The sequence below is a fragment of the Mycoplasma tracheobuteonis genome (genome assembly GCF_054456995.1).
This window is the reverse complement of sequence record NZ_JBTKTG010000002.1, coordinates 1-57671: the sequence shown is the minus strand read 5'-3', so window position 1 is coordinate 57671 and position 57671 is coordinate 1. Positions and strand designations below refer to the sequence as shown.

The following is a 57671-nucleotide window of genomic DNA, read 5'->3' as shown; positions in this document are numbered from 1 at the left end:
TATTGATAAAATATACGAAGTTGCCCCGTATCTGGTTGCTATGTCTGTTTCTGATATAAATAATATTGAACTAGATTATGAAAATAAAATTAGAATTAATGAGAATAAAATTGTTCAACTACCAAATCCTAAAAATGAGCCTATTATTGGAGTTATAGATACACTTTTTAATACAAATGCATATTTTTCGAATTGAGTAGAATATAAAGAGTTATTACCAGTAGAAATAAAAAGAAATAGCGAGGATTATGTTCACGGAACAGAAGTATCATCAATAATTGTAGATGGCCCTAGACTAAATCCTGAGTTAGAAGATGGCTGTGGAAGATTTAAGGTAAGACATTTTGGTGTGACTGGTATATCACAATTTTCATCTTTCAACTTGATAAAACAAATAGAAAAAATAGTTAAAGAAAATAAAGATATAAAAGTTTGAAATATTTCGTTAGGAAGCAAATCTGAAATAAGAGATAATTTCATATCGTTTGAAGCTTCTGTGCTAGATCGAATACAATATGAAAACGACTGCATTTTTATTATTTCAGGAACGAATAAATGTAAAGCAGATGGCGTAAAGGATAAGAAAATTGGATCACCGGCTGATTCTATAAATGGTTTGGTTGTAAATTCTGTTACTTTCAATAACAAGCCAGCAGAGTATACAAGAAAAGGTCCGGTTTTATCTTTTTATGCTAAACCTGATATCTCTTATTATGGAGGTAGTAGCCAAAAATATATGAAAGTTTTTGATGGATTAGGAGAAAGATTAGTAGCAGGAACATCTTTTGCAGCTCCTTGAATTGCAAGAAAAATGGCTTATTTAATTCACGTTATTAATCTTAACAAAGAACTAGCAAAAGCCTTGATAATCGATTCTGCTAAAGGATGAAATAAAAACTTGCCAACATCACAAACCACATCACTTGGCTATGGTATTGTACCAATTCATATAAATGAGATTCTAAAAACACCAAATGATGAAATTAAATTTTTAATAACAGATGTTAGCAAGAAATATAATACATATAACTATCATTTTCCTATTCCTCTTGATAAAAATGGATGTTATCCTTTTAATGTTAAAGCTGTAATGTGTTATACAACAAAATGCGATAGGTCACAAGGAGTTGATTATTCAAACACTGAATTAAATCTTCAGTTTGGTCGTATAAAAGATAATCAAAAAATCAGTTCTATAAATGGCGATAAACAAAATAAGGAAAATAATGATGAAGAATCATTGAATTATTTGCAAGAAAAATATGTAAGAGAATTTTATAGAAAATGAGACAATGTTAAGATTATTTCTAATACTGATTCGCCTAGATCAAGGGCTAAAATGAGTTATACAAACAAAAACTGAGGGATGGAAATCAAAACAAATAATCGTTTAGATCCAAAAGATGGTGAAAATATCAGATTTGGTATTGTTGTTACATTAAAAGAAATTAATGGTGAAAATAGAATCGAAGAATTTATACAAATGTTTGATACAGAACATTGATTAGTTACCGAAATAGAAAATAATGTTCAAGTAGAATTCTATGAAAAAATAAAAGAAGAAATTGAATTACAATAAATTATTTATGTAGCAGAAATTAGTCATCTTATCGCATTAAGATAAGGTGACTTTTGGATTAACTATTTTTAGTAATTTATGTTATTAAATAAATAATTTAATAAAATTAAATTATAAATTTAATAAGTGAGGTTAAAAGTATGAATAATGATAAAAAACAGATCATTTTAGATTGACTAAAAGAACAAGAAGATACTGAAACATTAACTCAGAAACAACGTGACGTATATGCTTTAATCAGAGAATCGCTCCACAGTAAAAAATATGGATTAGTGTTTGAAGAAAAAGAAGAAGATATCGTTAATAAGACAAATGATTCAATATTAACTCTTGAGAAAAAAGATTCAATTATTGTTGATACAAATAAAAAACTAAATTATTTAATTGAAGGTGATAATTATCAATCATTAAAACTTTTATTAAAAACACATAGAAATAGAATTGATGTAATCTATATCGACCCACCTTATAACACTGGCAATAAAGACTTTGTATATAACGATCAGTATGTTGATTCTGAAGACGCTTTTAGACACTCTAAATGACTTTCTTTTATGAAAAGAAGACTTGAAATAGCTAAAGAATTATTATCTGAAAAAGGTGTTATTTTTATCAGCATTGATGATAATGAACAAGCTCAACTAAAACTATTGTGTGATGAGGTATTTGGCGAAAATAATTTTGTTGCAGATTTTATTAGAAAAACTAAATCATCAACAAACGATATTAATACTGGCGCTAATATTCAACACGAAAATTGTCTATGCTATGCAAAAAATAAAATAAAAATTAATTTATTAGGAGGTTCTAAGGATTTATCTAGGTATTCTAATCCTGATAACGATCCAAATGGACCTTGAACTTCTAGTGACCCAAGTGCAAAATCAGGAACAGAAAAAAATAATTATTTTGCTGTAGTTAATCCATACACGGGCAAAGAGGATTTTCCACCTGTAGGAATGTATTGAAGATTCTCGAAGAATACTATAGATCAGCATATCAAAGAGGGAACTATTACATTTAAAAAAGACCATAAACCAAATGAACGTGGTTTTATTTATAAAAGATATCTAAATAATTTAAAAAGTACTAAGAAAACAATTGACTCATTAGTATTCGCATCAAATGAGTTTATGAATCAAGTAGCTACCAAAGAAGCAAAATCCCTTTCTTTTGTCGAAGATTTTAAATACCCAAAGCCTGTTGATTTTATTTCAAAATTAATGTTACATTCAACAGACGATGTTTCTATTATTCTAGACTTCTTTGCAGGATCCGGGACAACTGGTCATGCTGTTGCAAAGCTAAATGCTGAAGATGGTGGAGATAGAACATACATCTTATGTACTAATAATGAAAATAATATTTGTGAAGATGTTACATTTAAACGTTTAAGTAATATACAAGAAGAATTACCTCACAACTTAATTTATCAAAAAGTAAATTCAATAAACAAGTCAGATTTTATTTATTCATACTATGGTAAAGAATATTTAGATCAATTAGATGTTTCTAGTTTACAGCTAGCTCAATTGCAGCTAGGAAAACTAATTGATAATAAAGAACTTTTATATTTTGAAAATCAAGAAGAATTTAATAACTACAGTGTTGATGATTTATTAAATGCAAAATTTATTTTTATAAATGAAAATAAAATAGATCTTAATGAATGCGAAGTATATGATCAAATCAAAAATAAAGTGATTAGTATTCCTAATGCTTATTATGAAAAAGAACTAAAAGAGGTAGGGTACATATGATAGACATAAATTGAAAAAGATTTCAAGAAAGAACAATAGAACAAACTACAGACTTTGTACTTTCAGATTCCAAAAGTAATTCATTAGTTATTAAATCTCCTACAGGATCAGGAAAAACATTAATGATGTTACAAATGATCGCTAATGTAATTGATAGAGATATTAATAACGAATTTGTTTTTCTATGATTAGCACCAGGTGCTGGTTCTTTAGAAGAACAATCAAAAAGAAAAATGATTAAATTCTATTCAGAATATAACTGTGGTGATGTTCAAGATATATTGACTAATGGATTTAATCCTGGAACTACATATTTTATTAATTGAGAAAAGATTATTAAAAAAGGTAATAAAGCAATAGCTGAAGCAGAATACTTTAACATCCACGATCAAGCTGTGTTTGCTAGAAATAAAGGATATAAGTTTATTGTTATTATTGATGAAGAACATATCAATCAAACTAAAAAAGCTTTTGATTTCTTGCACAATCACATTAAACCATATAAAGAAATTAGAATATCAGCTACAGCTAAAAGTGCTAAAGGTCAAAAATTTATTGAGATAACAGATAAAGAAGTTATTGATTCAGAATTAATTACCAGATCAATTTATATAAATCCAGAAGTTTCTACTAAAGAAGCTTTAGAAGATTTCGAAAATGAAGCTTTCATTCTTATAAAAGCTGCTGAAGCTAAAAGAAAAGAAATTGTAGAAGCTTACAAAAATATTGATCCCCAATATCGTATTAATCCATTAGTAATCATTCAATTGCCTAATAAGAGCGATGTATTACTTGAGTATATGCAAGATCATTTATTTAACGATATGGGAGTTTCGACTCAAAATGGTAAATTAGCTATTTGACTTGATAAAGTTAAAGAAAATATCGATGGAATTGAAAAACCAAATTCACCTGTTGAATATTTAGTATTTAAACAAGCAACAGCGACTGGATGAGATTGCCCTAGAGCTAAAATCCTTGTTAAATTAAGAGACAATATGGAAGAAAACTTCGAGATTCAAACAATTGGAAGAATCAGAAGAATGCCATCTCAAAAACATTTTGAAGATGACAAAATTGATAATTGTTTCTTATACACCTTCGATGCAAAATTTAAAGATAATGTTTTAATGCAAACAAATGGGGTAGAGGTCGTTAGATTAAATCTGAAGCCTGGATTTAATAATTTTACTTTACCAAAAGAAGAAAGAAATCTTCGTAAGTCAACCCATGATAAGGAACAATGAAAAAACACAGCTAAGCTTGTGTATAAGTTCCTAAAGAACAAATACAACTTAACCAATGATTTAGAGCTAAATGCTAAGAAATTAGCTGATAATGGTTATATTATAGATGCTAAGTATATCCATGATGATATGCGTCAAGGACAAGTGCAAGAGTTATCGCAAATGATTGATGAAACTTTAGTTCGTAAAGATGTTAGATATCACTACAATCCAGCTGCAAACCATAATGATGAAACTCATGCAATTGATAAGCTCAGAAACATTCTTGGGTTCGATGGACTTCAGCTTAAAAACTTTATTAATACACTAATTAGTTCAGCTAGAGCAAACGAATATCTTAAGAGATATCAAATTATTGAAATAGGTTTATCAGCGCCTCAAATCTTCTTAATTAATAATGTTGATAAGTTAGCAAGTGATTTAGAAGATTTCAATGCAAATAGTGATATTGTGCTTAACTATAGCATTTTTGATCAAGATGATATAGTAAGAAACAATTGATATATTCCTATAAAAGATGATATTATCTATGATTCTTCACTTAAGGATAAAAAAATAATAGATAAAAATGTTTATGAAGAATACGATACAAGTATGATGACTGTAAGAAATAAAATTAGGTCTGTATCAGAACATTTATTTGAATTATTCTGCATAAAAGAGGAATTTGTTAAATGATATTATAAAAATGGTGATAAAGGAAAACCTTACTTCTCACTAATTATGAAAAAAGATGGAACAGAAAAACTTCAAGCCTTCTATCCAGATTATATCCTTGAAGATAATCAAGGAAATATTTGAATCATAGAAGCAAAAGGTGGAGAAGACTTTTCGGGCAATAATAAAAATATAGATGCGTTTACTAAACAAAAATATATTACTCTTAAACGCTATGAAAAATGATATAACACTGAATATGAAAATAAAAAATATAATCTAAAAACAGCTATTGTTAGAGATAAAAATAATGAACTGTTTATTAGAGAAGTAACTGAATACGAAGAAAATTTAAACGATACAGGCTGAATAGATATTAAACAATACTTTAATACTAATAATAAAAAATAATATAATTTACATATTTTAGAAAGGAAAGTAAGTAAATGGATAATTTATTAAACACAGATCTGAAGTCTGGTTTAACACAAGAAGAAGCTCAAACACGTATTGCTTCTCTTGGTGAAAATACAATTAAAGCTAAAGAAAGAAAAAGTATATTTTTAATCTTCTTAGCTCAATTTAAAGACTTTATGATCATCTTATTATTAATTGCTGCTGCATTTTCTTTCGGTGTTGCAATTTACGAACATGCTTCAGGTAAATTGACTACCGGAGGAGAAATAGCAATAGCATATATAGAACCATTTATTATCTTGATAGTGGTAGCACTTAACTCGATGTTAGGTACTTATCAAGAGATTAAAAGTGATCAGGCAGTCAAGGCTCTAGCTAAAAGCAATGAATTGTATGCTAAAGTGATCCGTGATGGAAAAATGATTTCAATACCATCATCACAAGTTACTGTAGGTGATCTAATAGTAATAGAAGCTGGTGATATGGTGCCTGCTGATGCTAAAGTTGTAGAAGCATTTAGCTTTAGTGTGGTTGAATCAGCGATTACAGGTGAAGCACTTGCTGTAGAAAAAAGAGTAGGAGATATTCCTAATATTGATCAATTACCTCTAGGGGATAGATATAACACTATTTTTTCAGGAACATACTGTGTAACAGGTCGTGCAATTGCTCTTGTTGAAAAAATAGGAAAAGATACTGAAGTTGGAAAAATAAATTCAAGTATTCAAGAACAAGAAATTCCTAAAACTCCATTGCAAATTAAATTAGACAAGTTATCTAGAATATTCGGAATATCAGGTATTGTCTTATTATTTGTATCAACAATAATTCAAATTATTTTAACTGGAGCATTTAATAACCAGTGAAATAATCCTGAATTATATTCAAATGCATTAATTATTGGTATTTCACTTGCTGTAGCTGCAATTCCTGAAGGTTTAATTACCTTTACAACTGTACTACTAGCAATTGGTGTTGCAAGAATGACTAAGGAAAATGCTATTATTAAAGCATTCCCTGCTGTTGAAACCCTTGGATCAACAAGTATTATTTGTTCTGATAAAACTGGAACATTAACTGAAAATAAAATGAGTGTGGTTAAGTTTTATGATGCTCAAGGTGAAGAAGACTTAACAAAATCACAAACTCTTGGCAGCTTTGTTGCATGTTGTGATGCACAAGTTACTTTAGATGAAAGTGGAAAATATGTTGAAGTAGGTGATCCTACTGAAACAGCTATTTTAAGATTCGGAATTGAAAAAGGAAATTCTAAAGAAGAATTTTATTCTAAATTTGAAAAGATTTCTTCTCTTCCTTTTGATAGTGACCGTAAAATGATGTCTGTGCTAATTAAAGCACCTAACGGACAAAAAATTTTAATTACTAAAGGTGCTCCTGATGTAATTTTTAATAAATGTCACAAATTAGATCCTAAACTTCGTGAAATGAATGAAGATTGATCTAATAATGCAATTAGAGTTATTGCTGTAGCATATAAAATGATGCCTGCAGAAACTGATTCAATTTCATTAGAAGATGAAAAAGATTTAGTATTCTCAGGATTAGTTGGATTAATTGATCCACCTAGAGCTAATGTTAAAGCAAGTATAGAAGAAGCTAAAAACGCAGGGATTAAGACTGTAATGATTACAGGAGATCACTTAACTACTGCTGTAGCAATTGCTCGCAGTTTGAGTATATACCAAGATGGTGATAAGGCAATTGATGGTGTTACATTAGCGAATATGAGTGATGAAGAATTAACGAAAGAAGTTACTCATATATCAGTGTATGCTAGAGTAAATCCTTCAGATAAGTTGAGAATTGTAAAAGCTTGACAAGCACACAATCAAGTTGTTGCTATGACTGGGGATGGTGTAAATGATGCTCCAGCCCTTAAGGCAAGCGATGTTGGCTGTGCGATGGGAATTACAGGAACTGATGTTTCTAAACAAGCTGCTGATGTAATTTTAACTGATGATAACTTTAATACAATTGTTCGTGCAATTAAATCAGGTAGAGAAACATTTATTAGAATTAAGACTGTTATCTTAAATTTACTTGTTTCTTCACTAACAGAAATCATTGTGATGCTAGTTGGTTTATTTGTGTTTAGATTTATATTTACTAGTGCGATCGCTGATGAAGAATTTATAGTTCTTACAGCAGCTCAATTATTATGAATTAATTTATTAACTCACGGATTACCTGCAATCGCTTTAGGAATGGTACCAAGTGATGTTGATGTAATGAACCAAAAGCCAATTAATAAGAATCAAAGCATTTTTGCTGATGGATTAGGTAAAAGACTTATTATTCATAGTGTGATTCTTTCACTGGCTTCATTGCTTTCTTACTTAATTGTAGGGCTTGTGGCTCAATACAATGGTGTAACAGGTAAAAACTTTGTTATGTTAACATCTTCAGCTGCATTTATTACTTTGGGTGTAGGTTCAAGTATTAACTCACTTAACTTAATGTCTAAGAATAGTATCTTCAAATGTTCATTCGCTAAATATAAATTAGTTTACTTAGCTAGTGCATTTTCAATGATTTGTATGATAGGATCTGCATTTATTCCAGGCATTAACCAATTATTTGGTAACGTAGATATTGTAAGATTTACTAATTACTCAGTTGTTTACTGATTAATCCCTATCTTATTAGCATTTGTACTAACAATCACAATTGAAGGATACAAGTTATTTAATACTATTAAATCAAAGAAAACAACTACTGTTAAGTAGCTTTATAAACAAATAAAAAATGCTCATATGAGCATTTTTTTCTATTTCCTAATTAAATATATTTAAGTTTTCTACAAATGTAGGGTGTGTATAAATAAATGATTGTAGATCAGCAAATTTAATTTTGTTAACGATTGCTAATGAAATGAAGTTAATCATTTCGTCTGCTTGATAATTGAATAATGTAGCACCAATAATGTATCCATCTTCATCCACTAAGATCTTGTTAAATCCAGCTGTTTCGTTTATTGTTTTAGCTTTAGGGAAACTTGAAGTACTTAGAGTTTTAACTGTGTATTTAATGCCTAAAGCATCAGCTTCTTTGCAGTTATATCCAACACGAGCATACGCTGGATCAATAAACATAGTTCATGGAATTACTTGGCGATTCTTTAATGTACGTGTATTTTCTTTATCAAGTAATTGTGGCAGCACAATACGTGAGTCATCTAAAGAAATATATGTGAAAAATGGTCCACCTTTACAATCACCTACAGCCCAAATGTTATCAGCTGTAGTTTTTAAGTTTTCATCAACTTTAATTGCTCCACCTTCTGTGTCGATTCCGGCTTTATGTAAGTCGAGATTTTTTATGTTAGCTTCACGACCAACTGCGATTAGTACAGCATCAAACATATCTTCGATTACTTCACCATTAATTGTCGCAATAACTTTTGTTCCACGGCTATAGTCTTTAATAGATGAAATTTCTACATTATCTTCAAAAACAATTCCTTGATTACGAAGAGCTTCTTTTACATTAAAGGCATCTTGTGGATCCTCTGATGGTAAGAAGTTATTTCCATTATTATAAACCGTAACTCTTGTTCCGAAATTTGCATACATACTTGCAAATTCTAAACCAATAAATCCAGAGCCAACTACTAATAAACGTTTAGGTAATTGGTATAAATCAAGTAATAGATCTGAGTAGTATACATTTTTAGATTTAATATCAACAAAATCAAGTTTTTTAGGTTTTGAACCAGTATTAATAACGATTTTTTTACCAGAAACTTTAATTAGTTTGTTAGTTGTTTCGACTAAAACTGTGTTGTGATCTAAGAAACTTGCGATTCCAAAATATATATCAACATTTTGACTAGCGATAATATTATCGTAGCTATCGTTATGCATTTTCTTAACGAATGCTCTCTTATATCTTTGAGCAGCTCTATAATATGATTCTTTTTCTTTTCAAGTCATATTAAGATTGTGTCTTTCGGCTTGCTCTCTTACTTTAGCACTATGAATTAGGCATTTTGTTGGTAAACAAGCAACATTAATACATGCTCCACCAGCCATATTAGGGTCTTTTTCAATAAGCGCTACTCTTTGCTTATTTTGTGATAATTTAGCAGCTAATATTTTTCCTGCTTTTCCTCAACCAATTATCACTACATCATATTCTAAATCTATCATCTAAGCCTCCTTAGATAGAATTTGTTCTTTAATTTCTTCCAGTGTTATGTTTTGTAATTTTTTGTAGATTAGATCATTTAATGAGAAAATTAAATCCTGTTCTACTGCCTCGATATTACGTGAGATCACACAACATGAGTTTACTTGTCCACTTGTTCAAGTTTTGTTGATTAAACCTAAATCTAAGATATCAAGCAAGTCGCTGCATTTAATATCCTTTAGTGGCTTATTCAAGGTGTAGCCCCCTTTTCTTCCTCGAATTTTTGTTATCCATTCAGCCTCGTCTAAGGCCTTTAATACAATTCTTATTTTGACTGAATTTACCCCAAGATTTTCAGCTATTTCAGCACTACTCATTAATTCACCTTTGTGGCCTAATATAATAAATATGTGAAGTAGGCTGATAAAATCTGTAAATCCGTATTTTGTTACAGTCTTCTTATTTGTTACATCTACCATAACAATTAAATTTTAATACAAAAAAATATATATTCAAGTGCTTTTTTTAGACTTATATCCCTATTTTACCGAGCTAAAATTTTTAATATTTTTTTAATTTATAATTATTTTTTTCTAAATCGTTAAAACTCTTAAATATGAGTAAAGATTAGCATATAAAAACAAGCATTTTTCATAACTTATGATAAAATAAACATATGAAAAATAATAAAGTATCGCTAGCTTGCGAATTGTGCCGTAAAAAGAATTATGTCACAGTCAAAAGTGCAGGTAATCCAGAGAGAATTGAAATTAAAAAATTCTGTCCACGTTGCAAAGTTCACTCACTACACAAAGAGGAAGTATAATGAGTCTAGAAAACGAAGCACAAGTAGTATCTAATGAAAATGAAGATACTAGTGTAGAAGTTGAAGAAAAGAAGCCATCTTTAAAAGAAAGATGAAAGAATCGTAAAAAAAGATATTTCTTCCGTAAGGTTGTTAAGGATATCAAACGTGTTAGATGACCTTCACCTAAGGAAAATTGAAAAAATCTAGCTAAAATAATAATCTTTGCAGCAATATTTGCTTTATTTGTTTATGGTGTAACTTATGGGTTTACAGCATTATGAACTGCAATACATGCAGCCTAGTTAAAAGGAGATAAGATGAATACAAATTTTAAATGATACATGATTTCCACAATTCGTGGGAAAGAAGAACAAGTCCTTGAAGCTTTAAAAAACAGAATCGTGGCTGAAAATGTTGCAGATTCATTTAATCAAGAAGCAACAGAATTTGGTGCTTTCAAGATGTACTCAAAACCAACATTAACACCTAAGGAAATGGAAAAGAAACGTATTGGTGAACCTTACAAAATTAAATACATCAATATTTATCCAGGTTATATCTTTGCTAATATGGATATGACAGATGAAGCTTGATATGTTATACGTAACACTCAATACGTTACAGGGATTATCGGGTCATCAGGTAAAGGAGCTAAACCTACACCAGTTTCTGCAAGTGAAATTAGAAAAATGGCTAAAGCCGAAGCTGAATACTTAAAATTATTTAACGAAGGTAAAAACTTACTTGGACTAAAATTGGGAGACCTTGTTGAAGTTATTGATGGTCCTTATAAAGGTGAAATAGGACCTATCGCCTTACTTGATATCGATAAAGATATCGCTGTTGTAGAACTTGAATCATTTGGTAAAAAAGTTGTTGTTGAATTCCCTCTTGAATTATTAAAACCTAGTGAAACATACCTATAATAATAAAAATGATGTGCATATGCACATTTTTTTGTACAAAAAAACACCATAATAGCTATGATGTTTATAATTCATTACGTTCCTTTTTAAAAACCTTGATTTTATCATTAGTAGCTTCAATTTTAAATTCAGCTCACATAATTGCTTCTTCAATTGAAGCAATATTATCCGGTAGCTCTTTGATGAATTTTAGAAGTCAGTTACATTCAACTATTTTCTTAGTAGCATATTCTTCTAAATCAGCGATAACTTGTTTATCATTTGTGCCGACTACAGATTTCTTATTATATTTTTCAGCATACTTTTCAAAATTTTTAAGTAAGCGTTTTTGTTGTGATAAATTATTAGCAGAACGATTAATATTAGCATCTATAGAAGTAAGTTTTTTAGAGCGTTTTAAAATAATGTCTTGATTTCGATAACAATAATCAAGCTTTATTACATCATCCTTATTATAATTCATTATATCGGTATCAATTAGTGCGATATCATCAAGGGTTAAGTTAATCTTATATTTTTTCTTATTAAGCTTGCTAAAAGCTATAAAACGCATATAGCCTAGGTAAGAAGCAGCATATCCAGGATCGTTAAAAATATTTTGCTCAACTTCGGGTTGTTTAGCAGCAAAAATCTTTTTAGTCTCTTGAAAATAGTTATCCTTATGCATATGAGGGACAACTATTTTTAGTGATAGCATTTGCTTTCCGTTATGTTTAGAAGCATTAAAACATTCAATTCCGAAAAGATTATTTAAAATTAAATTTTCCATTTGTGGATTTCATCCATAAAATTCAACTTTATCATGTAAATTTTCTTCAGTAATTTTTTCTTTAGCTAAAATTGAAATATCATTAAGTAAATTAACTTTTAATTTTTTTCTATATGTTCTTAATTCAAAATTTTTAAAAGACATTAAAGAAGTTTTAGTAATAAAACCATTTTTAACATCATTATTACGGTAAACACCTATAGTGTAGCAATAAGGTAAGAAACGAATATTTAAATTAATTGGTAAACGTTTTAAAAAATTATTGGTTATAGCTTCAAAATCAATAAATACTTTTAGTTTATTAGAATTTTCCATTTAAGGCTACTTCCTTTAGAATTGCAAAAAATTGTTCTACATTTAGAGAGGCTTTACCGATTAAAAATCCATCGATATCATCTTTATTAATTAATTTAGTTACATTTGCTTCAGTAACGCTTCCCCCATATAAAATTCGACAATTAGAATCCACTAATGAACGAATGTATTCAGATATATCTTGAGCTTGGCAAGAAGAAGCACATTTCCCTGTGCCAGTTGCTCAAACGGGTTCGTAGGCGATTACAAACTTATCATGTGGTAGATCAGCTGTAGATTCAAGAACTTGTTTTTTAATAGCTTGTTTAGTTAAATTAGCTTCAAATTCTTCTAAGTTTTCGCCAACACAAATAATAGGTGTAATTCCATTACTAATTAATTGTTTTGCTTTAGCATTAATTAATTGATTGCTTTCATTATGAAATGCTCTACGTTCATTATGACCAATGATTGCATAAGAAACATTAAGATCCTTAAGCATTTTAGCACTAACATCTCCGGTGTATGAACCTTGCTCATAGGAAGAAACGTCTTGAGCAACTAAAATAAAGTTATCAAGTTTAAGATCTTTGAATGCAGCTAAACAAGTGTGTGGAGCAGCAATACCGAACTTAATTTTATTATTTAATGTTAAAACGTTTTCTTGATAATATGACTTAATTTTATCGATATACATTTCAGCTTCAGTATATGTTAAGTTCATTTTTCAGTTACCAATAATTAATATTTTATTCATATTTACCTTCTTACTATATTGTATTAAATTTACCTTTAAAACCTAAATTTTATTACACATATTTAAAGAATATTTAAAGTTTTTTCTTCTATATAATAATGCTAAAAGTTAACAAAAGTATGGTTTTGTCAACTTTTGGTTCTTTTTTAATAATTTTTAATTTATATTATGTATGAGCAATAAAAATAGAGGAATGTTTTTAGAAACAATTATTAATCAAACATTAACATATTATTGAAAGGAGCAAATAGCTTTTATCGAAAAGAAAGCAACACCTATAGAAATAAAACAACTTGCACAAAGGTCTAGAACTAAATATTCAGGTGTAATTTCTCTTAGAAAGTCAACTGTTGATTATGTAGGTATGTACCAAGGGAAATTTATTTGTTTTGAAGCCAAAAGCACGAATGAGCCAAGACTAGATGCAAGTAATTTTCAAGAGCATCAACTTAACTACTTGCATTTAATATCACAAAATGGTGGTATAGCTTTTGTTATAGTTTATTTTTCACTTTTTAATGAATTTTATTTAGTTGAAAGTGAATATTTGATTTCTGAATTTCAATATGCTAAATCAATACCTATAAATGAAATAAAGAAAAACTCAAGAAAATTGGATCTTGAGTTCCCTGGATATCTAAATATCTTATATTAAGCTTTGAAGTCTACTAAATCACGTAAGTATTTTGAAGGTGTATACTTAACAACACGTCTTTGTGGTACTTCAATAAAGTCTGGTTCATCTGCTGATTTTTTGAATTTGTTTGACATTGTTCTAGCTGGTTTGATTGAAGTTGAGAAGATACCTAAGTGTGATAATCTTACTTTTTCTTCCATAATTAATTGTTCTTTAAGAACGAATACCATAGCATCAAACATTTTTTCAACATCTTTAGGTGTAAATTCTGAACGTTCTGATACTTCATTGATGAATTCTTTTTTAGTCATGTTTTTATTCCTCTCTTGAGTTATTTTTTGTTGTTTATAACTATATTATAGAACAAAAAAGATTTTTTATACATATAAAAATATTGAAATGTGGAAAATATTGATTTTTTTTCATATTTGTATGATTTTTTACTTACAAACCTAGCCAATTTATAAAAAAAACTAGTTGCCTAGTCTATTTTTTATAAATGGCGGGACAGAGAGGATTTGAACCTCCGCGGGAGTTGCCTCCCCTATAGTCTTAGCAGGACCACCTCTTCAGCCTCTTGAGTACTGCCCCATATGCTTTTATATTATATAAGAAATTTAGTAAATAATAAACACTTTTTAGAGAAAATTTCCTAATTTTAAGGGCAATACCAACAAAATTTTTGCAATAAAACCTCCTGATAGGAGGCAATATATTATTTCTCAATAAACATATATCCATCACCTTTTTTTAGATCAAGAATGGAGATAAATAGGTCTTTATTTATTTTTTTAGCAACTAAGAATAAGTCAGCTGCGTCTAAATATTGAGTATTAGTAGTAATCATATATTTTTTAGTTCTGGTATACCCACCTATAACTTCAACGATCGAAAATGTATATGTACGGTTTGAGAGTTTATTTATTTGTTCAATTAATTCAAATGGACGATCACAGAATATTTGAGTTTGAACTAATTTATTTTTTGGATACGTAATGTTAACAATAAACGCATTTATAAGAAGCATAAAGAATCCTGAAACATAATTTAAGTTAAAAAAGATATCTAATGCTCAAGGATTGTTTCCTGTGAGGTTAGCTCCTTTTAGAGACATTGATGCAGGTACATATGAACCCATTATGTTAGCAAGAGTTAAAGAAATGAAATTAAGGAATAAAAATACTGTTCCGACATCTTTTAATTTTGCTTTAGCAATATACATACCATAGATATCAAATCCACCTGTTGAAGATCCAATTATAATGCAAGCAACGGCAGCAATTCCTTGTAACATACCTCAACATAATGAATATAAGAAGATAGCCATATGTTTAATTGAATCAGCATCATAGTTTCAAAGAACAACTTGCACTTCATTTCTTACAAAAATATCTGGGGAATTTGCTTTAAGATTTGTAAATAAATAAACATCGTTAATTCCAGGTATAAACCCAAATACAACCCCCGCTAATGTAAAGATGAATAAATAGTATCCTGTATAAATGGTAAAACTATGCGAAATCTTTTTTCAAGATAAAACTAGCAACGGAATATTTAGGATAAAGTAAATTAATCAGAAACAAAGGTTAAATACAATATATCCTAGATGTGAATCAGGGTTCTTTGATTGTATGTAGTAAAGGAAGAAACTACCGATCCCTTGACCAAATGCCTCTAGCCCCAAGGCGTAAAGCCCTGTATTTTGGAGCAGAAGTACCCCAAATAAGCCCATTATAGTTCCGATAATTGTCATTACTAAAATTTTTTGTCAAGGTTTCTTGATTTTATATAAAAAGCCGAAAGCAAGTAATGAACTTTTAATTTTTTGACGTGTATATTCTTTTTTCTGTCCCATAAAACCACCTTAATTTATATGAAAATTAAGCATAAAAATGAGACAAATAAATGATTAAAATACAGCATTTTTTATCATTTCTTGCTTAATATTTTAAATTATATCACTGTGATATTAATCCATTTTAAGCTTTTTGAAAAATCTAAAACCCCATCGATATTAGAAAAAAGTGGAAAATATGAAAATTTTCCACAAATTGGCTTATTTTGAGATATTTATATTGTAAAAAAATATAATTATGTATATAGAAAGCATAAGTTTAAAACATCATTTAGATAGTAGATATAAAGAGGGTATTCACTTAAATTAGTAGTGCGCATAATAAAGCTAAATAATTGAAGTTGATTAAGTTATTTACCTTTGGACTAAATGGCGTTAATATTAAAATGATGCTCAAAAATCAATGGATTTTTGAAATTCTTAAGAAATGCTTATGTTAGATATGCTACAAATAATATGAAAATAACATATATAAGAGAGGTTGAATAGTATGAAAACAAAAAGAAAAATACTTATTATAAGCACATTAACATTCAGTACTAGTATTTTATCTTGTGTTTCATCACCTTCTTGTGAAACTAAAAATATCGCAAAAAATTCTAATATCAAATATAAGGAATTAGAAGAACGTCTTATATTAAATGGATCTGAATTATTTGATAATGATAAGCTAGCACAAAAATACAATGAAATAAAAAAGTCGAATGTAGAAATCATAAAGGAAATTAATAGAAAATTATCAGCAACATTTAAAATGCTCTATCTAAAAGAAATGTATATTTCTATAAATTCAACTATTTTCATTGATTGAAATAAATTAGATGAAATATTAAATTATTACGAAAAATTTAAATATCAAGCCTGATATAAGGAAATATTAATTTATATTATTAGAGGATTGCGTAGTAATAACCTTTCAGATACAAAATTAGATTGAAAGCAAATTGATTTGCGAAATAAAAGTGATCAAGAAAAATTAGAATATTTTATATTAGATAACTTTTTTTATCTAGAAAGTCAGAGTCAAAAATTTGTGTTTAAAGTTCTTTTTAATAATTACATAAACTACGTTTTAGAACTTATAAAATCGATCGACACAAATGAAGTAAGAGACAGTTACATATATAAACAAAGCTTTAGTGATGTACTGAAATCAATTATTTTGCCTAGTGCATATCTTATAAATCCAGAATTAATTGATGATTCTTCTTACTTTTCTAGATTAAAAAACACTAATATGTGAGATCTTTTAAAAAATAAAACTAAATATTCTAATTCGATAATTGATTTATTTGACTTTGATGACAATAATTATCCACGAATAGAAGAAGTAATTGAACTACCAAAAATTCAGGATAACTGTGAAGCTAAAAAAACAAAAGAAATAAAAAACGATAATAAGTCAGAACAACTTAATCATATTATATGAGATTGGAATTGAGCTTTTTTCGATAGCACGCCTAAAGCAACAATCGAAGAGTGAAAATTAGCTAAAGAAGAGTTGAATAAAAAATATAATGAAGATTTAATTGGTCCAATAGGTTTGAAAGAATTTAATAATAATAATTTAATTAGCATTGAATTAGGCTTAAATAGTGATCAATTGGCTAATTTTTCATATTCTTATTTCAGTAATGATGATAAAAATGAAACAGAAGTGATTATAAATAGAGATAAATTAGTGATAATTGATTTTGCTCAATATAAAGAAAAATATGAAAATTTGATAAAAATTGCTATATGTTATTTATTTAATATAAATGCCTTAAATAATTTAGAAAAAGAATACAACGAGCAAGATAATCATGAAACATCGTTAACTTGGGAACTGATGAAAAAAAATAAATATAGTGCTCTTTTGTGAAATGAATTAAGCGAACTAATTCCTAAAAAGGTTAAAAAAGAAATTTTAATACCTATAACACTAAATGAAAATTTATATACCAACAAAAAAATTAATAATCGTTCTCTAAGAGTTAAGGTATTTGATTGATTGTGTTGAACAACACTACCATTAAAATATATTGAAGAAAACACCACACCTAAATTAAGAATTAAAAAACTCTTATATTCAGATGAATCAAAAGCACTGGATGCCAAAAAGCAAGATCAAGCAAATTAACCACATATCATCACACTAGTTGATGTGGTTTTTTGTTTAACTTATATGATTAATTTAATAAAATATAGCTATGTATGATAATATAGCAGCAATTAGCTCAGGTTCACATGTTAATCAACCTATTTCTATAGTTAGACTAGCTGGCCCTGATGTAAAACAAATTATTTCAAAAATATATAAAGGAAGAATGGGAAGTGACCATAATATAACTTATGGTCATATTTATGATGGAGACACTTTAGTAGATGAAGTCCTTGTAATGTGATTTCTTGGAAAAACACAACAAGATGGATCAACGATTTATAATAATTATGTAGGAGAACCATTAATCGAAATTAACTGCCACGGCGGAATTATAGTAACAAATAAAGTTTTAGAATTGTTACTTCAAAATGGGGCTAGATTAGCAGAACGTGGAGAATTTACACGTAGAGCATTTCTAAATGGAAAAATGGACTTAGTTAAAGCTGAAGCCATTCATGACCTAATTATGGCTCAAACAGCCTCACAAGCAAGTGCTTCTGTTAATAAATTCAAAGGTAAGACTTCAACAATGATTGATGATTTCCTTACTGAGATAGCTTTATTGATCGGAACTTGTGAAGTTAATATTGATTATCCAGAGTATGAAGATATCGAAAATATTGATAACTCAGTAATGCAAGATAAACTTCAAACATTAATTAGCAAGCTTAGTCAAATTGTTAAAATTTCAGAAGACTCACGTTACGTTTTTGAAGGTGTTAAAGTAGCTTTTTTAGGTAAACCTAACGTTGGAAAAAGTAGTATTTTAAACAGTCTTCTTTCTGAAGACAAAGCAATTGTTACAGATATTGCAGGAACTACACGTGATTTAGTTGAAGCAACTTATAAAATAAATGATATGTTATTTAAGCTAGTTGATACAGCTGGTTTAAGAAAAACTGATGAAAAAATAGAGCAAATTGGAATTAAAAAATCGCTTGAACAAATTGAAAAATCAGACCTTGTCGTACACGTAATCGACACTGTGCAAGGTGTAGATGAATTTGATGCTCAGGTTGAAGCACGTGCAAAAGAACTTGAAAAGTTTTATATCAAGGTTTTAAATAAAATTGATTTAGATAGTGAAAATAATGATCCAAATGTAGTTAAAATTTCAGCGCTTAATAATAATATATCAGCCCTAGAACAAGCTTTAGTTGCTAATTTTGCAAACATAGATATTTTTGATGAAAGAATTTTTTCAAATACAAGACAACTATCATTGATTAAGCAAGCTTTAGAATGCTTAAAAAATGCTTCTAACTCACTTAAGATGTATTATACATTTGATGTAGTTATTGTGGATCTTTATGCTGCTTGAGATGCACTTCAAAATATAAAAGGAAATGTAAACAGAGAAGATTTATTAGATGTAATGTTTTCTAATTTCTGTTTAGGTAAATAATATGGGAAAAAAACGCAATAAATTTGTAGATGCGCATAGTCACATTAGTTTAACTTATTATAAGTCACCCGATATCATTGATATGATTGTTGAACAAGCGCATCACAATAGAATAGATTTTTTAATTGTAAATGGTGGTCATCCAGAAGAAAATAAAGAAGTATTAGAACTTGCTAAAAAGTATGATGTTATAAAGCCTGTTATAGGTATACATCCTGAATCAGGAGTTGATGGAAACGACTATAAGCAAGTAGAAGAACTTTTAACACCTGAAGTTGTTGGAATTGGTGAAGTGGGGCTTGATTACTTTTACGAAGATGCTCCTACTAGACAAAATCAAATTGATTCATTAACGAATCAAATTATTTTAGCTAATAAACATAATTTACCTGTAGTTATTCATATTCGGGACAAAGAAGGATGTGATCAAGCTTATCAAGATGCATTTGATATTTTAAGCAAATATCCAAGCACTAGATGTATGTTACATACATATAGTGGAAGTTTACAGTGAGCTAAAAAATTTGAGCAATTTCCTAATTTATACTTTTCATTCAGTGGTTCTATAACGTATGGAACCAATAATCAAGCAAGAGAAGTTATTTCATATCTACCTCTAGAACGTATGTTGACTGAAACTGATGCGCCTTATTTAAGAGTTCATCCTTATACTGGCGAACTAAATGAGCCTAATACAGTGCTTTTTGTAGCATACTACATGGCTGGGATAAAGCAAGTGGGGATGGAAAAATTTGTTGATAGAATTAATCGCAATTTAAGAAATTTATTTGGACTTAAAGATGAAAAATAATCAACCACGTTTCGCCAAGAAAGAATTTGGTCAAAATTTCTTGCAAGATAATAATATTATCAACAAAATTGTCAATGTTTTTCCTATCACAGATCAAGATGTTTTAGAAATCGGACCAGGTCGTGGTGCTTTAACAAAAGCACTACTACCTAGTGCTAAAAGTGTTACTTCATATGAAATAGATCAAGATATGGTTGATGTTCTAACAAGTGAAATTAAAGATGCAAAATTTCATCTTATCCATCAAGACTTCCTTGAGGCAGATTTATCTAGCATAAATGATGTTTATTTAATAGCTAACATACCATATTACATTACAACTGATATTTTATTTAAAGTATTTGAACATAAAGAAAAATTTAAGGGTGTACTTTTAATGGTACAAAAAGAAGTTGCACAAAGAATTTGTGCCAAAATTAATACAAGTGATTATTCAAAGCTTTCCGTGTCAGCTCAATTTTTAGCAGAGTGTAAAATTGAATTTATAGTACCGAGAGGGTGTTTTATTCCTGCACCAAAGGTAGATTCAGCAATTATTTCGCTTGTATTCAGACCTGAAGTAACCTCTCAAGATTGAAATGAAATTAAAGATTTCTTTAAATTATGTTTTGCAAATAGAAGAAAAAAACTTTCATATGCTTTAAGTAGTAAATATCCTAAAGATAAAATTTTAAAAGCTTACGAAAGTATGGGTTATAATGATAATATTCGCATTCAACAATTACAAATTGAGGAAATTGTTAGACTATTTAAATTGTTAAATAATTAGAAGCGCAAGCTTCTTTTTATTAATTTGAAATATAAATTCCTTGTTGATAAAGAAAGTGCAAATAAGTGCTTAAAATGTATTTATTAATTGAATCTGTGGTTTGAAAAATATAAGAATTAAGACTATGAAATGAAGATCAGATACATTGAAGTAATTTTATATCCATATCTGGCTCCTCGTTATCATGTTTAAAACATATAAATCCACCATATGCGATATTAAATGATATAAAGTTTCTAGTGCTTCCACATATTCTGCATTTATTAAAATAATTACAAAAACCTTGATGCACGAGTAGTTGAGCAATAAAGTATACTAATATCCTATTATTGTCATATTTGCCTATGTCATAGAAGTATCTATCGTATTCTAAGAAAATATGATTTTGCGATTTAATATAAGAAAAAATTTTAGCTAACTTAGTAAAAAACATTGCATTAGTTATATTACTAATATCAAAAAGTTTAATAATAGTAGCTTTTTTAAGTTTGCCCACTTTAGTATCGAATCTAGCTTTAAAGTATTCAATTTCTACAACTGAACCAATAATTAAGTTGCTTCGGTTTTTTGATTGTGGTTTATGCAAACCTTGAGCATAAAGTGTAAAATAACCCCTAGAACTAAAGAATGAAACTAGGAATTTATTATCTTCATATTCTTGAATTTGCGTAACCACTGCTTTCTCGATACTAACCATATTTTAATTATATTCTTTTGTGATAAATCTCTCTAATTTTTAAGACTTTTAGTGCGATTTTAAAGCTAAATATATACTATAGTATATATTGAAAAATAAGGTAAAATATAAGAACTAATTAAAAATGGAGAAAATATATGGAAATTTCAGAAATCAGACAAATATGTATTGAATCATTATCTGCAGTTCCTGGGATAGTTAAATTACATAAACCAACTTTAGATTTAGATAAATCATGCGAAGATGCTGATGAATGCACAACTCTTTTACCAGAGATGATTAACATCACAACTTCTTCAACTGGATTAAGTTTGCAACTAGCATTTTCAATCCTTGATGGTGTATCAGCTAAATTTATTGTTACACAATTATTTAAGCAGATTGATTTTGCTTTAAAGAAGAAGAAATTGAAGTTATTAAATTTAACCGTAATAATTAAAGGAGTAAATAATGCAGGATAATATGATTTTAAATGGTGAAGTTTTATCTAAAGCGTTAATTTCTGGAGCTAATGCTTTAGTAAATGCTAAAAACAAGATTGATGCATTAAATGTCTTCCCTGTCCCTGATGGTGATACTGGAACAAATATGGCTTCTACAATTGCAACAACAGTTGCTAATTTAGAAGCAAACGCTAATGAATCTGTTTCAAAAATTTTAAGTAATATGGCTCACGATATGATTTATGAAGCCAGAGGTAATTCAGGAGTTATTCTTTCACAAATTTTTAAAGGGTTTGCATTAGGTACAGCTGATAAAGATGTTTTAAATACTGCTGATTTAATTCAAGCCTTTGAAGGAGCTACAGCTAGAGCTTACAAATCAGTCTTTAAACCTGTTGAAGGAACAATTCTTACAGTTATAAGAGAAACTACAGAATATCTAAAAGCTGAATTTAGTGGAAAAGAAGTATCTTATGTTACTTTCTTTGAAAAGGCACTTGAATTTGCTCGTAAAAGTTGTGATGAAACTCCAAATAAACTTAAGACACTTAGAGAAGTAGGAGTTACAGATAGTGGTGGTGAAGGACTTTATACAATTCTTTGAGGAATTAATGAAGCCTTACACGATCGTTTTGTAGCTATTTCTGAAGAAGATAATAACATCAATAACTTTATAAGTGAAACTGAAGTTTATGAAGGTGAATTTGGATACTGTACAGAAGTTCTTATCGATTTAGATAATCCTGAAAAGTTTGATAAAGAAAGTTTTACAAAACGTCTTGAAAAAATTGCTAATTCTTTAGTTGTTGTTAATGATGATAACTTGGTTAAGGTTCATGGACATGCTATTAAACCAGGAAAATTATTAAACCTAGCTCAAGAATATGGCGAATTTATCAAGATTAAATCTGAAAACATGACTTTACAAGCTAACTACTCAAAAGCTAATGCTGAAAAAATGAAACAAGAAGCTCAAAATAATGAAACAAGAAAAACATGTGGTGTTGTTTCATGTAACTTAGGTAGTGGAATCGTAAAGCGTATGAAAGAACTTGGCTGTGACTTTATTGTAGAAAGTGGTCAAACACAAAACCCTTCTGCCCAAGATCTAATTAATGCAATTAATAACGTTAATGCTGAAACAGTTTTTGTGCTTACAAATAACTCAAACATTATTTTAGTAGCTCAACAAGTAGCACAAGTTATAGATAACAAGAATGTTGTAGTTATTCCTACTAAATCACAAATGCAAGGAATTACAGCAATGCTGAACTTCAATCACGATTTTACAGCTGAAGAAAACATTGAAATGATTGAAGAATCTATTGCTACAGTAGTTACTGGAGAAGTTACTAAAGCAATTAGAAATACTACATTAAATGGTGTAAAAATTAAGAATGGTTCATATTTAGCAATTGTTGATGGAAAAATCATTTCAGCACACACAAGTGTTATGGCTGCTGTTAAAGCAATACTTAAAACAACAGTAAAACCTTCAAGTGAACTTGTATCTATTTACTATGGAGATGAAAGTAACTTAGGAGAAGCTGAAGAAGTATCAAACTACATCAATGCAACATATGACTGTGAAGTTGATATTGTTGAAGGAAACCAACCAACATATCAATTCTTAATAGGGATTGAATAATGGAATATAAATATACAATTGCGTTTGATGCTAACGGAAACGATAAAGGTGTTTTAGAATGTTTTTTAGGAGCACAAAGATTTGCAAGTGAAAATCCAGATGTGCTAGTTAAACTTGTTGGTGATATCGAAAAAGTAAAAGAATTAAATGATTCAAGCAATTTAGAATTAATTCATAATCCAAATAAACCTTCTGATCCTAGAAATATTAGAAAGTCTATGATGGAAGATACATCAATGAATCAAGCTTTAGGTTTAGTATTAAATAAAGAAGCTGATGCTATTTTATCAAGTGGTGATAGTGGAACTTATATTTCTTCACTTACACTAAAGGCTAAAAGGCTTCCAGGTGTCTCACGTCCAGCATTCATGCCGATAGCTACAGCAAGCAATAATCGTAAATTTGTTATTTTAGATGTTGGAGCTAATTTAGAAACAAAAACTGAGTACTTAGTTGAATGAGCTCAATTAGCTACAGCATATTGTAAATCAATGTTTGTTCTTGCTCGTCCTCAAGTTGCTTTAATTAATATCGGAACTGAAGATTATAAAGGTAATGCTACTACTCAAGAAGCACACGAAAAGCTAAAACAAGCAAGTGAATTTGAATATTTAGGATTTATGGAACCAAAATCTTTATTTAAAGGTAATAGTGATATTGTACTTACTGATGGATATGCAGGTAATATCATGATTAAAAGTTATGAAGGCGCGATTTCAACTTTTAAATATATGTTGAAGGAAGAAATAAAAACAAGTTTTTGAAGAAAAATAGGTGCTCTATTACTTAAGCCAGCTTTTAAAGGTGTTGCTTCTAAATTAGATTATAGATCAGTGGCAAGTGCTTGAGTTATTGGAGTAAATGCTTTAGCACTTAAAGCACATGGAAGTAGTGATGCACTTGCTTACTACAATGCGTTAAATAATATGAAGCAAGCTTTAGATGCTAATTTATTAGAAAAGTTAAAAGATTCAGTTAAGGTGGAAGAAAATAATGATTAAAAAAATAAAATCTTTACAAGAATTTTTTGATGAACACGATATAGTTCCAAACTCAATGGAACCTTTTATCTTAGCAACAACTCACCCAAGTTTTAATCGCCAAGAAAATAATAATTATGAAAGATTAGAATTTCTAGGTGATGCTATTTTACAGTTTTTAACTTCTAGTTTTATGTATAAGGCTTATCCAAATTTACCACAAGGTAATCTAACTAGATTAAGATCTCAATCTGTTGGTACGGGATACTTATCATATGTCTCTAGAGAAATGGGACTTATAGATATATTAAGAACAGGGCCTGGTAAAATGCGTGAAGCAGTTATTGCTAGTCCTAAGGTACAAGCAGACTCATTTGAATCAATGGTAGGAGCAATCTACATTGATCAAGGAATGAAAAAAGCTGCTGAATTTGTTTATCGTTATTTAAAAGAAAGAATGATAAAACTACATGATGAGGATAATAAAGACCCTAAAGGAGTTTTACAAGAATACTTCCAAAGTATGTCTAAAGAAAATATTGTATATAATACCATCCAACTTTCTCAAGATAACAATCACATAACTTTCCAAGCTCAAGCAATCCATGATAATCAAATCTATGGTGTTGGAGTTGGAAATAGCAAAAAAGAAGCTGAAACAAATGCAGCTAAAGATGCATTGAAAAAGTTAAAGGATTATATTATATAAGGAGTCTAAAATGAAATTAATTAAAATAGAAGCACATGGTTTTAAATCATTTGCTGAGCCAATTGTATTACGTTTTGATGGTGGTGTAGCTGGTATTATTGGACCTAATGGTTCTGGTAAAAGTAACATCAACGATGCTATTAAATGAGTTCTAGGTGAACAAAGTTCTAAAGAAATGCGTGGTGATTCAATGCAAGATTTAATTTTTGCTGGATCTAAAACAGCAAAACCTATGGATTTTGCCCGTGTTACTCTAACATTTGATAACAAAGATTCTGATAATTCAATTGATGATGACACAGTTGTTATTACTCGTGAATTATTCCGTGGAAAAGGAATTAATAATTACTACTTAAATGGAAAACCTTGTCGTTTTAAAGACATTAAGTCAATTGCGATGGAAACAGGAATCGGAAAGAGTTCTCTTGCAATTATTTCTCAAGGTACAGTTTCAGATATTGCTGAATCTTCAGATGAAGAACGTAGAGCTATCTTTGAAGAAGCAGCAGGTGTTTCAAAATTTAAATTCAAGAAAACTGAATCATTAAGATTATTACAAAGCGCTGATGCTTCAATTAGCAAGATTGAACCTACTATTACTGAATTAGAAAAACAACTAGTTCCATTAAGAAAACAAGCAGAAAAAGCTCTTATATATAGAGATAAAAGTCGTGAACTAAAAAAAGTTGAAGTTGCTTACTTAGCTCACGAAATTAGAGCTAATGAAAAAACTTATGAAGCTTTATCTAAAGAACTTACAGGAGTTGAAGAAACTAAAGACTCATACTTAGTTCAAATTAATAAATACCAACGTCAAATTGGTGAAAAAAGAATTGAAAAAAATGAGTTAACTAAAGAAATCGCTTCTTTAAATGGTAAACAATCAGCTATTAAATCACGTTTAGAAAACTTAGAAGTTGTAATCACAAAGCAAAATGCTCGTATGGAACTTATTGCTAGTGGTGAAATGCAAGCTGGAAATGAAGAAACAGCTCGTGCATATGCTACTAAAGTTATTGAATTAGAACAAAACATCCAATACCATAAAGAAACTTCAAAAAACTTAAACAATAAGGTGCAAGATGAAGAAAATAAAGTTAGAGATCTTTCATCTAAAGTAAACTCACTTCAAATCGACCTTAAAAATGCTCAAACAAAATATACAGAAGTAAATACAAACCTTCAAATTCTTAATGAAACAAAGAATAAGAAAACTAACTTATTTAAAGGAACTAGAACAATTGTTGATAATGCTTCAAACTTTAGAGGTTATAAAGGTCTAGTTAGAGACTTAATTAAAGTACAACCTGACTACACTCTAGCAATAGAAGCAATTTTAGCAAATGCTTCACAACACATTGTTGTAGATATTCCTAATACAGCTGTAAAAGCAGTTGAATTCCTTAAGAAAAATAATGGTGGTAGAGCTACTTTCATTCCTTTAACATCAATTAAAGAAAAATTTGTGCGTGATGACTATTTATTAGTTGCTTCAAATCACGTTGGATTTATCGGAGTTGCTTCTGATTTAGTTGAATACGATCCACAATACGATGTTCTTGCTAAATTCTTACTTGGAAATGTAGTTGTGGTACAAGATATTGAAACAGCTAACCAAATTTCAAATATCTTAGAACGTAAATACATGGTTGTAACTTTAGAAGGAGACATTATCCGTGTAGGGGGAGTTATTGTTGGGGGAACAGCTCAAGAAAGCGATAACATCATTGGTCTAGATGAAAAAATCGCACAATTACAACAATTATTACCTTCACTTACAAATATTATTCAAAACAACGAAGCTTTAATCGAAAAACACAACACTGAAATTTCGCGTGTTAACACAGCTTTAAATGAATACAAATTTGAATTACGTCAAGAATACTTAACAATTAGCCAACTTGAAAAAGAACTCGATGAGTTTAAATCTAAAGCAGATTTATCAAACATCAATCGTGATGAGGTATCTCCATCAGTACTTACAAGTGAAAGAAATGAATTATTAAAAGATTACACAATCGTTAAAAACGATTTAACAATCAAGACACAATTCTTAGAAACGCTTGATGCTGAATTAGTTCACTTAAGTGATGTATTAAACCAAACACAAACAACATTAAATGAGTTAAACAATACATTTACTAATAAAATAGCTTTATACAAAAATTCAGAAATCAATTTAAGAAACTACCGTGAAAGATTAGCGAGCCAATATTCATACACAATTGAATATGCTGAAGCTAACTACAAACTAGAAATTCCTGTAGAAAAAGCTAGAGAATTAGTATCTGAATTACGTTCTCAAATTTCTGAATTAGGTGCAGTTAACTTAGAAGCTATCGAACAACTTGAATCAGTAGAAGAACGTTACGATAGATATGTAGCTGATAGAGATGAATTAATTTCAACAAGAAATATCCTAATGGAAGCTATAGCTGAACTTGATAAGATCATCGTAACAAGATTAACAAATGTAGTTAACGATGTTAATAAAGAATTTAATACTGTGTTTAAATCAATGTTTGGTGGTGGTTCAGCTGAAGTTAGATTTATTGATCCTAACAATGTACTTGAATCAGGAATTTCAATCTTCGCTCAACCTCCTGGAAAAAGTGTTAAAAACCTTAGATTATTCTCAGGTGGTGAAAAAGCACTTATTGCTATTTCATTACTATTTGCTATCTTAAGAGCACGTCCATTACCATTATGTATCCTTGACGAAGTTGAGGCTGCATTAGACGAAGCTAATGTTATTAGATATGCAGAATACTTACAAGAACTTAAGAGTCAAACTCAATTCATTGTTATAACACACAGAACAGGAACAATGTCAAGAGTTGATTCATTATTTGCTGCAACAATGCAAACACGTGGAGTTACAAACTTCTTTAGTGTACAACTTAAAGATGCTGCAAAATATATCGATCAAGAAGAAAGCAAATAACTTATATTTTTATCCCTATATCATAGGGATATTTTTATTATTTTGTTAGAGAAAAGATATAAAAAAATGCCCCAAAAGGCAAATTTCCCGAGTTTCGGAGTTTTAAAACATTAAAAAACGAATAGCCCTGTTTTTTAGAGATATTCGTGTTTTTATATTCTAAATTACTTGTACAAATTTCTTAAATATAGTTTCTATAGTTTCATAATCTGTAAGATATTCAGAATTTTGTGTATTTTTGATGTAAATTTCTTCTTTTACATCACCATCTACAACTTTGACTACTTTTTCTGCTGATTTAATAGCATTTATTACTCTATCATTAGAAAACTTATCGATCACACCTGTTTGTAGTAATGTTGAATTTACCTTATGAATAAGGAATTTTATTATTACTAGTGATATAAAGCATAGCACTAAGTGTGCATTTATATGATTATCAGTTCAAACATACATAGGTCTAACTTGAAGAGATGATTTCATTGTTCTAAAGTTCTCTTCAATTTGTCATTGTTTTGCATAAGTGCTGACAATATCCTCGGTTTTTAGATCGTGTCTTGATGTTTCATAGATGTAAAATCCATCTAATTTGCTATCTTGATTTAATTTTTCATTATCTAATTCGTAAAATGAATTTCCTATCTTCTTGAAAAATCTATATTTCTTACCACTTGTAAGTTTTGAGGCTTCAACAAGCCCATTTTTATTTTTAATTTTATTGAAATTGTCTATCAAAATTTGTCTGTCAGCTTTATCTTTTAAAGCTCTTTTCTTGCTATAAGTAACTATTCTACGTCTAACAATACCATTAGGACGTTTTTTATTATATAGAGAAACCACTTCCTGTTCTTTAAATTTGAAATCTTCGTTTCCTTGATAATTAGTTTCGTCTAAGACATATTCTTTAAAAGCTTTTGTCCCAGCTTTTAATCTATAAGAAATAATATAATCAATTCCTTTTTGCTCTAAAAATCTTAGATTTCTAGATGTAGATATACCTTTATCTGCGATAATTGTTACATTTTTAATTTCATAAGTTCTGAGCATTTCTAAAACAAATGGAATAAATGTGTTTGCATCAGCTGTGTTACCTTTGAAAGTCTTAAAATGAATTGGAATACCATTTTCATCAGTCGCCATTCCAACAACAACTTGATCTTCTTTGAATTTTCCATCTTTAGAGTATCCACTATGTCTAAGACCTGAACGTGAAAAACTTTCAAAATACATTGTTGTTGAATCATAGAAAACTAATTCGACTTTTCTTGATGTATTTTTCATAACTTTTTCATTGATTTGATTAAGGATAGGCTTTTTGTTTTCGTTAATTAAATCCAATAAGGCATAATAACTATCTTTACTTGTGTTTGGAGCATCTTCATATTTATACTTATTTTTATGCATAGAAATATAACTTTTTGCATCTATTATTCTGCTTGCAATTGTGTATTTCAATAATTTTTCTAAGTCTTTATGTCTTGTTTTAGGCAATGCATTAAAGATTTCGAATTTATCGATAACATCATATAAAATGTTAATTCCATAGTTTACATTGTAAACTTCTGTTTTAGAAGAATTTAAGGCAAACATTATTGTTTGTTTAATTTTTTCTTTGGAATCATCAACACTTAATGTGTCGCAAACACTCTTGATTACATTAATCGGATCAGAACTTAATTCTTCTAATTTTTCTAGTCTACCAATTCCTACTTGATTTCCATATCCTTTTCCGTATCCATTTGAGGTTGCTACAGAAATATAAGTGTGGTCTTTTCTCTTGTGTTTAATTACTATAAATTTATTAGCCATGCCCTTATTATATCATTTTATACAAGTAATACAAGTAAAAAAATAAAAATTTTTCAAGTAATTAAAAAGACCCATATATCTATGATATATGAATCTAAATTTTTAACAAAATTTGAATATTTTTTAGTCCGAAACTCCGAAACTCAGGAAAAAAATGCCCCAAAAGGCAAATTTAGAATTATTGCAAGTTAGCAAGAAATATGTTATTTAATTTATTTACAAGTGACTGCTTAGTAAATGTGCTTCCATGTGAACCAGGAATCATGTATTTAGGAATATCATCGCCCATTTGATTTATATCTAAAGTTATGATATTTTTTATAAATTCCATGAATTCAGTTAATTCATATGGAATGTCATTCTCGTTAGAGAATTTTTTAACCACAGCTTGTTGCATAGCTGGAAAGTTTTCTTTTAGAGTAGTCATAATAGTTTTAATAGGTGTATTCATACTTGCAATACTTTTTATTGTAGTAATCACACTTGTTTTTGTTTCTTCAGTTTGTTTATTAGTTGTTGGACTATCGATTTTTTCTTGATTATTGTTGTTATCTGGTTTTTCTTTTGAACATTGTACAGCAACAAATGGTGCACATATAGTACTTGCTAATAGAGGTAAAAGTATTTTATTTATTTTCATATTTATTCCTTCTGTTTTTTAATTAAAGTTTTTACTTGTTTTTTGTATAAATTATTAATTTCTAATAATCCATTTTTGTTTATATTTAAATTATACATTTTGTACAAAAAAGCACCAGATAAACTGATGCTTAGAAACTATTTTTCTGATTTAAATATTTCAGCACCTGCTGCTACTACACTAGCAACATCAGCTAAGTTAGGTGGTAAAATGATTTTTGTAGCTTTGCCATTGGCGATTTCGCTTCATTCTTGAATTGATTTTAGTCTTAAGAATGCTTCATTTATCCCAGCTGAATTAATTAATTCAATAGCTTCTTTTTCCCCTTGGGCTTCAAGAATACGTTTTTGTTTTTCGGCTTCAGCAGCTAAAATTGCTTGTTGTTTTTCAGCTTCAGCATTAAGAATTGTGCTTTCTTTTTCACCTTGTGCTTTAAGGATAAGGCTTTGTCTAATACCTTCTGCTTCTAAGATGTTAGCACGTTTGTCTCTTTCTGCTTGCATTTGTCTAATCATAGCTTCTTGAACTTCGCGTGGTGGAATAATGTTTTGAATTTCAATACGATTTACTTTAATTCCTCAAGGATCACTTGCATCATCTAAAATTTTAGTTAGTTTAGCATTAATAATTTCTCTTGAAGTAAGTGATTCATCAAGTTCGATTTCACCAATTAGGTTACGTAATGTTGTAGCTGTTAGGTTTTCGATAGCTAATCAAGGTCTTTCTGCTCCATAAGCAAATAATTCAGCATCAACTATTTTAAGGTAAATTACTGTATCAACCTTAATAGTAGCATTATCCTTAGTGATTACACTTTGAGCAGGGAAATCCATAACTTTTTCTTTAAAGTTTTCAACTAAAGCTTTGCGATCTAAGAAAGGAATAATAAAATGTAATCCTTTTCTTAGTGTTTTATGATATTTTCCAAGTCTTTGAATAATAACAAAGTTTGTTTCTTGCACTATTACAATTGATTTGACTATAGCTGCAATTAATATAATTAAAAATATTAATCCAAATATAGAACCAAATACAATTCCTACAATTTGTCCAGCATCCATATGTGCCTCCTTTATTTAATACAATTTAATTCTATCAAATTTAACAAAAAAGTTAGCTGTGCGCTAACTTCGTTGATATGGCGGAGGTTAAAGGAATCGAACCCTTATCATTAGTTTTGGAGACTACTATACTACCATTGTACTAAACCTCCATAAAAAGGAATTAGCTGTTGCCAACTAATTCCTAGTATAAAATGATTTATGAATGAAATCTCTTTACTCTTAAATGATATCAAAAATAAATGATTTTACAATAGGTTTTATTTAGTGATTAAATTATTTTTCAAGCTTTAAAAATTCACTCATTGAGATGAATTCATCAAGTTTAGGAAAATTACCTGAATGAATAAAGAAGAAGTAAGCATCTTCCATAGCTTTTAAATTATCTAGATAATTATTTTTATAGTTATCCCTTGTTATTAAGTGAAAATGTTCAGGTATTGGGAAGTTCTTAGGATCTACAAATAATAAAGTATCTTTAAGTGAAATATTAAAGAACTCTTGAAGCATAGAAATAGTTGTTAAAAGTGTTGTTGTAGTAGTTTGTAACCCAAAAAGTTTTGTTTTTATTTTGCCATCTTTAAAGTCATCCTTATCAAATAAGATGGAACTACCTTCTTGAATTGAAGCTAAATCCATAGCAACCATATTTTCTCAAGAAACTGATGAATCTAGAATGATTGCATTATCAATTTTGTTTGAAGTTAAATCTCTAACATATTGAATACTGTGTTCGTTCTTGAATGCTGGGTGTAACTTATAAAAGTAGTTGTATTCCTCAGCAGGATAGAGCTCAAAGATTTTTTGAATATATCCTTTTGCTTCTAAAGTTCCAGGATTTGTTTCAGAGATACGAGGATTACCGTTACTATAAGGTCTAAATAATGATGAACCAATAAATACTAAATTTTTCTTGTTGGGATCGTAATTTTCTTTTCCGTAAGTAACTAAGTCTAAAAGTGACTTATTATTAATTTTAGTTAATTTAGAAAAATCATTACTAAATTCTAGAGGTTGAATATATTGACTCATACTTTGGGATAGTTTTGTAAAGTTTAAAGGATATGAATTAATTTCTAATTTAGCTCACGATTTATCATTAGCTTCTAAAAATTTATTAATAATTAATGAGTAATCACCAACTGAGTTATAAATTTTAAATTTATCTTTAAGTGTATAAAAATAGTGGTAATCTATATCGCTATGTTGGTTTTTGATACCATTGTTTCAATGTTCAAGAAGCTCTTCTTGAGTATAAGAAGTGTTTTGTCCTAGGACTCAAGGTAAATAATTTTCACGAATAAATCAATAAGGTTGTGCATTACCATCACTTAAAATAACAATTTTATTAGCATGTGTAATGATTCAATCTCTAGTTGTGTCATCAAGTGCTGTAAAACTAATGTCAGGTATATAGAAATCAAATAATTGTGTTTTATCTAGATATGAATTTAAATATGTTTTTAGTTCATTTAAATTTCTGACGAAAACTTCATATTTATTATCGGTGTTATTAATGTATTTTGTATTATCTAAAACAGTTAACTTACCGTTAGAATTTTTAAGCTTATCACCATATTTATCTAGTAAATATTTAAAATTGAATCTTTGATCTTTATTTTGAAGAGTCTTATTATATTGATTAACAGTTGAATCAATCAAGTAAATTACATCATTAAAATCGTTTTGACTTTTATCTTTATTCATTTCTAGATGAGCCAGCATAGCAAATTGACTAGCGATAAAATATTGTGATGCATTTCTGCTAATAAATACTGAAGGATAAGGGTTTTGCGCAGAATCTATAATATCATTTTCAAATGCTTGATATTTTTGCTCTTGTGGAATTACTTCTTCGTTTTTAAGACTTAAATCTAAATCTTTAAATTCAGAAAAATGAATTTCTTTTTTACAAGAAACTATACTAAAAGTGCTTAATACAGGGAGCAAAAGACCTAATGATCATTTAAAAAACTTTTTCATTTTGAATTTGGTTATTTGCCAAATTTAAAGTGACAGATATCACCATCCTTCATTATGTAGTTTTTACCTTCAGAACGTAATTTTCCTGCATTTTTGGCCCCAGCTTCACCACCATAAGCAATATAATCCTCATATGAAATAACATCTGCCTTAATGAATTTCTTTTCAAAATCTGAGTGAATAACTCCTGCACACTGTGGTGCAAGTCATCCTTTATGGTAAACTCAAGCTCTAGCTTCAACTTTTCCTGCTGTAAAGTATGTTTCAAGATTTAATAAATCAAATGCTTCACGTGTTAAAACATCTAAGCCACTTACTTCAATTCCATACATACCTAAAAGTTCCATTTTTTCTGCTTCATCTTCTACAGCAATTAGCTCTGATTCAAGTTGTACACAGATTGGAAGTAACTTTTCGCCTTCTTTTAATGAAGCTTCTAATGCAGAATAATTTTTATCATTTTTATAATCAGCAAATTGATCATTGCTTAAGTTTGCAACATAAATAATTGGTTTGAAAGTTAATAAATGGTAACCTTTGATAAATTTAGCTTCTTTTTCATCTAGCGTTACTTCACGTGCTGGAATATTATTTTCTAAAGCTTGTTTAATTTTACTTGCTGCTTCAAATTCAATAATTCCATCTTTATCGCCTGATTTTGCTTTTTTAGTTACACGATTAATTACATTATTAATTGTTTCTAAGTCAGCAAATAAAAGTTCCATATTGATAACATCTTTATCTCTAACTGGATCGACTGAATTAGCTACGTGCATGATGTTTTTATCTTCAAAACATCTAACTACGTGGATGATTGCATCTACTTCTCTAATGTTAGCTAAAAACTTGTTTCCAAGTCCTTCGCCTTTTGAGGCGCCTTGTACTAATCCTGCAATATCAACAAAGTCAAAAGTTGCTCAAACTATTTTGTCTGGATTAATGATTTTAGCAATCTCAACTAATCTTGGATCAATAAGTGGTACTGATGATATATTAGGTTCGATAGTTGTGAAAGCATAGTTAGATGACTCTACTTGTTTTTTAGTTATAGCACTAAATAATGTACTTTTACCTACATTAGGTAAACCTACAATTCCTGCTTTTAAAGACATATTATCTCCTTGAAAAAATATTAGTTAAAATATCTTATATTTTACATTAATTAACTCAATAGCATTTTTTTAATTTGATAAAATTAAACTAAAAGTAAAGGAACAAAATGGCACAAAAAAATGAACACAAATTAACTACTTGATACAACTTATATCGCAATAATAACATCATTGATTTGAGCTTTGAAGGCTTTGTTCGTGAAATAGATAATTTATTTCCTAATAATAGTTTTTACACACGCCCCAAAGCAACAATTTATGGAATTGAATTTAGTGATTTAGGACAATATGGATTTGGGAACTTAAACATCTATACTCTAGTTAATTTAATTGATATTTTTGATAATACATATGTATCAACAGGAATCTTTAGAAAAAAAGCTAGAGTCTTATTTGCTACAGATAACGATGCTAATTATCCTGAAATATTAAGAAACTATTTTATAAGTTATCTAAGAGACAAAAAACACTTAGTATATGGTTTTAATGTTCCTCAAGTTAATAAATTTGTGTTTCAATCAGCTATTGATTCTTTAGATATTGATTATGCAATTTATTTAAAATATAATTCTGCAAGCAATAAGTATTATTTACAAATACATTCAGGTAAAAACATCCTTTCGATTGAAGAACAAGAAAAGCTTATTAATGAGCTTTATACTTGAAAAAAACACTTTATTTTTTCAAATAAAAATGATGTCATAACATTAAATATCAATAAAGTTATCGATAGCAACATTAAAAATGTGCTATCTCGCTATGTTAATCGTGAAAATAAGTTAGATTATTACTCAACTTTATCAGTATATCTAATGGTTGAAGATGAAGGCGCTGCCTATATTTTGGAACGTTTCTTCAATCAAGTAAATATTAAGTATTCTAAGCTTAACCCAATGATGAATAAAGATCTACTTTCGCAATCTCCTATTGTATTTTGAAGATGATTACGTACTGCTAACTATAAAGCAGATTTAATCATTATTTTAGATAAGCAAGGTGATTTAAAATTAATTACTAAGACAAAAGAGGGTTATGTAACATTAAATGATGATGAAATAGCGTTCTTGTATATTAATAGCCAATATCTTTACTGAAAACAAAAAGATTACTTACAAAATGAGCAAATATTCATCCCAATGAATGCAGCTGACTTTATTATTTCTAATTTAGAAAACTACAAAATATCATATAAGTTTGAAAATGAAATTTCAGATGCAAACAATGTTTTATTTGCCTATGGTCAAGGCTTTTCGAATAATTTAGATATGAATTTAAATTTTGATAATTTAGAATTTTTATTTAATTTTTGCTTTATGTTGCTCAATTACAAAGAAAACAATAATCTTTTTACCTTTAAGTATAAAAAAATGACTGAAGCAAGTCACTTTACATCATTAAATATTTACAACTTGAAGAAAACTAAAGAAGATATGCAAATGCTTTTTGAGTTCTTACTTGAAAATCCAGATGCATTAGGTAAATATAAAATTGAAAAAATGCGCGCGATTAATTATCAAAATAATAAGTACATATACTTAATTAATTTAAGACTAAAAAGCAAGCATAATAAGAGCAATATTTACATTTCATACAATATGTTAAATAATCAAATTGAATTTAAGTTTGAAACTGTGGTAAGCCTTTATAAAATTAATTTTTGAATTAAGAAGTGATACATAATTTGAACTCAGAAAAAAATTCTTAAAAAGGTTACTTATTTAGTTAATAAACTAAATAAGGCAAAAAAGAAATAATATATAATTACAAAAGCAAATTGAAGAGGTAAAAATGATAAATAAAATTAAAGGAACTAAAGATTTTTCTGTAACAGAAATGATGTTGAAAGATTTTGTCTTAACATCATTTGAAAATGTTGTTACAAAACACGAGTTCAAAATGGTAGAAACACCAATCATGGAACAAGTATCTTTATTCAAAAGATCAGTTGGTGAAAGTGAAATAGCTAAAAAAGAAATGTATGAATTTAAGGATAAAGGTGATAGAGAAATTTGCCTTCGTCCAGAAGGAACAGCTTCTTTCGTTAGAGCTTTTATAGAAAATAAATGATATGCAGATGATTTCGATCGTTTTGCATACTTTGGACCTATGTTTAGATATGAACAACCACAAAAGGGAAGATATAGACAATTCTATCAAGCTGGTGTGGAGTATGTAGGAAGCAAGAATTACTTAAGAGATGCAGAAGTTATCTTAACAGCTAATGATTTATTAGAGTTATTCAACTTAGAGTATGAATTAAAAATTAACTCAATTGGAGATGCGCAAAGTAGAGCTAATTACGAAAAAGCTTTATATGATTACTTAGTTCAATATCAAGATCAGTTATCTGAAGTTTCAAAAGAACGTTTAGCAAACAAAAAAGTTTTACGTATTTTAGATGATAAAGAAGATAGTAAAAAAGACTTTATGAAGAATATTCCTTTAATTCAAGATTACTTATCTCCTGAATCTAAGTTATATTTCCAAAATGTTCTTAAGACACTTGATACAAATGGAATTGAATACAAGGTATCTAACGAATTAGTCAGAGGACTTGATTACTATGATGAAGTAGTATTTGAATTTGTTTCTAAAGATAAAAATGTTGGAGCACAATCTACACTTATTGGTGGAGGAAGATACTCAAACTTAATTAAAGAATTAGGCGGACCCGATGTATCTAGTGTTGGATTTGGATTCGGAGTTGATAGATTAATTGATTTAATTCGTGATGATTTCAATGAAGTAACACATATCGAAGCTGAAGCAAGACATGTTGATATTTATATTGCTATGAGTGATGATAATTCAAATATTGATTATGCTTTCTGACTAGCTAATAACCACTTAAGAAACTTCTTTAGTGTTGAAGTTGAACTCGAGTTAGTAAAATCTAAGAAAATTATTGATAAAGCAAATAAACATACAGCACAATTTATCATTTATGAAGATAAAATGCAAGGAAATGATTTATTAAACGTTAAATCATTAGTAACTAGAGACAAAATTTCATTCGGTAAGAATTTACATGGAATTGCAGACTTATTTACTTTTTTAATTGAAAATGTAGATCAAGAAACTGAAATAGAAATAGATGAAATAGAAGAATATGTTGCAGAAGAATTGATGGGGAAAAATGAAAAAGACAATTAATAACAATCAGTTAAGACTTGCTGATCAAGGCAAAGAAGTTACTCTTTATGGTTGAATAGCAAACAAAAGAAAATTTGGTGAAATTAACTTCGTGGACTTAAGAGATAAATTTGGTATTACTCAATTAGTTTTCAATGAACCAATTTCATTCACTAAAGAATCAGTCTTAGAAGTTAATGGTTTAGTAGTTGAAAGAAAAGATAAAAATTTAGATCTACCTACAGGAGAAATAGAAGTTTTAGTTAAATCATACAAAGTGCTTTCAACTTCTAAAGAACAACTTCCATTCCAAATTAGAGATGATATTGATGTTAAAGAAGAATTAAGATTAGAATACAAGTTCTTGGACTTAAGACGTCCTGTAATGCAAAACACTTTAAAATTAAGAAATGATATTATATTTGCAATTAGAGAATATTTACAAAGTGAAGCTTTCACAGAAGTAGAAACACCTATTTTATCTAAAGCAACACCAGAAGGTGCACGTGATTTCTTAGTTCCTACAAGAAATAAAGCTAATGCATTTTATGCTTTACCTCAAAGTCCTCAATTATTTAAACAATTATTAATGATTTCTTCTTTAGAAAAGTACTACCAAATAGCAAGATGTTTTAGAGATGAAGACTCAAGAAAAGATAGACAACCAGAATTTACACAACTAGATATTGAAGTAAGTTTTATGGATGTTGAATCATTCCAAAGTTATATTGAAGGTTTATTCAAATACTTCATGAAAAAAGTAATGAATGTCGAATTAAAAGTTCCTTTTGACCGTGTAAAATACGATGAATGTATCGATAAATATGGAACAGATAAGCCTGACTTTAGATATGGAAATGAAATTGTTACAATCAATGATTTCTGTAAAAACAGTGATTTCAATATCATTAAATCAGCACCAAGCGTTCGTTTATTAAAAATAGATGAAGTGATTTCTAAAAAGGACCACAAGAAACTAGAAGAAATTGCTAAGAAAAACAAGGTAAAGGCTTTATTCTACTTTACAGTCGAAAATAATCAAGTAGTAGAAAGCAACTTTGCAAGCAAAGTTCCTGCTGAAGAAATTGCTAAATTAATTCAAGCTCAAGCAAACGCAAATGGTACATACTTAATTTGTGCTGATAAATATGAAAATGCTTCTCAAGCTTTAGGAGCTTTACGTGTTGAATTAAATTCATGATATAACTGAGCAAGAGACGAATATAACTTTAAATGAATCGTTGATTGACCTATGTTTGAATATGATGAAGAAAGCAACACTTGAGCAGCAGCACACCACCCATTTACACAATTTGATAATACTCTAGAAGAATTAGATACTTTACCTAAAGAACAAATTAGAGCTCGTAGCTATGACCTAGTGTTAAACGGATTTGAATTAGGTTCTGGTTCAGCTAGAATTTATGATGAAAAAATGCAAGAAAAAATGTTTGAAATGATTGGATTAAGCAAGGAAGCTCAACAAAGCAAATTTGGATTCTTCCTTAAAGCTTTTGAATATGGAGTGCCACCACACTGTGGTATTGGACTTGGAATCGATCGTTTAGTTATGATTCTTGCAAACCATAAAACAATTAGAGATGTTATTGCATTCCCTAAAAACTCAAGAAATGAAGATTTAATGACTAAAGCACCTTCAAATGTTGAAGCTGACCAATTAGCCGATGTATATCTTCAAGTTAAAGAAAAAGAAGTAGAATAAAAAATAGCAGTGATAATTTGCTGTAATAATTAAGCTGCGAAGTTATTTCATTACTCGCAGTTTTAATTTAACTTTATAGCAAATTACAAAAGGAGTAAATATGATTAAAACAGTAGGATTAGTTTCACTTTCAAGTGGAGCTTTAGGTGAAGAATTTGCTAAGCATGAACTAGACTTAGGAATTAAAAGACTCAATGAAATGGGGTTAGATGTCAAAATAATGAATAACGCTTTAAAAGGAATTAAATATTTAGATCAAAACCCAGAAGCAAGAGCAAAAGATTTAATTCAAGCATTTCAAGATAAGGATGTTGATTTAATATTATGTGCTATAGGTGGAAATGACACTTATAGACTAATTCCTTATTTAATGGAAAATAATGTTTTAGCTAATAGCTTATTTAACAAGTTATTTTTAGGTTTTTCAGACACTACAGTAAATCACTTTTTACTTTATAAGCTAGGCTTAAAAACATTTTATGGTCAAGCTTTTCTAACAGATATCTGCGAGTTAGATACTGATATGTTACCTTACTCAGAAAAGTATTTCAAGGAACTTATTTCAACTGGAAAAATTAAAAATATTAAACCATCTGATATTTGATATGATGAAAGAACTGATTTCAGTCCAAAAGCTCTAAATACAAGCAGAATAAGTCATAAAGATACACATGGTTTTGAACTTCTACAAGGAAATGAAAAATTTAAAGGAGAAATATTAGGTGGATGTATCGAATCTATTTATTCAAACTTCTTAGATAAAACTTCACCTGCATACGAAATTTCGTTAAAATATAATGTATTTCCTTCAAAAGAAGCATGAAAAAATAAGATTTTACTATTAGAAAGTGCTGAAACAAAATCAAGTCCTGAACATTATGCTACTATGTTACAAGCTATAAAAGATTATGGAATTTTTGATGAAATTTCAGGTATTCTTGTAGGAAAACCTCAAAATGAAGCTTACTATAATGAGTATAAAGAATTATTAAAAGAGATCGTTCCAAGTTCTGTTCCTGTACTATATAACGTTAATATAGGACATGCACTTCCTAAGTGTATAATTCCACTTGGAATCGAAGCAGAAGTGGATGCAAAAAGACAAATTATAGAATTTAAAAATTAATTAAAAATCATTAATATCTATTATATAGGTGCTAAAAAAATAAATATTTGGTTAAAAAATTCACTTTTTACTGTATGATATATACATAAATTAAATTGTTAAAGAAAGGAGTTGCTGGTTCAGCAACTCTTTATCGTTTACATAGGAGGAAAAATGTTTAATGAAAACAAATTAAAAGAACAATTTCCTAAAATTTTATACGCAAGTATAACAAATGATCCTATATTTGGTAAAACACTTTCTATTACAGTGGATTCAACTGACTTGAATGAAGTTGAAACACTTTCAAGAGAGATTTTAACTTATTTAGAATCACAAAGCTGATATACAGATGATTTTTCATTAGAGGTTTTATCAAAAGGGACAGACTTATCTGTTACTTCAGAAAACATTCATGAATTCATCAATTCTGATAAATATTTAGAAATTAAACTTAATAAACCTTTTGATGGTTTAGAGGTTCTTATTGTTAAATTATTATCAGTTGAAGATGATTACCTTTTAGTTGAATGAAACCAAAAAGGAAGAATCAGAAAAATAAAGGTTGAAAAAGCTAATATATCTGAAATTAGCGAATATATAAAATTTTAAGAGGACATTATGGCTACTAAAAAAATAACACCAGAAGTTAATAATTCTGAAGAATTTCAATTATATAGATTAATTGAAGAAGTCGCTACACACAATGATTTCTTATTTGAAAACATTATGGAAATCTTTAGACAAGCTACAGAAAGAGCATTTGTTAAAAACATTGACAAAGGTGCTGAAATCGTGCTTGAAGCTGACCACGAAAATAAATTAGTAAGAATGTTTAATGTTAATGGAGAAGTTGTTGAAGATGATTTTGAATTTAACGATGAAACACCAGAAGAAAAATTAATTTGCATGACTGTTTCTCAAGCAAAATTAATTGATCCAGCATTAGAAGTTGGTGACTTCGTAAAAATTCCATTTACATTTGCAGACTTACCAAACAAAATAAATGTTGCTATTTTAAATGACTATAAACAAGAATATAAAGCAATAGAAAAAGCTAAAATTATTGCTAAATATTCACAATTATTAGGACAAAAAGTTGATGCTAAAGTATTAACAAGAAACAAAAATGGATCATATAATGTTGCATTTGAAGATCAAGTTACAGCTTTCTTACCTGCTAACAAAGTTAATGAAAAATTAAACTTACAACCAGGTAAATTCATTGCTGTTTATATTGATGCAATTAATGAAGATTCAAAATTAAGCATCGTTTCTGTATCAACAACATCTAATACAGAATTATTCGACTTATTATTTACTGAAATCCCAGAAATTCAAAATGGTGATTTACAAATAGTTGGAATCGAAAGATCAGCAGGTATTAGAGCTAAAGTTGCTTTAAGAAAAAATCCTGATAGAAAATTAGATTTCGATACTATTGGAACTGTACTTGGAGAATATGCTGTAAGAATCAATGCGATCTCTGAAAAATTAGGTGGAGAAAAGATTGACTTAATTAATTATTCAGATGATAAACTTGAATACATTAAAAATGCTTTAGCTCCTGCAAAAGTACTTGATGTTATTCTAAGAAATGAAGAAGGAATTGATAAGTACTATGCAATCGCTCGTGATAACGAAATTAACATTGCTATAGGTAAAAAAGGAATCAACATTGAACTTGCTTCTAGATTAACAAATACAAAAATTACAGTATTAAAAGCAAGTGACGCTGTTGAAAAAGGATTTGAATTCAAGAAAGCTGATGATTACGATACTCACTACTTCAAATCTACAGAAAGAAACAAAAATTCTAAAGCTTCTAGAATGCTTAACAACATCGATTCATTTATTGATACAGATGCATTATTCAACGATTTCAACAACGAGCTAGATGAATTCGGAAATCAAATTGAAGAGCCTAATAAAGCACAAACAAAAGCTGTTAAGAAAGCTGCAGCTAAAAAACATGCAATCGATATGAAAGATCTTGACTCATTATTTGATGAAGATGCAATCAAGGTTGATGTAGATGGAATCGACAGCTACGACTTTATTAGTGAAATTGAAAAATACGATGTTGAATATGTTGATGAACTAAATGATGAAGAAGACGAAGAAAAAGAAGTTTCTCCAGAAGAAGTTCAAGCTAAAACTAAGAAAGTACTTAACGAATTTAAGAATTCTAAAGTACAACTTAAAGATTTCAAAGTTGATGATGATTTAGCATCTTATGGTCTAGCAGATTCATTAGATGTTTCAGAGCTAGCAAATGATGATTGAGAATAAGATTTATACACGCAAATGTATTGCGACTAATCAAATCACAGACATTAATAAATTAGTTAGATTCAGCTTTGATAAAGCAACAAATCTAGTTGAATTAGATTTAAATAAAAATAAATTAAAAAGAGGGGCTTATTTCATCCCTACACAAGAAAATTGAAATTACATAAAGAAAACCAAGGCTCTTAATCGTGTATTTAGAACTAATATTAGTCCTGAAGTATATACGAAAATAGAGGAAGAATTAAAGGAGGTGCTTTATGACAAAGAAAAATAATAGAATTTCAAACATCAATGAAATTAAAGAACAGTTATCAAACACAAAAACAGAATTAAAAGATGGTGTCTTTATTTTTACAGAAAAGATGACTATTTCTGATTTTGCTGAAAAAATTAAGGTTTCAGCTAATGAAATCATTAAGAAAATGTTTATGCAAGGTAAAATGTGTAATGTTAACACAATTCTTGATGAAGAACAAATCGCAGAAATTTGTTTAGATTATGGTTATGACTTCCAAAAAGAAACAAATATTGATGGATCTAACTTCCTTGATGAAGTTAACTTCACAGATAATGAACAAGATTTAGTTCGTAGATCACCAATTATTACAGTTATGGGACACGTTGACCACGGTAAGACAACATTAATTGATAAGATTAGACACTCAAATGTTGTTGCTACAGAAAGCAGTGGAATTACACAGCATACAGGTGCTTACCAAATTGATTATAAAGGAAACAAAATTACTTTCCTTGATACTCCAGGTCATGAAGCCTTCACACAAATGCGTGCTCGTGGTGCTAAAGTAACAGATATTGTTATCTTAGTAGTTGCTGCCGATGATGGGGTTATGCCTCAAACTAAAGAAGCTATTGAACACTCAAAAGCTGCAGGTGTTCCTATGATTGTGTTTGTTAACAAGATGGATAAACCTAATAAAGATTTAGACAGAATTAAAGGTGAATTAGCTGAAAACGACGTTCTAATTGAAGAATATGGTGGAGACACTCAAATCGTTTATGGTTCAGCTATGAAGGGTGAGGGGCTAAATGAATTATTTGATGCAATTATGTTGCTATCAGAAATTTTAGACCTTAAAGCAAACCCTAATAGATATCCAATTGGTACTGTTATTGAATCGCGTATCGATAAAGGAATTGGTTCAGTTTCAACAATTATTGTTGAAAATGGAACATTATTCAAAGGAGACTTCTTAGTTGCTGGATCACGTTACGGTAGAGTTAGAATGATTTTTGATTCTAATGGTAATGCGATAGAAAAAGTTACACCAGGAGCTCCAGGAATTATTTCAGGTCTTAACTATGTTCCAGATGCTGGGGATAGATTTATTGGATTTAACGATGAAAAATTCGCTAAGAAATTAGCACAAGAAAAAGCTAATGCAGATAAAATGGATCTTTTATATTCACAAAGCAATGTTGAAGAAAATATTGATGGTAAAAAAGTTATTAACGTAATTGTTAAATCTGACGTTTACGGTACTTCTCAAGCGATAAAAGATCAAATTAACTTATTAGAAAATGAAGAAGCTATCATTAAAGTTATTTCAGCTGGAGCTGGAAATGTAAATGAAACAGACTTATTACTTGCTAAAGCTTCTAATGCTACAATTTTCTGCTTTAACTTAAAAGTATCACCTAACATTAAACAAAATGCTGCTAGTGCAGGTGTTTCATTAATCGTTCACAATGTTATTTACAAAATTATTGAAGACTGTGAAAAAATGCTTGATGGAGAAAAAGCACCAGTTTACGAAGAACGTAAAATTGGTGAAGCACACATTATTAAAGTATTCTTCTATTCAAAAGTTGGAAAAATTGCTGGATGTATGTGTGATTCAGGTGTAGTAAAACAAAACTGTAAAGTTAAAGTTATTAGAACTGGAAAAGTTATTTATGAAGGTGTTATAGATTCACTAAAACGTGATAAGAATGATACAAAAGAAGTTGTTAAAGGAAAAGACTTTGGTACACACATCAAAGGATTTAATGATATTGTAGAAGATGATATCTTAGAATTCTACGAAGACGTAAGGGTAAACTAAAAATGGATTTAAACAAATATATAAATAACGTTCCCGATTTTCCTAAAGAAGGGATCATCTTTAAAGATATCGCTCCTTTATTAAATAGTCCAGAAGCGTTTAACTATGTAGTTGATGAAATGAGTAAATATGTTGAAAATGCAGACATAATCGTTGCTCCTGATGCAAGAGGATTTATCTTTGCAACTCCTATTGCATATAAAATGAAAAAACCATTTGTTATGGTTAGAAAAAAGGGTAAATTGCCAGGTAAAGTTATCCAACAAAACTATGATTTAGAGTATGGAAATAACACTTTAGAAATTCAAGCTGAAGTACTTAGACCTGGGCTAAAAGCTGTTATCATCGATGACATTTTAGCTACAGGAGGAACAACTAAAGCAATAGTTGATTTACTTCATAATCAAGGAATTAAAGTTACGGATTTAGTGGTTTTAGCTGTAGTTCCTGGATTAGATGCTGAAAGTAAGCTTTCAAATATCAAAATTCACTCAATTATGTAGTAGTATATCAGCCTTAATTGGCTGATTTTATTTCAAGGTTTTTTAATACTAATAAGCCTATGTCATAGACTTATAGATAATTAACCATGCCTAAAAATAAATCAAAATGCTTTAACATAAATTCAAATAAGCAAAAAGCTTATTCTACCCTATATTCATTATGAATATAGGTTTTTTTTGTTAAAATATATACTAGTTATGAAAAAGAGATGAAGCAAATTTTTAAAATTAAATAATTTTAAGAGATTTATTATTAGTTTCATCACTATTGTCTCAGCAATATTAGCAATTGTTTTTGGTAGTGTATTCTACATTAATAAAAATATTAATAAGTCAATTGAGTATGGTGGTGGAATTGAAGTACTTGTCCAAGTTAAAAAAGATGGTCAGAATGCTGATAAAGCTTTAACTGAACAAGTTAATAAGTCATTATTTGAACGTTTAACTGGTGGTACAGGATTAAATGGTATTACTGTATCTTCAGAAGGTGATGGAAAAATTCGGATCACAAAAAGTGGTGCAATCACAGATTCACAACGGATTGAGTTCGAAAAAGAAATCGTAGATAAACCTATCTTAACAATGACGAATGCTGACTTACAGCCATTGTTCTATAATGGTGATTTTAAATTAGGTGATCCAATTAACTCACTTGATAACAAAAATGGGACACCATTAAATTGAATACCTCCATTCAAACAAAATTCAGCATCAATTTCTACAAGCCAACAATCAGGTGCTACATCAGTTAGCCTTAAATTAGAAAATCAAGATGCTATTTATCAATGAACTAAAGCAACTGAGTATATTTCAAAACAAAAAGATCCTAGAGTTTTAATGTGATTAAACATTGAAAAACTTCTTAAGCTGGCTCAAGACAGATATCCTCAAGATTGAGAAGAATCAGGTCATAACTTATGAAACTTTATTCACGTTGGTAATAAACCTTACGATATGGTAATGGGTATCGATGGTAAGCCACAATACATTACTAATGGTTTAAAAGAATATCAATTCAATGCTAGAGAATACTTAATTTCTGATGCAACAGTACATCAACCACTTAATTCAGCTGATATTCAAATTACAGGTAAATTTACACCTCAAGAAGCTAATGAATTAGCTGGAAAAATTAATTTTGGATTAAGTGACTATGACTTAACAGTGTTATCAAACATTTACTTAAACCCTAACTTAAATTCAAATGCATTTAATTACGCAATGTATGCAGGAATCGTAATCTTTAGTTTAATCTCAATTTTTATGATGGTTAACTACGGATTATTAGGTGCTTTAAGTACTATTTCAATTGCATTATACATTTTCTTAACATTACTACTATTTACAGTACTACGTGGTGAATACTCACCAGCTACAATTGCTGCATTAATTATTGGTATTGGTATTAGTGTGGATGCTAATGTTATTACCTATGAAAGATTAAAACGTCAAGTATATGCTGGCGACTCACTGAAGAAGTCGTTCAGGAATGCTAATAAATTATCACTTTCCTCAATTCTAGATGCCAATGTAACAACTATTATTGTAGGATTTATTCTATTCTATTTCGGAACTAAAGAAGTTAGAGGATTCTCAGTAACATTAGTACTTTCAATCCTATTTACTTTAATTGTAATGCTTCTATTTTCTAGATTTTTAGCAACAATGCTAGTTAATACAGGCTTACTTGACAACAAGCTTTATCTACTAGGAATTAGAAAGAAATATATAAACCATAAAACTAAATTAGGTCTTAAAGTTGAAAATAATAATTATCTCGCACAAGCTAAATGATTTGCTTTAGGCTCAATCATTTTTATGTTAATAGGTGTGATAGTGTTCGCTTCAATTTCAGGAGCTAATAAAGAATTATGAGCTGGATTCAACCGTTCATTAGAATTTTCAGGTGGAACAAATATTACAATTTCAGCTGATATTGGTGGTCAATTAACCCAAGCACAAGCTGAGGAAGTACAACAAGCTTTAGTAACTAATGCTAAGGATTTAGATATTCATAATGTAAATTCAATTATCACTTTAAACAAGGTATCTTCATCAAGTGATAACTGAGCTATTTCAATTAAAACAGCTCAAGAATTCAGCTTAGAACAGTTGCAAAAAATTAAAGAAGTAATCTTAGGACAAGAATCAGCACTTAAGATAATTGATTACTCAATTTCATCAAGCGAAGCACAAAAATTAGTGCTTAATGCAGTAATTGCAACTGCAATTGCTTTTGCAGGAATCGTGCTTTACTTACTATTCAGAATGAGTTGAACATACTCTCTTGCAGCTATTATAGGTCTACTACATGACTTCTTAATGGTAATTGCTTTTATTGTAATTACAAGATTACAAGTTTCAACAATTATTGTTGCTGCTATGCTTTCAATTCTTGGTTTAAGTATTAACGATACTGTTGTTACATTTGATAAAATCAGAGAAACAATTAAAACACAATACATAAACCAAATCTTAAATAAAGATGATATTACAAAGATTGTTAACAGCTCAATTGCTGAAACATTGAAAAGAAGTTTATACACATCAGGAACTACCATTTTAGCTATTATTGTGCTATTATGTTTCCACAACGCAACTGATTTCTCATTTAACATCGTTATGTTATTTGGAATTAGTATCGGGGTATATTCTTCTATCTATATATGTTCATGAATTTGATCAAAACTTGAATTACATCGTCAAAGAGTAAGAGCAAAAAGAATTGAAAATGGATTCTGAGACATTAACCATCCAGATGAGCAAACATTTGTTGGAATCAACGACTATATATAATAATTAAAATATAAAATCAATGATAAAAACAGCAGATTTTATTGCTGTTTTTATAATCTTGTCAAAAACCTATATAATTTAATTAATTAGGTTAAAATTAAAACCCAAGGAGGGAAAATATGGCTAAATTTATCGATGAAGTTTATGTAAATATTCAAGCCGGACGTGGTGGAGATGGAATGGTTTCTTTCCGTAGAGAAGCTCACGTAGATAAAGGTGGACCAGATGGTGGAGATGGTGGACGTGGTGGAAATGTCTACTTCATCGGAGACAGTGGAAAAAATACATTGCTTGCATTTTACAAAAACAAACATATCGTAGCTAAAGATGGTATTAAAGGTGGACCTAAAAACTTATATGGTGCTAATGCTGAAGATACCTATATCAAAGTTCCGGTAGGTACTTTAGTATATAATGGTAAAAAACTAATTGCTGATGTTATCGAGCCTAATGTTCCATACTTAATTGCTAAAGGTGGTAAAGGTGGAAGAGGTAACACTAAGTTCAAAACAGCTAAAAATACAGCGCCACGTATTAGTGAAAATGGTATGCCTGGAGAAAAATTTGAAGCTCACATCGTGCTAAAAATTCTCAGTGATGTAGGAGTAGTAGGAAAACCTTCAGCAGGTAAATCAACATTCCTTAATGCGATTTCAAACGCTAGAGCTAAAGTTGCTGATTATGAATTCACTACTTTAGTGCCGCAACTTGGAATGGTACAGTTTCACGAGGATTCTTTTACAGTAGCAGACTTGCCTGGATTAATCAAGGGTGCTTCACTTGGTAAAGGACTTGGAATTCAATTCTTAAAACACATTGAACGTTGTAGAGTAATTGCTCACATTATCGACTTCGGATCAGAAGAAAAAGATCCGATCGAAGACTTTGAAATAATTAATAATGAACTTAAATCTTATAATTTAAAGCTTGAAAATAAACCACAGTTAGTTATTGCGAACAAATCAGATTTAGATGCTTTCAAACCTCATTTAGAAGCATTTAAAAATAAATATCCAAACATTGAAGTTGTTACAATTTCAGCTATTTTCCGTGAGAATTTAGAAGAAGTTAAAGCAAAACTTTGAGATATGATTACAAAAAATAATTTAGAAGCAGTTGAAGAAGAACAAGAAGAAGAAACAGTTATCGAGTACGAACCAGATTATGTGATTAAAAATCCATATAAAGGTTACTTCGAAGTTGAGGGTAAAAAGGTTGAAGAACTATACAACCGTATACCTATCAATACATTTGATAACTTAGTTAGATTTAATAATATTCTAAAAAAACTCGGAGTTTGAGATGAATTAGTTCGTATGGGAATTGAAATCGGAGATACTGTAAGTATCTACGGATTCCAATTCGAATGAACTGATGAAAGATAATACCAATCTAAAAACTAATAATAAATAAATTAATACAATGCATTTGTTACTTCTTAGATAAAGCGCGTTGTGTTTTTTTATGCTAATTTTTAACATTTAAAAAGTATATAATGAATAAAAATAGGCTTAACATCACTATTTTCAACACTATCATTGGGACATTTTACCTTGATAAACTAAGTTTCAAAGTAACTTTACCAAACAAATTATTAAAAAATGGTTGTAAATTTCACAAGTATCATAATTTTGAATGCATTTCAATTTAAAGAGATATAACTAAAGAATTATTTAACAGTTTAGTTAGCAAATATAAGAATTTACATAATAGAATTCTAACAGCAACATCGCCTTATCAAGTAATGAGTGTAGCTGGCAATATGATCCTAATGATATTAGAAACCCACCAATTGTAAATATAGTAGAATTTATCAAATCAACCTTGCTACAAATTATTTTTATAGAAAATGTAATACAAATAAAATGAAAATAATGATTAATATGGAAATGTACTAATTAAGAATTACATTATTAAAGAGCTTTTTTCAAATTACAAGCATATTAATTTCTACACAGTTATTCCAAAAATTTTGATACAGTCCAAGAAGAAAAGTAGCTTAAGTGGAATTTTAAATTTTGAATTATAAATGCTTGCTTTAACTATTCCTGCACTATCTGTAATGGATGCAATAATTTATTTACACCCTTAGAAGTTGTAGAAAAATAAAAGATTTCACAACAACTTTTAAAAAAATGATTAAGATAAAGTAGCCCTATACTATTTCAATAGCTAATGGTCGATTTCTACTAAAAACAATGTACATTCTAGTAGATTATTAATTGATAGAATTTATTCAAATGCTTGAGTATTAATTTTAATAGAAATAATTTTACCGTTAGGTTTAGGGGCATATTTAAAATACCTAAGTGAGCATTCGAAAATTTAGCAAGAAAAATAATAGGTGAATCTGTTCGTTCATAATCTTTTACTCACTCATTCTTTAAAAATAAGATAAACGTACTTAAAATATAAATAAATAATGAAATAGATTAATTGTTTGAATAACTGATTAACTTGTGCACCCTATTTTTATAAACGAGTTCGTCTGTTATCTTTAAAACCAAATATTGTGAAAAACTTTCAAATTAATATAATATATAACTTAATATTTAAAATATCTTTATAATTAAAGAAGAAGGATGTAAAAATGAATGATAATATTACTAAAGTAAAAATTATTTCTAAAAATTTTTTATCGGACCTCGAGAAACAATCTCAAAAAGTTGAAGGATTTGAAAATATTAAAACAAGAGAGTTTGATTTGCCTAAGTTGATAAGCATAAAGGATGTTAGTAAGAAATTCTCGATTAGGCATAACAAAGAATTTTATGCAGTAAGAAATATGAATTTGACTTTATACAAGGGACAAAATGTTGCGCTATTAGGTTCTAATGGTGCCGGAAAAACGACTACAGTAGAAATGATAGTTGGTATTTCTAAACCTACATCAGGCGAAATAGTTTATGAATTTAAAGATAGTGAACACCAAAATAATACGCTTATAGGAATACAATTTCAAGATTCATCCTACCCTCAAGGTTTAACTGTAAAAGACGTCATTGTGTCGATGAAAAAGATTTATGGTTCAACACTTGATGATGAGGATGTAGAAAATTTAATTAAGATTTTTGGAATTGATGAGTTTATTTATAACAAAGCAGCTTCATTATCTGGCGGACAACAGCAAAGACTAAATGCTTTATTAGCAATAATTCACTGCCCTAAACTAATAATATTAGATGAATTAAGCACTGGTTTAGATATAAAAATTAAATCAAGACTAATTCATTTTATTAAAAAATTTGCAATAGCTAACGACTCATCAATACTATTGATTTCTCATGACGTAAATGAAGTTGAAATAATTGCTGATAGAATAGTTATTATGCATAAAGGAAAAATTATTTATGATGCATTAAGAGATGAAACAATTAATGAATTTGGTTCTATAGCGAACTGCTTGGATAAATATATAGGATAATAATATGGCAAAAACAAAAAATAAATCACACACAGAAAATACTTTTAATGGAATTTTTTCATTAATCAATATTCATTTTTGAAAAGCGTTCGTAGGACCATTTTTTGCATTCGGATATCCTATAATTTTCATTGTTGTTTGTGGTCTGATATTTAACTATCCAATGATTATTTCTTCATCATTAACAATTGGACCAGTAGCAATTGCTTGTGTTTCGCTTCCTACAGCAATTTTTGAGTTCAAAAAATCTACCTTACTTAAAAGAATAGGAGCTACAAAAATAAAACCTATTGTCTTTTTACTTTATGTATCAACTTATTATTTTCTAATTATGTTTCTTTCGGGGCTTTGAACATTGTTCTTTAGTTTTATAATATTTGGCCCTGACTATTTCCTTTATGGAAAGGTTATCTATAGTCAAGTTATCGGAAATAAAACTTATTCGGTATCATTATCGTCTCTAAAACAAATTTTTCAACAAATAGATGTATTCGGTTTAATTTATTCATTACTTACCTTGACTCTTGTTTCGCTAGCTGTAGGATTATTTATTGTTTCAGTATCTAAATCTATTTTAATGATTCAAGCTATTGGGTCTACATTACTAATTATTTCTATGTTTTTAACAGGACAAGTATTTCCTATGGTTGCTGTTTCAGAAGTTAAAGGTATGTGATATTTCTCTTATATCTCTCCATTTAAATCATCTATAACACAAAATAAGATGGCTTTTGATGGAAACGCTTATTTATCTAATATTATGAGCATAAATGGAAAAGATATTAATTTTAGTGAGCAAAATGCACCCGCCATTTATGAAATAAATGATTACAAATCATATTTAGAATCGCTTTCAAAATATACACTTGTTTTAAACAAATACCCTATGATGCAAAATGGTTCAATTAAAAGTGAAGCAGATCAACTTTTGGGAAATATGAATAACATAGGAGCAAATGATTTTAATACGATAGCCTTTGAAAAATACAATATCTTTGATGTTTCTAAAACATATCATTCATTTAATTCCTTAAAAACAATTCAACCAATGTTAATTCCTTTTGAATCAGTGCTAAATGAAACTGTAAGCAAAGAATTAAATAGTATTCTTCTTAATAAAAATCAAGCTGCAAATAATCTAATTTTTCTAGAAAATCTCGCCTTAGGTATAAACCCTAAAAATGCATCAAAAGAAGAATTTAATAAAATTATTGCTGACTTAAATGGAGATAATCTACAAGCAAGTATAAATCAAATTGTTGAATTTATTAAAAATAGAACAGAGTTAAACTCATATCTAAATTCATATATATTAATGAGTAATAAATCAATAACGCATAATGATTTAATAACCATCGGATCAAAAACTGAAAATATAATTAATTTCATATTACCTTATATTTGAAGTGTTCTATTATTTGGATTATCTTCTAAATCATTTAAATGATCTACTCGTTAATATAGATATAACTTATATAAAAAACACATTCGCTTATCTGAATGTGTTTTTTGTTTCGAATTAAAACAAAAAAGTCATATGAAACCATATGACTAAGATTTGAATAATTATTTAAGTGCGTTTGAAATTTCAACTGCAAATTTAATTCAATCAGCAAGTGTTACTGCAGAATTTTCATCACCTTGATATTTATTTAAATTGATGTGTGCAGCATCTAATTTTGCCTTTTTATTTTTAGTAGTTTGATCATCATTTTCATTTGCTTCATTGAGCTTTTTAATTTCTAATAAGATTGAGATCTCTATTTTATCTCCGGCTTCGGTATTTTCAACTACAGATTGTTTTTTACCATTAACTTCTTTTTCAGATGTTTGAGTTAAATTATTATCAGCGATGTATTTAGCAATTTTATCATCAAGTGAATCGCCTTCCGTTGAATTAACTTTAGATGCAATTTCTTCAATTCCGTCAGCTTTTTCTACATCTTGTAATGTAGATTCATCTGTACCATCATTTGATTTAAGTTCACTGTTTTCGATAAGTAGTTTTTCGTATTTTTTATTAACATCATCAAATGTAGCTTTTAATGTTTCTTTTTCTTTTTGAGCTGCTGTTAATTGTGCTTGTAGTTCTTCAACTTGCTTTGAAAGATCATTTTTTTGTTTTATAGTAGATTGTAATTCTGCGTCTTTAGCCTCAAGTTCTTTTTGTAAGTTTTTAAATTCTTCTGTTTTGTTTGCTAGTTGTTGTGTTAAAGTATCTTTTTCACCTTTAATTGCAGATAATTGTTTTTCGAATTCTTGAACTTTATTTGTTAATTCTGCATTCTTAGCATTAGTTCCATCTAATTCAGCATTTTTTTCTTGATATTCTTTTTGTAAGTTAGCAAGTTCTGCTTTTTTATCTTCAACTTGTTTTAATAAATCTGCTTTTTCAGATTTTGATTTCTCTTCATTAGCATCAATTTGTTCTTCCAATCTTGTTTTTTCTTTTTGAGCTGTTGTTAATTGTCCTTGAAGATTTGTAACTTGATTTGAAAGATCATCTTTTTGTTTTGCAGTAGATTGTAATTCTGCAACTTTAGCTTCATGTTTTTTTGTAAGTTTTCTAATTCAGCTGTTTTAGCATTTAATTGCCCTTGAAGCTGAGATTTTTCTTCTTGAATCGTAGCTAATTCGGTTTTTTTATTTTCTAATTCTTTTTTATCATTTTCCGCATTTTTGTCGTTTTTACATGCGACTACTGCTAATGGTGCAACTATTGTACCGGTAGCTAATGGTAATGATAAAAATCATTTTGATTTTTTCATTTTATCTCCTTAAATTTTTAGTGATTTATGTTAATTTATTTGTCCCCGATATACATAGATATATAACCATTTAGATATATATATGTAGCATAGCTGTTTATCTTTCCACTTTTGTGGAAATGCAAAAATGAATAAAAAAGATTATATTTTTTTATCTAAAAAATAGGTGCAAATATCAAAATGAGTAATTTTTTTATAAAAAGCTTTTTCAAAAAAGACAATTAAAAATTAAAAAAATAAAATTTCATAAAAGGAAAAAAATGTAGAAAGGAATAAGAAATAATTTAAAGTCATTAAGACTTTTTCTTTTTTTTAAATATCATAGATAAATTCTAGACATTTTTTATCTTACAGAGTAAGATATAATAATAAAAAAGTAATATAATTACACTACTTTAAGGAGATAAAATGAAAGCGAATAAATTTTTAAATCATACAACAAGCCATTTACTTGGTGCTGCAGTTGAAAAACTATATCCAAATGTAAAACTGGGATTTGGACCCGCTACTGAAGAAGGATTCTACTACGACTTCGAATTCGAAACACCATTAAGCGAAACCGAATTAGTTAAAATAGAAAAATATATGAAAAAACTTGCTTCACGTAACTTAGTTATGAAACAAGTTTCTATCGATGAATATGATTTTACAAATAAACCTTATAAACAAGAATTATATGATGAACTTGTAGCTAATGGTAAAACAGTTACTTTCTATGCTTTAGTTGATCCATTAAATAATGAAACAGTCTTTGTTGACTTGTGTGCAGGCGGACACGTTGAAGATACAAAGAAAATCAAACACTTTAAATTACTTTCATTAGCTGGTGCTTACTGAAGAGGAAATAGTGACAATATTCAACTTACAAGAATTTATGGTACTTCTTGAGAAACAAAAGAAGAACTAGATGCTTATTTGGAAATTTTAAAAGATCGTAAAGAAAGAGACCATAGAAAAATAGGTAAAGAATTAAAATTATTTACATTTAATAAGCTAGGTGGTCAAGGTTTACCATTCTGGCTTGAAGATGGAATGTACATTCATAATGAAATTAGAAATCTTGTGCTTAAGATGGATAGAAAATATGGATTTACAGAAGTTCTTACTCCGCACTTCGGAGAAGAAGAACTTTATGAAATTTCAGGACACTTAGCTCACTATAAAGATGATATGTTTAGACCTATCGTAGTTGAAAATGAACGTTTAATTCCACGTCCAATGACTTGTCCTCACCACATCTTATGTTACAACACAGAAAAACGTTCATATCGTGATTTACCTATTAGATACTCAGAACAATCTCAACTATATAGATATGAAAAATCAGGGGCTTTAACAGGTTTAGAACGTGTTAGAGGAATGCTTTTAACAGAAGGTCACTTATTCGTTAGAAAAGACCAAATTGCTGAAGAATTCAAATCAATGTACCAATTAATTAAAGAAACATTAGAAATCTTTAAAATTCAAATTTCATATGTATCACTTTCATTAAGAGACCCAGAAAACAAAGAAAAATACTATGAAGATGATCATATGTGGAATGAAGCTGAAAACCAACTTCGTGAAGTGCTTAATGAATTAGGTGTTAAATATGAAGAAAAAATTGGTGAAGCAGCTTTCTATGGTCCTAAAATGGATATCCAAATCTTTACAGCTTTAGGACATGAAATTACAGTTTCAACATTACAACTTGATTTCTTATTGCCGGAACGTTTCCAAATCACATTTACTAACCAAAATAATGAAGAAGAACGTCCTGTTATGATTCACCGTGGATTAATCGGAACTTATGAACGTTTTGTAGCTATCTTACTTGAACAAACTAAAGGTGTATTACCATTTTGACTTGCTCCAAAACAATTCACAGTAATCCCAGCAACTAATAAAAAAGAAGATGTTGCATATGCAAAAGAAGTTAATAATATTTTATTTAATGCAGACTTTAGATCTAAATTAGATGATCGTGACGAAAGACTTGCTAAAAAAGTTCGTGAAGCTCAAATGTCTAAATCAAAATTCCAAATTATTCTTGGAGAAAAAGAAAGATTGAGCGAAACTATCTCATATAGAGAATACGGAAAAGAAGAAACTGTTACATTACCATTAGCAGAATTTATTCTAAATATGATGAGATTGAGAGACTCACGTGAATAAGAAAAAGAAACAAGCTAAAAAAAGAAATTGATATGCTACTATATTTTATACATACTTATTTATCACAAGTTTAGTTTTAATCTTATGTAGCGGTATTATCATACCTTGAAAAACATTTATTCCATCTTCTAACTATGTTTTACCAATAGCAGCTAGAATTGTGATTTCAATCGTATATGGCTTTAGTATAGTGATTTATGGATTTATTCTAGCTTGATATAAGAAAATATCAATTTATCGTTTTCCTAATTACATTTTTATTTTAGGTATTATTCTTACTTTATTTTGAATTCCTGAATCTGAGACAATTAAAGTCAATGGTAAAGAAACTTTTGAAGTAAAATGATTAGTTTTCCCATTTGATACAGTTGTAGTATTTGGGTTATGTGCTATATCATATTTAATTGCAACATTTACTCTAAATGAACAATTAATGAATAAATGAAGACAAATGTATGGAAAGCAAAACACATTTTTAGAAAATAATGGTTACGATTCTAATACAGATACTACTAGCATAGAAGCTGATTCAAAAGAATTACCTCATGAAGTAGATATCATAAAAGAAGAAATAAATAACAAAGAAAATTAATTCGTCTATATTAGGAGAAAATTTTTAGACACATTCCAGTTTAAGAAAGGAATGTGTTTTTCTATGTCAAGAAAACAATTTACAATAGAGCAAAAATTAAAGTACAT

46 protein-coding genes and 2 tRNA genes (1 of these 48 running past the window's edge) are annotated in these 57671 nt (G+C 28.8%); 32 read left to right on the top strand and 16 right to left on the bottom strand.

The window, feature by feature from the left end; all coding sequences use genetic code 4:
* The 4 genes from ACX1M8_RS00985 to ACX1M8_RS00970 all read left to right on the top strand — a co-directional run.
* A protein-coding gene (locus ACX1M8_RS00985; RefSeq protein ID WP_458836611.1) for a S8 family peptidase crosses the window boundary here: on the top strand, nucleotides 1-1579 show its 3' portion. 635 nt of this gene lie to the left of the window's left edge; 1579 of the gene's 2214 nt are visible here — the last part of the coding sequence; its start codon lies beyond the left edge, outside the window; its stop codon occupies nucleotides 1577-1579.
* 140 nt (nucleotides 1580-1719) lie between these two features.
* Nucleotides 1720-3342 carry a site-specific DNA-methyltransferase gene (locus ACX1M8_RS00980; RefSeq protein WP_458836610.1) on the top strand — a complete coding sequence of 541 codons (1623 nt, stop codon included), beginning with the start codon at nucleotides 1720-1722 and terminating at the stop codon, nucleotides 3340-3342.
* Complete coding sequence (locus ACX1M8_RS00975) at nucleotides 3336-5654, top strand: DEAD/DEAH box helicase (protein ID WP_458836609.1); 2319 nt, start codon at nucleotides 3336-3338, stop codon at nucleotides 5652-5654. The genes ACX1M8_RS00980 and ACX1M8_RS00975 overlap by 7 nt, the downstream gene beginning before the upstream one ends.
* A 35-nt stretch (nucleotides 5655-5689) precedes the next feature.
* The gene (locus ACX1M8_RS00970) at nucleotides 5690-8407 is read left to right on the top strand and encodes a cation-translocating P-type ATPase (RefSeq protein ID WP_458836608.1); all 2718 of its coding nucleotides are present in this window, start codon (nucleotides 5690-5692) and stop codon (nucleotides 8405-8407) included.
* Between the two features lie 48 nt (nucleotides 8408-8455).
* On the opposite strand, the gene ACX1M8_RS00965 is transcribed toward ACX1M8_RS00970, so the two are convergent.
* Both ACX1M8_RS00965 and ACX1M8_RS00960 read right to left on the bottom strand, forming a co-directional pair.
* Nucleotides 8456-9829, bottom strand: a complete 1374-nt coding sequence (locus ACX1M8_RS00965; RefSeq protein WP_458836607.1) for a dihydrolipoyl dehydrogenase family protein — start codon at nucleotides 9827-9829, stop codon at nucleotides 8456-8458.
* The gene (locus tag ACX1M8_RS00960) at nucleotides 9830-10288 is read right to left on the bottom strand and encodes an Rrf2 family transcriptional regulator (protein WP_458798097.1); all 459 of its coding nucleotides are present in this window, start codon (nucleotides 10286-10288) and stop codon (nucleotides 9830-9832) included. It lies immediately after the preceding gene.
* A 197-nt stretch (nucleotides 10289-10485) separates the two neighbouring features.
* Here ACX1M8_RS00960 and rpmG point away from each other — a divergent pair, with 197 nt between their 5' ends.
* The 3 genes from rpmG to nusG are packed head-to-tail and all read left to right on the top strand — an operon-like array spanning nucleotide 10486 to nucleotide 11543.
* Complete coding sequence (gene rpmG, locus ACX1M8_RS00955; RefSeq protein ID WP_458616265.1) at nucleotides 10486-10635, top strand: 50S ribosomal protein L33; 150 nt, start codon at nucleotides 10486-10488, stop codon at nucleotides 10633-10635.
* The gene (gene secE / locus ACX1M8_RS00950) at nucleotides 10635-10919 is read left to right on the top strand and encodes a preprotein translocase subunit SecE (RefSeq protein ID WP_458616264.1); all 285 of its coding nucleotides are present in this window, start codon (nucleotides 10635-10637) and stop codon (nucleotides 10917-10919) included. Before rpmG ends, secE begins: the two co-directional genes overlap by 1 nt.
* 15 nt (nucleotides 10920-10934) lie before the next feature.
* Nucleotides 10935-11543 carry a transcription termination/antitermination protein NusG gene (nusG, locus tag ACX1M8_RS00945; protein ID WP_458616263.1) on the top strand — a complete coding sequence of 203 codons (609 nt, stop codon included), beginning with the start codon at nucleotides 10935-10937 and terminating at the stop codon, nucleotides 11541-11543.
* A gap of 64 nt (nucleotides 11544-11607) precedes the next feature.
* On the opposite strand, the gene ACX1M8_RS00940 is transcribed toward nusG, so the two are convergent.
* Both ACX1M8_RS00940 and tpiA read right to left on the bottom strand, forming a co-directional pair.
* Nucleotides 11608-12627, bottom strand: a complete 1020-nt coding sequence (locus ACX1M8_RS00940) for a hypothetical protein (protein WP_458836606.1) — start codon at nucleotides 12625-12627, stop codon at nucleotides 11608-11610.
* On the bottom strand, nucleotides 12614-13363 hold the full coding sequence (gene tpiA / locus ACX1M8_RS00935) for a triose-phosphate isomerase (RefSeq protein ID WP_458616261.1): 750 nt from the start codon (nucleotides 13361-13363) through the stop codon (nucleotides 12614-12616). Before tpiA ends, ACX1M8_RS00940 begins: the two co-directional genes overlap by 14 nt.
* Nucleotides 13364-13535: 172 nt before the next feature.
* Between tpiA and recU the strand changes: the two genes are divergently transcribed.
* Nucleotides 13536-14018 carry a Holliday junction resolvase RecU gene (gene recU, locus ACX1M8_RS00930; RefSeq protein ID WP_458798095.1) on the top strand — a complete coding sequence of 161 codons (483 nt, stop codon included), beginning with the start codon at nucleotides 13536-13538 and terminating at the stop codon, nucleotides 14016-14018.
* Here the strand turns inward: recU and ACX1M8_RS00925 are convergent.
* The 3 genes from ACX1M8_RS00925 to ACX1M8_RS00915 all read right to left on the bottom strand — a co-directional run bounded on the left by ACX1M8_RS00925 (nucleotide 14015) and on the right by ACX1M8_RS00915 (nucleotide 15855).
* On the bottom strand, nucleotides 14015-14311 hold the full coding sequence (locus ACX1M8_RS00925) for an HU family DNA-binding protein (RefSeq protein ID WP_458616259.1): 297 nt from the start codon (nucleotides 14309-14311) through the stop codon (nucleotides 14015-14017). The two genes, recU and ACX1M8_RS00925, sit on opposite strands and share 4 nt — an antisense overlap.
* Before the next feature lie 189 nt (nucleotides 14312-14500).
* Nucleotides 14501-14591 (bottom strand) — tRNA-Ser (locus tag ACX1M8_RS00920).
* 124 nt (nucleotides 14592-14715) lie between these two features.
* The gene (locus ACX1M8_RS00915; RefSeq protein WP_458807262.1) at nucleotides 14716-15855 is read right to left on the bottom strand and encodes a YitT family protein; all 1140 of its coding nucleotides are present in this window, start codon (nucleotides 15853-15855) and stop codon (nucleotides 14716-14718) included.
* A 490-nt stretch (nucleotides 15856-16345) separates the two neighbouring features.
* On the opposite strand from ACX1M8_RS00915, the gene ACX1M8_RS00910 reads away from it, so the two are divergent.
* From ACX1M8_RS00910 to rsmA, 4 genes are all read left to right on the top strand, one after another.
* Nucleotides 16346-17977, top strand: a complete 1632-nt coding sequence (locus ACX1M8_RS00910) for a hypothetical protein (RefSeq protein ID WP_458836605.1) — start codon at nucleotides 16346-16348, stop codon at nucleotides 17975-17977.
* A 70-nt stretch (nucleotides 17978-18047) separates the two neighbouring features.
* Nucleotides 18048-19406: a tRNA uridine-5-carboxymethylaminomethyl(34) synthesis GTPase MnmE gene (gene mnmE / locus ACX1M8_RS00905; protein WP_458807236.1), complete on the top strand. Its 1359-nt coding sequence runs from the start codon at nucleotides 18048-18050 to the stop codon at nucleotides 19404-19406.
* Between the two features lies 1 nt (nucleotide 19407).
* A complete protein-coding gene (locus ACX1M8_RS00900; protein ID WP_458807237.1) occupies nucleotides 19408-20217 on the top strand; it encodes a TatD family hydrolase in 810 nt (269 codons plus the stop codon).
* Nucleotides 20207-20986: a 16S rRNA (adenine(1518)-N(6)/adenine(1519)-N(6))-dimethyltransferase RsmA gene (rsmA, locus tag ACX1M8_RS00895; RefSeq protein ID WP_458836604.1), complete on the top strand. Its 780-nt coding sequence runs from the start codon at nucleotides 20207-20209 to the stop codon at nucleotides 20984-20986. Before ACX1M8_RS00900 ends, rsmA begins: the two co-directional genes overlap by 11 nt.
* Nucleotides 20987-21005: 19 nt before the next feature.
* On the opposite strand, the gene recO is transcribed toward rsmA, so the two are convergent.
* Entirely contained in the window at nucleotides 21006-21683 is a 678-nt protein-coding gene (gene recO / locus ACX1M8_RS00890; protein ID WP_458836603.1) for a DNA repair protein RecO, read from the bottom strand.
* A gap of 137 nt (nucleotides 21684-21820) precedes the next feature.
* Between recO and ACX1M8_RS00885 the strand changes: the two genes are divergently transcribed.
* From ACX1M8_RS00885 to ACX1M8_RS00865, 5 genes are read left to right on the top strand one after another with little or no spacing between them, the layout of a single operon-like run.
* Nucleotides 21821-22144 carry a hypothetical protein gene (locus tag ACX1M8_RS00885; RefSeq protein ID WP_458616252.1) on the top strand — a complete coding sequence of 108 codons (324 nt, stop codon included), beginning with the start codon at nucleotides 21821-21823 and terminating at the stop codon, nucleotides 22142-22144.
* Nucleotides 22134-23774, top strand: a complete 1641-nt coding sequence (fakA, locus tag ACX1M8_RS00880; RefSeq protein ID WP_458798087.1) for a fatty acid kinase ATP-binding subunit FakA — start codon at nucleotides 22134-22136, stop codon at nucleotides 23772-23774. The genes ACX1M8_RS00885 and fakA overlap by 11 nt, the downstream gene beginning before the upstream one ends.
* The gene (plsX, locus tag ACX1M8_RS00875) at nucleotides 23774-24775 is read left to right on the top strand and encodes a phosphate acyltransferase PlsX (protein WP_458836602.1); all 1002 of its coding nucleotides are present in this window, start codon (nucleotides 23774-23776) and stop codon (nucleotides 24773-24775) included. Before fakA ends, plsX begins: the two co-directional genes overlap by 1 nt.
* Complete coding sequence (gene rnc, locus ACX1M8_RS00870; RefSeq protein ID WP_458616249.1) at nucleotides 24768-25463, top strand: ribonuclease III; 696 nt, start codon at nucleotides 24768-24770, stop codon at nucleotides 25461-25463. The genes plsX and rnc overlap by 8 nt, the downstream gene beginning before the upstream one ends.
* 10 nt (nucleotides 25464-25473) lie before the next feature.
* Nucleotides 25474-28407 carry an SMC hinge domain-related protein gene (locus ACX1M8_RS00865; RefSeq protein WP_458807242.1) on the top strand — a complete coding sequence of 978 codons (2934 nt, stop codon included), beginning with the start codon at nucleotides 25474-25476 and terminating at the stop codon, nucleotides 28405-28407.
* Nucleotides 28408-28566: 159 nt separating this feature from the next.
* Here ACX1M8_RS00865 and ACX1M8_RS00860 read toward each other — a convergent pair whose 3' ends face one another.
* The 6 genes from ACX1M8_RS00860 to ychF form a co-directional block, all read right to left on the bottom strand.
* Nucleotides 28567-30216 (bottom strand): IS1634 family transposase, encoded by a 1650-nt coding sequence (locus tag ACX1M8_RS00860; protein ID WP_458836601.1) that lies wholly within the window; start codon nucleotides 30214-30216, stop codon nucleotides 28567-28569.
* A gap of 178 nt (nucleotides 30217-30394) precedes the next feature.
* On the bottom strand, nucleotides 30395-30856 hold the full coding sequence (locus tag ACX1M8_RS00855; protein ID WP_458834913.1) for a hypothetical protein: 462 nt from the start codon (nucleotides 30854-30856) through the stop codon (nucleotides 30395-30397).
* A gap of 137 nt (nucleotides 30857-30993) precedes the next feature.
* Nucleotides 30994-31917: an SPFH domain-containing protein gene (locus ACX1M8_RS00850; RefSeq protein WP_458616246.1), complete on the bottom strand. Its 924-nt coding sequence runs from the start codon at nucleotides 31915-31917 to the stop codon at nucleotides 30994-30996.
* A gap of 78 nt (nucleotides 31918-31995) precedes the next feature.
* A tRNA-Trp gene (locus ACX1M8_RS00845) sits at nucleotides 31996-32069 on the bottom strand.
* A 124-nt stretch (nucleotides 32070-32193) separates the two neighbouring features.
* Complete coding sequence (locus tag ACX1M8_RS00840) at nucleotides 32194-33900, bottom strand: hypothetical protein (RefSeq protein ID WP_458836600.1); 1707 nt, start codon at nucleotides 33898-33900, stop codon at nucleotides 32194-32196.
* Between the two features lie 11 nt (nucleotides 33901-33911).
* Complete coding sequence (ychF, locus tag ACX1M8_RS00835; protein ID WP_458798118.1) at nucleotides 33912-35012, bottom strand: redox-regulated ATPase YchF; 1101 nt, start codon at nucleotides 35010-35012, stop codon at nucleotides 33912-33914.
* Nucleotides 35013-35119: 107 nt separating this feature from the next.
* Between ychF and ACX1M8_RS00830 the strand changes: the two genes are divergently transcribed.
* From ACX1M8_RS00830 to ACX1M8_RS00770, 13 genes are all read left to right on the top strand, one after another.
* A complete protein-coding gene (locus ACX1M8_RS00830) occupies nucleotides 35120-36766 on the top strand; it encodes an MAG5620 family putative phospho-sugar mutase (RefSeq protein ID WP_458836599.1) in 1647 nt (548 codons plus the stop codon).
* Between the two features lie 34 nt (nucleotides 36767-36800).
* The gene (gene hisS, locus ACX1M8_RS00825; protein ID WP_458836598.1) at nucleotides 36801-38165 is read left to right on the top strand and encodes a histidine--tRNA ligase; all 1365 of its coding nucleotides are present in this window, start codon (nucleotides 36801-36803) and stop codon (nucleotides 38163-38165) included.
* Nucleotides 38149-39867 carry an aspartate--tRNA ligase gene (gene aspS / locus ACX1M8_RS00820; protein WP_458836597.1) on the top strand — a complete coding sequence of 573 codons (1719 nt, stop codon included), beginning with the start codon at nucleotides 38149-38151 and terminating at the stop codon, nucleotides 39865-39867. The genes hisS and aspS overlap by 17 nt, the downstream gene beginning before the upstream one ends.
* A gap of 100 nt (nucleotides 39868-39967) precedes the next feature.
* Complete coding sequence (locus ACX1M8_RS00815) at nucleotides 39968-40993, top strand: S66 family peptidase (RefSeq protein WP_458836596.1); 1026 nt, start codon at nucleotides 39968-39970, stop codon at nucleotides 40991-40993.
* Between the two features lie 153 nt (nucleotides 40994-41146).
* Complete coding sequence (locus ACX1M8_RS00810) at nucleotides 41147-41584, top strand: LSm family protein (RefSeq protein ID WP_458616239.1); 438 nt, start codon at nucleotides 41147-41149, stop codon at nucleotides 41582-41584.
* Between the two features lie 9 nt (nucleotides 41585-41593).
* A complete protein-coding gene (locus ACX1M8_RS00805) occupies nucleotides 41594-43264 on the top strand; it encodes a NusA N-terminal domain-containing protein (protein WP_458798121.1) in 1671 nt (556 codons plus the stop codon).
* The gene (locus tag ACX1M8_RS00800) at nucleotides 43251-43538 is read left to right on the top strand and encodes a YlxR family protein (protein ID WP_458834907.1); all 288 of its coding nucleotides are present in this window, start codon (nucleotides 43251-43253) and stop codon (nucleotides 43536-43538) included. Before ACX1M8_RS00805 ends, ACX1M8_RS00800 begins: the two co-directional genes overlap by 14 nt.
* Complete coding sequence (gene infB / locus ACX1M8_RS00795; protein ID WP_458616236.1) at nucleotides 43522-45327, top strand: translation initiation factor IF-2; 1806 nt, start codon at nucleotides 43522-43524, stop codon at nucleotides 45325-45327. The genes ACX1M8_RS00800 and infB overlap by 17 nt, the downstream gene beginning before the upstream one ends.
* Before the next feature lie 2 nt (nucleotides 45328-45329).
* The gene (locus tag ACX1M8_RS00790; protein WP_458836595.1) at nucleotides 45330-45830 is read left to right on the top strand and encodes an adenine phosphoribosyltransferase; all 501 of its coding nucleotides are present in this window, start codon (nucleotides 45330-45332) and stop codon (nucleotides 45828-45830) included.
* Between the two features lie 198 nt (nucleotides 45831-46028).
* The gene (secDF, locus tag ACX1M8_RS00785) at nucleotides 46029-48626 is read left to right on the top strand and encodes a protein translocase subunit SecDF (RefSeq protein WP_458835810.1); all 2598 of its coding nucleotides are present in this window, start codon (nucleotides 46029-46031) and stop codon (nucleotides 48624-48626) included.
* Nucleotides 48627-48745: 119 nt separating this feature from the next.
* Nucleotides 48746-50011, top strand: coding sequence for a GTPase ObgE (gene obgE / locus ACX1M8_RS00780; RefSeq protein ID WP_458807191.1), 1266 nt, complete (start codon nucleotides 48746-48748; stop codon nucleotides 50009-50011).
* A 1205-nt stretch (nucleotides 50012-51216) separates the two neighbouring features.
* Nucleotides 51217-52050, top strand: a complete 834-nt coding sequence (locus ACX1M8_RS00775) for an ABC transporter ATP-binding protein (protein WP_458616232.1) — start codon at nucleotides 51217-51219, stop codon at nucleotides 52048-52050.
* 4 nt (nucleotides 52051-52054) lie between these two features.
* Complete coding sequence (locus ACX1M8_RS00770; RefSeq protein ID WP_458616231.1) at nucleotides 52055-53509, top strand: hypothetical protein; 1455 nt, start codon at nucleotides 52055-52057, stop codon at nucleotides 53507-53509.
* A gap of 107 nt (nucleotides 53510-53616) precedes the next feature.
* Here ACX1M8_RS00770 and ACX1M8_RS00765 read toward each other — a convergent pair whose 3' ends face one another.
* Both ACX1M8_RS00765 and ACX1M8_RS00760 read right to left on the bottom strand, forming a co-directional pair.
* Nucleotides 53617-54486, bottom strand: coding sequence for a coiled-coil domain-containing protein (locus ACX1M8_RS00765; RefSeq protein WP_458836594.1), 870 nt, complete (start codon nucleotides 54484-54486; stop codon nucleotides 53617-53619).
* Between the two features lie 26 nt (nucleotides 54487-54512).
* A complete protein-coding gene (locus ACX1M8_RS00760; protein WP_458616229.1) occupies nucleotides 54513-54818 on the bottom strand; it encodes a hypothetical protein in 306 nt (101 codons plus the stop codon).
* Between the two features lie 408 nt (nucleotides 54819-55226).
* Here ACX1M8_RS00760 and thrS point away from each other — a divergent pair, with 408 nt between their 5' ends.
* Both thrS and ACX1M8_RS00750 read left to right on the top strand, forming a co-directional pair.
* Entirely contained in the window at nucleotides 55227-56972 is a 1746-nt protein-coding gene (thrS, locus tag ACX1M8_RS00755) for a threonine--tRNA ligase (RefSeq protein ID WP_458807274.1), read from the top strand.
* Nucleotides 56965-57564: a hypothetical protein gene (locus ACX1M8_RS00750; protein ID WP_458807275.1), complete on the top strand. Its 600-nt coding sequence runs from the start codon at nucleotides 56965-56967 to the stop codon at nucleotides 57562-57564. Before thrS ends, ACX1M8_RS00750 begins: the two co-directional genes overlap by 8 nt.
* Nucleotides 57565-57671 lie beyond the last annotated feature (107 nt).